The organism is Bacillota bacterium, from assembly GCA_030019365.1.
In the GTDB taxonomy this organism is placed as follows: domain Bacteria; phylum Bacillota; class Sulfobacillia; order JACIYH01; family JACIYH01; genus JACIYH01.
Genome location: JASEFA010000003.1, coordinates 1 through 57,671 on the forward strand (window position 1 = coordinate 1; position 57,671 = coordinate 57,671).

Consider the following 57,671-nt stretch of genomic DNA (forward strand, 5'->3'; position numbering starts at 1 on the left):
ACAAAGTTGACCTCCAGGATCTGGAGTGCGCGGCGTAGCGGCGTTTTCGGGGGAGTAGAGGCAGGCAGGCGCGAGGACGTTCGTGGGTAGCGACGAGACGTCCGCGGTGAGGAAGCATGAAGGGCAAAGTGGCGCTGGGGGCGACGCTGGCCGTCGTGGCGGTGGCGGCAGTCCTGGTCGGGTACCGCGGCTGGGCGGCGCGACTTCCCCACCCCATATGCGTGATGATGGGGGAGCACCCGGTGAACCGGAGAACCGCCTGCGGGGCCTGGGTGAGGCGGACATCGTATTCGAGTGGCTGGACGAGGAGGGTGCCCCGCGGTTCCTGGCCGTGTTCACCCGCGATCCCGGGTTTCCGGTGGGGCCGGTTTCCCCCCTTTCCCGGGGCGGGATGGACCTGGCGCGGCCGTATGGCCGCGTGGTATGCGCGGGGCTGGGGCCTGACGCGCAGGAATACGCGCGGAGGTACGGTGGGCCACCGGTGCTGGTCCAGTCGACCGCCGCGCGGTACGTCAGCGTGAAAGAAGCGGTACGCCAGCCTGCGGGATCGGGGCAGGGGGGGTCGCCGGCTCAGGGGTGGCAGTTACTGAGGGGAAGGCACGGTGGCGGGGCGCCCGCACCGGAGGTGGTGGCGGGGAGGGCAGACGGCACGGAGGTGTTCCGGTGGCACTGGGATGGGCGCCATTACCGCCGGGAGGTCGGGGGTGCGACCGCCCGCGTGCAGGCGTTGGCGGTCTTGTTCGCAGAGGAGGGGAGCGGACCCCTCGATTCGGGGGCCTTCCCGCACGGGGTCTTCGCCGGGGAAGGGGGACGGGCACTACTCCATGTGGGCGGCAGGGAGATCCCGGTGGCCTGGGCGCGCAGGTTCGGGGAGCCCCTGGTGCTGGAAGAGGGTCCTGGTCGCCCCTCTCCCGTGCCGCTCCCCCCGGGACGCATCTGGGTGCACATAGTGGGGCCGCAGGCCGACTACACCGTCGCCCTGCACGCCGGACTCCCGCCTGGCTTTCGGGGGACGGCGGACTGCCCGGCCTGGCAGGTGACCCGGGCCTGGGATCTGGGCGGTGGGCGATGGCTGCTGGAGCAGAAGTGGGTGCGCGACGTGCTCTACTGGCTGTGGGACCAGTCCACGTCGGGCATGGAGGCGGTGGTGGGCGTGGCCGAGACGGCACGCTTCAACCGGTTCGAGGACGGACGGGTGGTGTTCCTGGCGCGCGGGGGAGCGGACTGCGGAGCCTATCGCTTCCCCTACCTCATAGTGTACGATGCCCGGGAGGGCGGGTGCTGGGAGGAACCCCTCTACGTACCAGCGCATTCGATGCCGATACCGGAGAACTGGTGCTCACCTTCCGGAACGCGGCCCCGGGTCCGGGGGTGAGGGCAGGGAGAGCGCTACGCCCGGCGGGAGAGTCGCCCGTGGACCGTGTGCTGTTGCGGCTTGCGGGCGACGACCTCGAGGTCAGGGTGCAGTTGAGCGCGGCTACGGTCTGGAAGTGGATGGCAGACATTGAGTTTCCTGGTGGCGAGGGACAGGCCAGCACGGTACGGTGCCATCTCTCCTTCCGGGCCGCCCGTTGATCCGGAGGGCTACCCGCAGCCCCAGCGCTTCAAGGGGGTAGGAGCGTGAGGCGCGTGGTCGGGTTCACGAGCACCCTTTGCTTCCTCGCGGTGTGCCTTGCCCCCGGCGTGGCGAGGGCAAACGCGCTACCGGTGCGCAAGGAGGCCGTGGCGACGGGTATGGTGGTGGCGGCAGATAACGTGCCGGTCGCCATTCTCAGAGAGGAGCTGACGATACACCTGGGGCTACCTCCGCGGGGTGGCGGGGCGTGGGACGCGGAGGCCCGCGTGCGGGCCGTGTACCGCCTGGAGAACCGCTCTCGCGAGAGGCAGGAGTTGGAGGTGGCCTTCCTGGGCTGGGGCCAGGGGTCGCGCACCGCGGACTGGCAGGTTCGCCTGGCCGGGAAGACGCTTCCGGTCCGCGACGACCCCTCGCCTGCCGTGCCGGGCTTCACGCCCCCATGGCCGGGCCTGGACCCCTTCACGGGGGAGCTATACCGGCCCCGCCATTCCACTGTCGGTACGCCACGGGCAGTGTTCTTCCCCCTGGTGCTGGAGGCGGGGGAGCGGGCCGATCTCGAAGTTTCGTACGTGGGCCGGTGCGGTTACGACGCGCGGCGGTACGTCAACCCGGTCTTCCACTTCAGCTACCTCCTGAGCCCGGCGCGGCACTGGGCGGATTTCGGGTATCTGGAAGTGCGGGTACGGGTCCCGCAAGGCGTGCGAGTGGCGAGCAACCTCCCCCTCAGTTATGGGCAGGGTGACTTCGTGGGGACGTTTGGCGATTTGCCCGGCGAGGAACTTACCGTCGCCTACGTTTCCACAGATGGTATGTGGTTCGGCAGGTACACCAACCGCGTGACCGTATGGCTTGCCATGCTGGTAGCGTTGCTGGCCGCGGCTGGCCTCCTGCGCTTCCTGGCGGGGAAAACCCCCGGGTGGGGGAGGATCGCCGCTCAGGTTTGCATCCTGGGGGCGACGGCCTGGTTCCTCCATGTCAACCTCGCAAAGCAGCTGCTGGACTACCCGCTCAACCTGTTGCAGCCTGTGCTCAGGGTCGTCGTGTGGCTGGCCGCCTTCGTGTATGGCGTCCGTCTGTGGCGCGGGCATCCTGCTGCACGCGCCCCGGCCGGCCCGGACGGCGGGATCTCCGGATAAGGTGGGGCACGCCCGCCCGTGCCGCTAGCCCCGCGTGGCCGGGGCGGTGGGTCAGGGGAGCGCCTGCCAACCGGTGGACGGCCGGGGGCACCGGGCGTCCACCTGTGCATCGGCTTCGACCACCGGTTCTAACTCCGGTTGTGGCGGAGCGTGCGCAGCACGAAGATCACGGCGAGGACGGTTACCGATCCCGCACCCAGGGGGAGCCATGCGGTCACACGTGGGTGCGGGCCCGTGTCGCTGCACAGGCCCGTGGTCGCGTCGTACCACACCGTGCGCGAGGCGGTGTAACCTTCCGCATCCTCTGCCGTGGCGCGGACGGCGTAAGTGCCGCCAGCCCCCGCCGGGAAGGTGGTGGTGAACTGCCCCGAGAAGCGAGGTTCCCATAAGTACCAGACTGGGACCGTCGGGGTTCCGGCCTGTCGCTCGCGACGGCTCGCCGTCGCCACCGCCTATGGAAAAGCTCGTTTTCCGGGGAGTGAACCTTTTGGTGCCGTGCTGCGTCCTGGCTTCCGGGAGGGGAAACCCAACGCCGTCCGGGCGTGGGCGAAGGGTGGTTGCATGACGTGGCGGGTACGGGCATGGCTCGTTCGACGGGAGGCGCGGCGGGGAGCGCCGCCTGCGGTGGGGTGGCTGCCGGCCATAGAGTGGCGGCGCGCGACGGGGGGAGCGGCGACGGGCTCCGGGTGGTGACGCAGGGTCTCATCCGACGATACCCCCGCGGGGTGGTGGCCCTCGACAGCGTGGACCTGGAGATCGGGGAGGGGCTGTTCGGGCTGCTGGGCCCCAACGGGGCAGGGAAGACCACCCTGATGCGCATCCTGGCCACGCTGCTCCCGCCCACGGCGGGAAGGGCCAGGGTGGGCCCCTACGACGTGCGCAGGGACCAGCACGAGATCAGGCGGATCCTCGGGTACCTGCCCCAGGAGTTCGGCCTTTACCGCCGCCTGACGGTGGCGGAAGTGCTGGAGTACGTGGCCGGCCTCAAGGGCATTGCCCCGGCGTGCAGGCGGGCGGAGGTAGGCCGGGTGGTCGAGGTCACCCGCCTGGGCGACGTGCGCAGGCGTGCGGTGGGGGCCCTCTCGGGCGGGATGAAGCGACGGCTCGGTATCGCCCAGGCCCTGCTCGGCAACCCGCGCCTGCTCATTGTGGACGAGCCCACCGCGGGCCTCGATCCCGAGGAGCGCATCCGCTTCCGCAACCTCTTGAGCGAACTGGGCCGGGGACGGGTGGTCATCCTGTCCACCCACGTGGTGGCCGACGTCGAGTCCATCGCCCTGCGGGTGGGGGTCCTGAACCGGGGGCGTCTGGTGTTCCTTGGCGACCCGGACGGCCTGCGCCGGGTGGCCGGGGGCCTGGTCTGGGAGCTGTGGGTGCCCGACGAGCGCATCGACCGGATCAGCCGGCCGCCCCGGGGCCTGCACCCCATCAGCACGCGGATGATGCCGGGCGGGGCGGAGGTGCGCCTGTTGAGCCGCGAAAGTCCCTGGGGAGAGGGAAGGCCGGTGGAACCTACCCTGGAGGACGGGTACGTGGCCCTGGTATCGGGCTTCGCCGGCGACGCGGCATCGGGCCAGCGTGGCGTGGGCGGCACGCCAGACCGGCCGGCCCCGGCCGGTGCGGGCGGTAACAGGGGGTGGCGGTGATGGCGCGGACCTGGCTGGTCTTCCGCAACGAGTTGCGGCTCCACTTCCGCACTCCGGCCACCTGGCTCATCTACCTGGCCTGGCACGGGGCCCTCGGCTACTATCTGTGGAGTGCGACCACCTCGCCCAGCCGGCTGCCCTGGGCTTTCGCCTATGGCATGTGGCCCATCTTCAGCAGCCTGCTGGTGGTGCTCTTCGTGGCCGCCGCCGGTCGGGACAGGGCGGAGCGGAGCCAGGAGCTGATCGATGCCCTCCCTCACCGCACGCACCACCTGGTGGTGGGGAGGTGGCTGGCGGGCTGGGCTGCCTTCGCCCCCCTGGCCCTGGAGATGCTTGTGCTACAGGCCATCCTCCTGGGCCGGGCCGGCCTTCCCGGAACGTTGTGGTTCCGCGATGCGCCTTACCTGGCCCTGGAGTATCTCGGTCCCCTCCTGCTGGCGGCGGGATGGGGGACCGGGACCTGGGTCCTCCTGCGGGGGAGCCGGCTGGCCTATCCGCTGGCAGCCGCCGTGTGGATAGCCCTGGTGGAGCCACCTCCCGTCGCGGCCGTAAGGCAGGCGGCGCCCAGGCTGCTGGGCTGGATCCCGGACACGCTGGACTGGCTGTGCACTCCCCTCACCGTAGCGCGGCCGGTGTTCTCCTTTTCGGACCTCTGGGGGACCGCCCCCGAGGGTACGCTGGTGATGCTCCACCACCTGGCCTTCGCCGCCCTGGGGCTGGCCCTGGTGGTGGGCGCGGTGCTGCTGTGCGGCCGTGCCCGGGAAAACCGTGCCTACGCGAAGGCGGCTGCACTGGTGCTGGTGGTGACGCTGCTCTGCACCTCGGGGATGGCGGGGCTGGTGCTGGCCGGAGCCGGGCGGAACCTGGCCGCCTATCGCGACCACGCAACGGCACAGGTCGGCGGCACCGCCACTGACGGCGAGGCGGCAGCGGCGGGTGCACGGGGTGTAAGCATCGAGAGATACCGCCTGACCGGGGCCCTGCACGGGGATGGCCTGCTCGAGGTCCAGGCCACCTGCTGGGTGCGCAACGGCGGTACGGAGGCGGTGAGCGCCGTTCCCCTGGCCCTGGACCAGCACTTTGCCGTCGATGCTCCCCATGCGGGGGCGGGCTGGATGCTGCGCCGGCAGGGGGATGTCCTCGACATCCTGCTCGACCGGCCCCTGGCCCCCGGCGAAGAGCGGGCGTTGAGCATCGGCTACCGGGGACGCATCGAAGAGTGGTGGCCCTACCTGAACTTGGGATTCTACCGGCTGGCGGTGGTGACGCCCCGGGAAGTGTGGCTGCCCGGCGTGTTTGCCTGGTATCCCCGCCTGCGCGGGGCAGATCAGGCTTTCGAGCGTATCGTCATGGGTAACCCCGACTACGGGCAGGCCTACCTGATGTACTGCGGGTACGGCCAGCCGGGAGCCTGGTTCGACGTGGAGATGGCGGTACCGCCCGGCGTGCGGGTGGGTATGAGCCTGCCCGAGGTGAATCAGGGGCAGCACGGGAGCGGGGAACGTGCGGAAGGGCACGGCTGGGCCCCAGCTGGGCTGAGCGTGCTGGGCAGCCCCTGGCTGGACCGGGTTACGGCACCGGGCCTGCAGATCTTCTGCGCGCTGCCCGGCCGGCCGCTGGCCGAGGGGTTCCTGCCGGTCCTGGGGGCGGCGGTGGAGTCCTTCCGGAAGTGGGTGCCGGCGGGTCTTCCTGACCCTCTCACCGTCATGGTCATCCCGCGCTATCGCGGGCCCCACCCGGGTGGTGTGATCCTGATTGACGAGACCTCCCTGGCCGGTGCCGCGCACACGCTGGCACATGGGGGAACCGGCGCCTACGCCTCCGATGCCCCCGCCCTCACCGCCCTCCGGCACGTGGTGCCCGCCTGGTGGCCGCCGCTCACCGGTTTCTGGGCCCCCGAGTCCCGCCCGGCCGGGCAGGTGAGGACCGCCGCCACCGCCTTCGTGGCCCGCCACTTCCTGGAGGAGGCTGCCGCCCGCAGTTGGGTGCCCGGGGGCGAAGGGGGACCGGCGGGCAGAGAGGGCGCGGGCGTCGCCCGTGGATCTCCCGTTCTGGATCAACCGGACTACTTCCTGATGTTGATGAGGAACTTCCTGCAGGTGGGCGTCGCGACGGAGCCGGGGGACCTGGAGGCCTCGGCCACCGGTGAATGGAACCAGCAGGTATGGCGCATGGTGGAACGGCTGGGCGAGATCGAATCGGCCCGTGGCGAAGAGGCCGTGAAAGCTATCCTGGGGGAGATGCGGGAACTGGTGGTGGCCGAGCGGACGGGACGGGGGCCCGTGGATGCGGCCATGGTGGAAGCCCTGCTGCGATAGCGGTGGCACCGGGGCAGCCGGCCAGACCCTGTGGCGCCGCTCTCGGGGACGGCTCGGGAAGATGGGGGAAGGCCAGGATGAGGAAGGCTGACACTTGGCTGGACCTGCGCATCATGTACACCTGGGAGCTCATGCTGCCGGTGGTGGTGGTCTGGGTGGGGCTGGCGGCCCTGTGGGGGGCCAACACCGCCGGGGCTCCCCCCCACATCCGCCTGAACGTGGCCGGAGCCTTCCTGGAACTGGGGTGCCCCCTGTGGATGGCCGCCTGCCTGGCCCCAGTGGCCACCGCGGAACCGGAGGAGCACACGGCCGAACTGGTGAACTCATACCCGGGAGCCGGCTGGCGGCTTCTGGCCAGGAGGTGCCTGCTGGCGGCGGGGGTTGGGCTGGCGGGCATTGCCGCCGCCGCCCTGGCCCTGCGCTCCACCCTGGGGCTGCCCCTGGCGAGTGAACTGGTCACCGGCGCCCTTCCTCCCGCCTTACTGCTGGGTGCGGTGGCCCTGCTGGGCGGGGTCCTGGGGAGGAGCTACCCGGTGGCGGCATCGGCAGCGGTGGCGTACTGGGTGGCGGAGTGGTTCCTGCGCGGGCGCCTGACTGGACGCCTGTTCATGTTCATGCGCACGTTGCCCTGCTCCGCCACCATCTGCAACTATGACCTGACGCAGAACCGGCTGCTCCTGCTGGCGCTGGCCGCCCTCCTCCTGGCGGTCACCCTGATCCTGAGCGAGAGAAGGGAGCGCTACGTTTGACGGGGAACGCTCCCGCGACCGGCCACGCTCCCGACCCCGGTGTGGACGTGGTGGTGCGCGCATGCCGGGGGGACCGGGAGGCAGCGGGCGATCTGGTCTCGGCCTTCTATCGGCGTATCTTCTCATTCATCTACCGCTCCACGGGGTCGGTCGCCCTGGCCCAGGACCTCACCCAGGAAACCTTCCTGCGCATGTGGCAGGGCCTGCCGGGCCTGGCCGAACCCGGACGCTTCCGGCCCTGGCTCTACCGGATCGCCTGCAACGTGGTGAAGGACCACCACCGGGCCTGGGAGACCCGCCACGTTTTCCCCTCGGATATGACGGGGGCCGGTGAACCGGCCGGGGCGGATTGTGTCCTGGACGTAGCGGAGGCCGTGTCGCGCCTGCCGCCGGAGCAGCGAGTGGTGCTGGTCCTCAGGTTCTACGAGGGACTGTCCCTCGGGGAGGTGGCCCGAGCCCTGGGCATCCCGGTGGGTACGGTCAAGTCCCGCCTGCATCACGCCATCAGGTCTCTACGCGGCCTGCTGAGGGAGGGTGAGGGGGCATGAAGCGCGAGTGCGCGTCCCCCGATGCCATGCGGAGGGAGATCGCCCCTCTGGCCGGACGGGGTGGGGAGATGGGGAGGGAAGAGTGGCTGCGGCTGGCCGACCGGCTGGCCTCCTGGGAGGCGCCCGCACCTGACGAAGCAGCCGTGCACGATTTCGTGGCCGCACTTAAGGAGCACCCCGTGGGAAGCACGGCCGGGGCGGGATTCCGGGAGTGCCTGCAGGCAGCCCGGGCCGCCCGCCCGGGGGGACTGGTGGGCCTCCTGTACTGGTTGCTCCCACAGGTGAGGCTGGTGGGCTGGCCTTTCTGGGCGGTGAGTGCGGTGGTGGTGGCGCTGGGGGCGCTGGTGACCTACGCCTGGGCCGAGGCCGGGGTGCTCCCGGTGGTGTTCCTGGCACCGCTGCTGGCGGCCCTGAGCGTGTGCTACAGCTTCCGCTTCGAGAGCCCCGAGTGCCGCGAGGTGGAACTCTCCTGCACCATGACGCCGGGCCTGCTGGTGTGGGGGCGGCTGGCCATAGTGGTGGGATACGACGTCCTCCTCTCGGTGGGGGCCAGCCTGGCCCTGCTGGGGTGGTCCGATCCCCGGCTGGTGTGGCAGGTGGTGCTGAGCTGGATGGCTCCCCTGCTGTTCCTCTCCTGCCTGGCGCTGGGGATTTCCCTGCGCTGGGGATACTGGTACGGCACCACCGCGGTGGTGCTCCTGTGGGGATTGCAGGTATTCCTGCGCCGGCAGCCGGGATGGATTTCGCTGCTGGTGTTGCCGGGCGAACCGCGCTGGACGGCCGTGCAGGTGGCGCTGTGGGCCATGGCCCTCCTGGCCGCCCTGTGGTCGGCCGGTATGGTGCGTTGGGTGGGGAGGCCGCAAAGTGGCTGACGGGGGCGTCGATCGACGCGTCACAGAGCGTGCGCTGCCGTCCGGGACCGCCCTCGTGACCCGGCCCGTGGTTGCGCGGGGAACATCGCCTGTGCGCCCGTGCGGGAGTGTGCCGGAGGGCGGCGGACAGATGGCGGTGCTCAGCCTGCGGGGCGTTGGCTACGCGGCGGGCGGACGGTGGCTGCTGCGCAATGTGAACCTGGACCTGACCGCCGGTTCCTGGGCGGTGGTGGGGCCCAACGGGGCGGGGAAGACCACCCTGCTCAGGGTGCTGGCCGGGGTGTACCCGCCCGGCGCGGGCCAAATGTACTTCCGGGGGGAGCGCCTGTCCACGCCCCTGGACTGGCGCTGCTATCGCGACGGACTGGGCTATGCCCCCCAGTTCCCCGCCGTGTACCCCGAGCTTCCCCCGCGCGCCTTCCTGGCCTACGTGGCCTCCCTGAAGGAGATCCCGCCGGCGCTGGTGGGGCCCCGGGTGGAGAAAGTGCTGCGCCTGGTGGGTTTGGATGCGGGCGATGGCCGCCCCTGCCGCGCCCTCTCTCACGGCCAGCGCAGGAGGGTGACCCTGGCCCAGGCCCTGCTCAATGATCCCTCCCTGCTCATACTGGACGAGCCCACCGCCGGCCTGGACTGGGAGAGCAGGTGGGCCCTCACGCAGATCGTCCTGCAGTTCGGGAAGACGCGGCTGGTGGTGTTCTCCACCCAGGACCTGGCCGACCTGGAGGCCCTGGCCACCCATGTGGTGGTGATCGACAGGGGCGAAATCGTGCTGGCCGGGGACCGCGAGGCGTTCCTGGCCGGTGCCGCCTCGCCAGAGGAAGCGTACCGGCGACTTGTCTCCGCCGGGGCGAATTGAGACAGCCTGCCTGTTGACACGGAGGTGCCGGTTCTGTCAGCGGGTCAGGTAGGGTAGGGGGTCGACCGGTTCTCCGTCAAGCCGCAATTCGAAGTGCAGGTGAGGACCGGTGACGCGCCCCGTCTCGCCCACCCTGCCCACGGGTTCCCCCTTTTCCACATCCTGCCCCGGACGCACCAGGGCCCGGGACAGGTGGGCATAGAAGGTGGTTGCTCCTCCCCCGTGGTCGATTTCCACCGTGTACCCGTAGCCACCGATCCACGCCACCCGTTTGACCACGCCCGCTGCCGCCGCCCCGATCGGCGTGCCCGCCAGGGCCCCGATGTCGATGCCGCAGTGCATCCTTCCCCAGCGGGAGCCGAAGCGCGAGGTGATGGGTCCGGCCAGGGGCCAGGCCAGCAGGGGTCGGCTGCGCGACGCTACGGCCACCGTATCACGGGTGGGCCGGACGTTGCCAGCCGGCGTCGACCGGATGCCCGCCGCCCGAGCGGGCCCGGGTGGCACCGGCGAGGTGAGTTCTCGGGTGACGGCAGCCGTCTGTTCCATTGTGGCAAGCGAGGGCCAGGGCAGAGGTGGGGGAGGAACCGGCGTACCGGCCAGGGGCGCCTGCAGCAGGCAGATAGCCAGCGCGGCTGCGGCCGCCAGTGACCTCCCGGCGAAAAAGGCCGGTGAACGCGGCCGATTCCCGGAGGCCGGGCCGGGCGCCCGCCGGGAAGCGCTGTGGCTGCGTAAGTGTGGCATCACCCCGTTAGCATTTGCTGGTCGCTTCCTGTTGATGCGTCGTCCCTCGTAGTTACGATATGCACGTTTGCCCTGCAGCCCCCTCACCGCACCCGCCGGTCCCGTGTTCGCCCGGGCTCTCAACAACGAGCAGGTAACTGCAGGTATTGTTGAGTTTCATGGAACGGTGCGCCGTAGTATAATCCGCGGTGGGTCCGTGGGGAAACGAAAATGGCCGAGGGGTGAGCAGTGTGTCGTACAGAGTCGGAACCAAAGAGCAGGAGCACGTCAGGGTGGTATTCTCGGCGGGGTGGCAGAGAGACCTGCCCCGCGAGTGCCAGGAGTGCCAGACCTCGTGCCAGTCGGCGTGCAAGACTTCATGCACGGTGAGCAACCAGCCCTGCCCCCTGGCCGAAAAGGGGGTCCCGGGCGGCGGTGGCCTGGCCTCCGAGGGTCTGGTCCACCAGGGCCTGGCGGAACAGGGAGCGGCTGCATCACCTTGCCGCTGAGCGGGGGGCGGGACGACCGCGGGGGAAGACGGGCGGTGAGGATGGGCGCCGCGCACCTGCCACCGCGCGTGCACATGTTCGTGCGGGACGGCCTCCGGCTGGCATTTGATGCGGGCAGCGGCACCCTGCTGGTGCTGGACGAGGCGGGATGGGCGGCGCTGGGCGAGATGGTCGAGGGCTCCGACCCGCCGGAGCAGGGCTCCCGCCCGGAGGAAGGCTCCCCTGGCGTGCGGCGGGGCCCGCAGGCGCTTCCCGAGGAACGCGGAGGGCAGGTTCTCCCGCGTCACGTCCGCGCTGCCCGGCGGGAGCTGGAAGAACTCACCGGACGGGGCCTGCTGTTTTCGCCTGTGCCGGTGCCGGTCCCGCCCCGGCCGGTGCTCAAGGCGCTGTGCCTGCACGTGGCCCACGCCTGCCAGATGCGGTGCGCGTACTGTTTCGCCGCGGGGGGCGATTACGGCGGGGGGACGGAGTTGATGCCGCCCCAGGTGGCGCGGGCAGCGGTGGACATGCTGCTCGACCCCTCGTCTCCGGTCAGGCGGTGGGCCATCGACTTCTTCGGCGGGGAGCCGCTCCTCAACTGGCCCGTGGTGGTGGACACCATCGAGTACGCCCGGGACAGGGCTCGCGGGCTGGGAGGGGAGGTGCAGCTCACCCTCACCACCAACGGACTGGATCTTACGGCTACGCGCCTGGAGTTCCTGAGCCGGGAGCGAGTCAACCTGGTGGTGAGCCTGGACGGCCGGCCTGAGGTGCATGATGCCGTGCGGCGCCTGGCGGACGGACGTCCCACCTGGGAGCGTGCCCTCGGGGGCGCCCGCCGGGCTGCCTCTTCATACCTGCCGGGTGCCTTGGCAGCCTCGGGAGCGGCGGGCCCGTCCCTCTGGGTGCGGGGGACGTTCACCCGGCGCAACCCGGACTTTGCCCGCGACGCCATCTACCTGTTTGAGCTTGGCTTTGACCACGTGTCCCTGGAGCCGGTGTGCGGGGGGCCTGCCGGGCTGGTGCTGGGCCCCGGCGACCTGCCCGTGCTGGCAGGGCAGTACGGGGAACTGGCGCGGTGGTGCGACCATCAGGCGGGGAAGGGCAGGCCTGTACGCTTCTACCACTTCGAACTCGACCCCGGTGGCGGCCCCTGCCTGGCCCGGCGCCTGGCGGCCTGCGGGGCCGGCCGCGAATACCTCGCCGTGACCCCTGGGGGAGAGCTGTACGCCTGCCACCAGCTGGTGGGGGTGAGAGATTTCCTGGTCGGTGACGTACGGCGCGGCATTACCCGACCGGAGGTGGGGGACCGCATGGGAGAGCACGACGTGGCACACATGGATAGCTGCCGCCCATGCTGGGCCCGCTTCCTCTGCGGTGGCGGCTGCCGGGCGGCGGCATTCTTCGAGCACCGCCAACTGGGGCGTCCGCCCTCGCTGGAGTGCGTCCTGCAGCGGATCCGCTGGGAGTGGGCCCTGTGGCTGCGCGCCCGGCGACAGGGGGATCCCCCAGGAGGCGTGATCCGGCCGGGAGGCCTGGCACGGGCCAAGGGGGGCGGGGCTTCCGGTGAATGCATAAGGTGGCAAGGGAGGAAAACTAGCTCGGGCGTAGAAGATTATGGGGTCACGTCCCCGGGCACGAGGGGGTGATAACGCTGGGTGGCCCGCAGAGCCCGGCGGCCTTAAGCAGGCGGAGGGTCGGGGTGGCGGTTCTGATCGCCGGCCTTGTGGTTGCGGCGGTGGGGATGATACCGGGGTACATAGCGAGTGCCTACGCGGTGACGGTGGATGGTCATCCCGTCGGTCTCGTGCGCTCGCCCGAAGTGGTGGACCGGGCGGTGGCGGCAGTGGCCGACCAGGCGGCGGCTGCTTCAGGGGTGGGTGTCTCGCTGGTCTCGTCCGTCAAGACAGAAAAGGTGAGGAGACCCGAGGGGCCCCTGCTCGAAGAGGATGAACTGAAGGGTGCCCTGGAGGGAAAGCTCAGCTTCGTTGCCGTTGCCTGGTCCGTAAAGGTGAATGGCGTAAGTGTGGTGGCGCTGGCCACGGAAGCGGATGCCCGCCGGGTCATCGAGGAGATCAAGAGCGAGTACTCTCGGCCGGGCAAAGGCGCTGTGCTGGTCGACGTCCGCTTCCTGCAGGGGGTCGAGGTGGCCCGGGAGACCGTCGATCCCTCCCGCATAAGGTCACCCGAGGAGGCCAGGCGCATCCTGATGCGGGGGACCGACCAGCTGGTGACGTACACCGTCAAGCGCGGGGACTCCCTCTGGCGCATCGCCCAGCAGCACGGTCTCACCGTGGAGGATCTGCGTCGCGCCAATCCCGCCATGGCGCAGAGCGACATCCTGCAGGTGGGCCAGGAGCTCGCCGTGGTGAAGGCCGAGCCGTACGTCACCGTGGCCACAATGGAGAGGCAGGTACAGGAGGTGGCCATCCCCTGCCCGGTACAGGTGAAGTTCAGCCAGGACCGCTGGCCGTGGGAAGAGGTCGTGGAGACACCGGGCAGAAACGGTAAGAAGCGCATCACTTACGAGATCTACCGGCAGGCCGGGGCAGTGGTAGAACGCCGCATAGTAGAAGAGGTGGTCCTGGAGGAGCCCGTCACCCGTGTGATCGTGCGCGGCTCCCGCCAGGTGCCCGCCCTGGGGACAGGCAAGCTGTACTGGCCCGTGGAGGGCGGAGGCCACATCACCTCCGGGTTCGGGTGGCGGCGGCGCGACTGGCACCCGGCCATAGACATCGCCGCAACAACGGGCACCCCGGTGAGGGCGGCCGACAGCGGCGTGGTCAGCTTTGCCGGCTGGAATGCCGGTTACGGTCGCCTGATCATCGTCGACCACGGGGGAGGTATGACCACCCGGTACGGACACCTGTCACGTATCGATGTGCGCCCGGGGGACCGGGTGGAGAGGGGACAGGTGATCGGGGCCGTGGGTGAAACCGGCCGGGCCACCGGACCGCACCTGCACTTCGAGGTCAGGATCGAGGGCGAGGCCCGCAACCCCCTGCAGTACTATCCCAGTTCCGCGTCCAGGTAAGTTTCGGGCGCCGCCGGTCGCCCTGGTTCGGTGGCGCCGGTGCTCGGGATCGCTTCGGGCTCTCCCCGGGGAGAGCCCGTTTCCGTCTTCGCGCATATTATGGCAACGGTGAGGCGCCTCCCATAAAGAAAGGGAGGGATAGAGATGCCGACCTCGCGGTGGGCGGGGGCATGGGATGATGTTGTTACCAGGCCGCTCAAGGGTAGGGTGGGTAAGCCCCGGCGTGTGGGTTTGACCATGGTCCTGGACAAAGGCCTGGGGTTCGGGGAGACCCGCGACCTGCTGGACATGGCCGCCCCCTACCTGGACATCTACAAGCTCACCTTCGGTACCCCGGCTTTCTACCCGGGAGAGCGCCTGCGGGAGAAGATCGCCCTCATCCGGGCCTATGACGTGGATGTGTGCCCGGGTGGCACCCTGCTGGAGATTGCGGTCCTGCAGGGTGTGGCGGAGGGGTTCCTCGAGCGAACGGCTGATCTGGGGTTTTCGTGCGTGGAGATCTCCGACGGCACCATCAGCATGGCCCGGTCCCTGCGCTCCTGGTGCGTCCGGAAGGCTCTGTCCCTGGGGTTCAAAGTCATCACGGAGGTGGGCAAGAAGGACCCCGCCCAGCGCATGGCCCCCGAGAGCATGAAAGAGGTGGCCCTGCGCGATCTCGCCGAGGGTGCCTGGAAGGTGATCGTGGAGGCGCGGGAGTCGGGCAAGGGGGTGGGCATCTATGATTCCTCGGGGTCGGTCAGGCCCGGCGAGCTGGAGGCACTGGTGGAGGGCATGAACGAGGAGGACCTCATCTGGGAGGCCCCTCTGAAGGATCAGCAGGTGGCACTTATCCGGCGCTTCGGGCCCAATGTCAATCTGGGCAACGTTCCCCCGCAGGACGTGATCGCCCTGGAGGCGCTGCGGGCGGGCATGCGTGCCGATACTCTGCGCGACCTGGTGCTGGCGAACGGGGGGAAGCTCATAGCCGCCCCCGACACCCCATAGCCTTACAGGGGGTGGACCGGGTCGCGGAGGCTCTGATCGCGGGGGGTATCCTGATCCTGGGCTGGCTGGGCAAGAACCACCTGGTGGTGTGGGCCTGCCTGGCCCTTCTTGCTCTCATAGCGGCAGGGTGGACGCCCCACCTGGGGAGCCTGGAGGAGCCCGCCCTCAAAGCCGGCCTCACCCTGCTCACCCTCTCCATCCTGATCCCCTTCGTTAGGCGGGTAAAGGACCTGGGTGGGCTGTGGGAATCCCTCGCCAGTCCGCTGGGTCTCTTCGCTGCCCTGACGGGGGCAGTGGCCGCCTACCTGGCCGGCAAGGGCGTCCCTGCCCTGCGGGCCCACCCGGAGATGGCCATCGGGTTGATCGTGGGCTCGGTGTTGGGAGCAACCCTCTTACGGGGGGTGCCCACTGGCCCCCTCATCGCCGCCGGCGTCACCGGTATCCTGATGGAACTCTGGGGCCGCCTCCTGCGCGGTTGACCCCGCCGTGCCCGGCACCGGAAGCTGCGCGGTTGCGCTTGCCTGCGCCGGCCGCGCAGGTGGTGTTTCCGCGGCGCGGCCCTTCAGTTGGGCCGGTAGCACCCGGCCCGTGTCCAGCCACACTGCCACCACGGCCGCCACCCCCAGGGCCAGCCCCGCCACCACCCAGAACACGAGGGGAAGTCCCACCCTTTCGGCCAGCCCGAAGGCGGGCGGACCCATGGCCACCGCCCAGAAGCGCGCGGTGCCGTATACTGCCGTGACGAGTCCCCGTTCCTGCTCGGGTACCGAACTGGTGAACAAGAGGTTGAGCGAGGGCAGGACCAGTCCGGTACCCGCCCCGATGGCGCTCATGAGGACCATCCACGGGCGATGGGCGGACGTCAGGGGAGCACCGGCCAGCCCTGCTGCTACCAGAGCGAGCCCCGCCAGGAGCGCGGGTCTGGCGATGCGGGTCAGGATTTTCTGCAGCATTATGCCCGTGGCGTAAGAGATGGAGGCCATGGCGGTAACGGGGACGGCCAGGATGAGGCCTTTTGCGAATCCCCTGATGCCGAACTGCGCCTCCAGGAGATCCGAGTAGGTGGCCAGCGCCCCGAACAGGACGAAGAGCACCGTCATGCCCGCCCCCAGGGCCGCCAGCAGGCATACACCCTTGTCGCGGAAGGTCCGCGTGAGCACGCGAGCATAGTGGGAGAGGGGCGGGGCCGATTGGCGCCGCGGTGGCTCCCTCACCAGGAACCACACGGCTGCGGCTGCGGGCAGGGCCAGGAACCCATACGCGAAGAACACGGCAAACCAGCTGATCAGCCCCAGGGCTGCCCCTGCTACCGGCGAGACCACCTTCCCCAGGCCGTTGGCGGATTCGAGGATGCCCAGGGATCGTGCCCGCCGGCGGCTCTGCTCGGCATCCCCCACCAGGGCCATGGCCAGCTGGTAGGTTCCTCCTGCCCCCAGACCCTGGACGGCGCGCCCGGCCAGCAGCAGGCCGAAGGGCCGGGCCGCCAGGATCGAGGCCAGCCCGCAGATCAGGCCGCCCGCGCCGTAGGTGACCAGCGCGGGGGCGATGAGCTTCTTGCGACCGATCCGGTCGGAGAGGAATCCGGTGAAGGGGATGGTGACGCCCGCCACCAGGGAGAAGGCGGTGATCAGGAGACCCACGCCCGAGTCGCTACGCGCCACCGCCCGCTGGATGGCCGGCAGCACCGGGATGAGCATGGAGTTCCCCAGCACCATGATGAAGGGTACCAGCGAGAGCACCGCAAGCTCAAGGGATTTCAAGTGCCCGCCTCCCGGGAGCCGGAGCCGCCCCGCATCAGGTTCCCCCGTGCCTGCCGCGTCATATGCGCCCTCAACTGCGCGTCCCCAGGATGATGAGGATGATCCCTGCAATCACGAGCAGCATCCTGGGTCCGGGGAGATCGCGGGCAAGGCCTGCCAGTCCCAGGCCGCTCACTGTCAAGAATATGAGGGGCCCGACCAGCCCGAGGACGGCATTTACCCGCAGGGCCTGGGCTGGGGTTCGGAACCAGAACAGCATGAGCATGGCGGCACCGAACTCCAGGCTGGCAGAAAGCAGGCGGACGAAAGCCATCCCCGCTACCGCGCGATGCAGGATCATATGCCCACCCCCGGTCACCGCACTTTTAAATAGTTGTAACGCGGGTGCAACATTGCCAGCGTACTCTATGTTCAGCAGGCGAGCCTCCAGTGCGCCGCTGTGTTGACCCCCTCTTCATATATCCTGGGTGATACGCACGTATCACCCAGCTTTTTTCTGTGCCCGGCATGGGTGCTGCTTGAGGGAACGGCCGGCGGTACGCCGGGCAGACGTACCTGCCGGCGAGGGCTCGGCCGGGTGCCGCCGTCCGGGGGTGCGGCGTGCGCGGGCGGCTGGCAAGGAGAATTGATTAGAGGTAGAATATTTGCGTCATGCCGGCTACTACTTGGGGGGCGCCGGCTCGTCCCCGGTTCAACGGACCCGTTCTGAAGACTGTTGCGGCACTGATGCTGTGCCTGCTGGCCGCAGGCGTGGCACAGGACGCATCCGCCCGTGTGGGTCGGGCGGTGCTGGCATTCCAGGCCTGGTACGCCACGCGCAGTTTGCCCGGGGTACCGCTGCAGGCCGGGCATTTCCGCGTGTGGGTGATACCTTCTGGAGGTGCGGGGGCCACTGACCTGGGACGTGCGCAGTCCGGCGGGAAGGCCGCCGAAGGGTGGCCCATGCAGTCCGGCGAAGTGCTGGCGCAGCTGGAGCGGGCCTACGCGCGGGTGACGGCAGATCTGGGTGTGGAGCCAGAGGGGGCGGTACCGGTCGTGTTGCATCCGGACGAAGCATCCCTGGAGAGATATGCTGGTGGCCTGGCGGCCGCTTCTACGGGAGTGTATCGCGGGGGTGTCATTCACCTGGTGTACCGGGGTGAGCTGTCGGGGCCTGCGGCGCATGAGCTCACCCACTACCTGCTGGAGGCAGTGGCGCCCGGCCGGGTGCCGCGCTGGTTCCAGGAGGGGCTGGCCCAATTGGAGGAGCTACGGCTTGCGGGACCTGTCCCCTACCGTCCTGTCCCCGCCCCCTTTGCATCGTGGCGCAGGCTGGAGCGGGACTTCGCGCGCCTGCCGGACGAGGTGGCGTACCGGGCCTCGCTTTCCGCAGTATCTTTCCTGTACCATCAGGGGGGACACCAGGCCCTGCGGCGGCTGATGCTCCAACTGGCGGCCGGGAGGTCCTTTGCAGCGGCGGTCCGGGTGGCCTGGGGGTGGAGCCCGGGCGAGCTGGAGCGGCAGTGGAGCCGCTCCGGGGAAGGGTGAGGCGGAGGATGGCGCAGAAGGTGCTGATCGTCGAGGACGAAAGGCCCATCGCGGAACTGGTTCGCTTCAATCTGGAGAAAGAGGGCTTCCAGGTGGATGCCTGCTACGATGGGCAGGAGGCGCTGCGCCGGGTGCAGAGCGATCCTCCTCACCTGGTGATCCTCGACCTCATGCTGCCCGGTGTGGATGGGCTCACGGTATGCCGCGAGATCCGCAAGGGCTCCCAGGTTCCCATCCTCATCCTGACGGCGCGGGCCGACGAGGTTGACCGGGTGGTGGGGCTCGAGCTGGGCGCCGACGACTACGTCACCAAGCCTTTCAGCCCCAGGGAGCTGGTGGCCCGGGTGAGGGCCATCCTGAGGCGGGCTGCCGGTCCCCGCCCGGAGGACACCCCCATCCGGGCGGCGGACCTGGTCATCGACCCGGGCACGTACGAGGTCAGCAAGGGCGGGCGGCGGATACCCCTGAGCGTCAAGGAGTTCGAGCTGCTGCGCACCCTGGCCTCGCGACCGGGCCAGATCATGACCAGGCAGGTGCTCCTGGACGAGGTGTGGGGGTACCAGTACTTCGGTGACACCCGTACGGTGGACGTGACCGTGCGGCGCCTGCGGGAGAAGATCGAGGATGATCCGGCCAATCCCCAGTACATTCTCACCAAACGGGGGGCAGGGTACTATTTCCGCAAGGAGTGACCGTATCCGGCAGGCGGGGGCGCGGGGGCTGGGCTGGGAACGGTTCCACAGCCTGCAGGTGCGGCTTGTCCTGATCTATCTCCTGCTCCTCCTGCTGGCGGTCGAGGTGACCGGCGGCTATCTGCTCCAGGCCCTCGAACACTACTACCTGCGCGGTTTCATCTCGGCGGTGGACGCTCAGGCCCAGCTGGTGGCCGGTTTCCTGGAACGCTACCTGGTACCCCAGCCGGACCGGGACTACGTGCAAAGGCTGGTGAACCAGTTCGCCATGCAGTCGGGCAACGAGATCGCGGTGCTGGGCGCGGGGGGAGAACTGGTGGCCTACGGTTCCGGAAGTGCCGTGGGCGGGCAGCCTCACATCCTGCAGGCCCAGGTGGCACGGGCTCTTACCGGGGCACGGGCGGATGCCGTCCGCCTCAATCCGGTCACCGAGCAGAGGCAGCTTCACCTGGCCCGTCCCATTCGCTCGGGCGACCGCGTCCTGGGCGCCGTGTACATCGCCTCCTCCCTGGAGAGCACGTACCGGGTGCTGGGCGACATCCGGCGCCTGCTGCTGGTGGGGACCTCTCTTGCCCTGGCGGTGACGGCAGGGCTGGGGTTCCTGCTTTCTCTCAGCATCACCCGGCCCATCAGGGAGGTGACTACGCGAGCGGAGAGGATGGCGTCCGGGGACTTTTCGCAACGGATATCCGTCTTATCAAATGATGAGATCGGACAGCTGGGCTCCATGTTCAACTTTCTGACTGCCCGGCTGGCCCAGACCCTTGAGGAAATCACGGCGGAAAAGGCCAAACTGGAGGCGGTGCTCACCTACATGGCGGAAGGGCTTCTCGCCCTCGACCCCGACCGAAGGATTGTGTTGATGAATCCGGCCTGCGCCAGGCTCCTGGGCCTGGGTGCTCCCGTGGTGGACCGGCCCGTGGCCGATCTGCTGCCCGACCTGCTCCCCGCCGCTGGCTCGGCCGACCCTGCCACCGTGGTCCCGTCCGAGCGGACCATCAGGCGGGGTGAGCGGGTCCTGCACGCCTACTTCGCCCCCCTGCGCCTGGAGCGAGAGCACCAGGGCCTGGTGGTGGTGCTGCGCGACGTCACCGAGGAGACCAGGCTGGAGGGGATGCGGCGGGACTTCGTGGCCAACGTCTCCCACGAGCTGCGCACGCCCCTGGCCACGGTCAAGGGGTACGTGGAGACTCTGCTGGACGGGGCCATGGACGACCGGCAGGTATGCGAGCGCTTCCTGCACACGGTGGCTGCCGAGACCGAACGCATGACGGGCCTGGTGCAGGACCTGCTCCTGCTCTCCCAGCTGGAGCACCGGCAGGCATCTTGGCACATGGAACCCGTCGACCTGCGCGATCCCGCCGAGCAGGCACTGGAGAGACTGCGCCCGGCGGCAGAGCGCAAGAGGCTGCAATTGATCCTGGACGCCCCCGAAGACCTGCCCCTGGTGGACGGCGACGAGGCTCGATTGACGCAGGTCTTCTCCAACCTGCTTTCCAACGCGGTGGAGTTCACCCCGCCCGGAGGGCGGGTGACCGTATCCCTGCGGACGGAGCCCGGAAGGCTGGCCTGTGCGGTGGAGGACACGGGGGTGGGTATCCCTCCGCAGGACCTGGCCCGGGTGTTCGAGCGTTTCTACCGGGTGGACAAGGGTCGTTCCCGGGAGCTGGGGGGAACCGGGCTCGGCCTGTCCATTGCCCAGGAAATAGTCCAGGCCCACGGCGGTGACATCTCCATAGACAGCACGGCGGGCCAGGGCACGCGGGTGACCTTCTGGCTCCCCCGGGGAGATGATCCCCGTGGGCAATGACCGGCGGCGGGAGAGGGTAACGGGTGTCATCCTGGCGCTGCTGGTCGTGCTCAGCCTGGTCCTGTCCTTCGGCCTGTGGTGGAGTGCTGCCGGACCCCTCACGGGAGAGGAGCTGTGGAGGCAGGAGCCGCCGTCGCCGCCCCCGACGCCCGAGTGGTACCTGGTGGTGAAGCCCACCCGCCTTCTTGTCCACCTGGAGGGAGACCGGCGCGCCATGTTCCTCCCCGCATCGGCCGGTTACCGGGACCTGTGGGAAGCCGGCTGTACCAGCGGCGTCGGGCTGGCCGGGCTGGGCCCTCCGGCGCGAGATCCCTTGCGCGAGAGCGAGGCGCGGGCTCTGGAAGAGGGAGCTTTCCTGGATGCGCGCTTTCCCGCGCCCCTGCCCGGGCAGGTGGTGGCGCGAGCCTACGGGCTGCGGGGCGATCTGCCCGAGCTGGTGGAAGGGCTGGTGGTAGCCCCGGCACAATGGCCTTACGTGGCTGTGAGGTACGGCGGTCGCCTCTATCCGCTGGAAGGAGCGGCTGGCCGGGACTATCGCATGCTCGACCAGCTGTTATCAGGGCTGGGGACGCCCGAGGCCGTGGCCGGTGCGGGCGGTGTCCCGGCGGTGAGCCCCACCCTGCCGGAGGGCTGGGAAGCTGCCCCCGACCTGTGGGTGCCGAAGATGGCCGCCGTCCCCCGCCTGACGACCGGCTTCGTCCCCCCGCCCGGATACGGGCAAACCCTGGTGGGCCAGTTCTTCGCCGATCCCGGTGTGGTCCGCCGCATCGAGGAGCGGGATGGAGCCACCATCTTCACCGACGGGCGGTCCGGGCTCAGGGTATACCCCTCTGGAGCCCTGGAGTACAACACGCCGCCTCCCACGGGCACGCGGGGGAGCATCGAGCCCGATGCTGCTCTCTCGGTCGCCCTCTCCTTCCTCGCCGGTCATGGCGGAATCCCCCCGGGGATGGTCCTGTGGGGATACCGGTCCGCCCGCCTGGAGGAGGAGCGGTCATGGGCCCTGGGGATGGGCCTGCTGGCCAACGGCCTGGTGGCGGTGGCACCGGGCGGTGCCGTGAGCCTGGCCGTGGGTGAGCAGGGACTGTACGAGTACCGGGCGGCTGCCTGGACGCCCTGGCGGGAGTCCAGCGGTTCTCAGCGCATCATGAGTGCCCAGGAGGCGATGGCCCGCCTGGCGGCGCGCCATCGGGGCGGGGCGCGGGTACTCGACGTGTACCCCGCCTACACGGCACATCCGGCCGTGGCCGGAGAACTGCGACCGGCGTGGATCGTGCGTACGGAGAATGACCAGTGGGCCGTGGATGCCGTCACCGGCCAGGTGCAGTCCTTCGGGGGGAGGTGGTAGAAATTGGACTGGGCGCGGGCCAAGAACATCTTGATTGTTGCCTTCCTGGGAGTTAACCTGTTGCTCGGCTACCGCCTCTGGACGGGACCGGCGACGGCGTCTTCGTCCCTGTACACGGTTGGCGCCCGGGAAGTCCGGGAAGTCGCCGCCCAGTTGCGGGAGCGAGGGGTGGTCCTGGCGGCTGAGATCCCCCGGCGGGCCCGCCCCCTGGCCCTCCTCACCGTGAGCAATCCCCCGGTGGAACCCGCCGCGGTCGCGGCCCGCTTTCTGGGACCGGGGGCGGAGGTGGTACAGGAGGGCGACGTGTGGCTGGGTCTCAAGGGGCAGGAAGCGGTGGTGGTCTACCCCGGGGGAGAGGTGTTCTACCGGCGCCTGCCCCGGCCGGGTGCGCAGCCGGGTGGTACCCCGCCCTCCGCGGGCAAGGAAAAGCCCCCGGATCCTGACCGGGCGGTGCAGGCTGCCCGCGACTTCTGGGGTGAGCGCGGGGGCCTGCCCACCGGGGCCGACCTGGACTATCATGCGCCCGCCGGGGCGGGGCGCTACCTGGTGGTGTTCACCTGTCAGGCGGCGGGCCACCGCTTTTTCGGCGGCCGGGCCGCGGCCCTGGTGGGCCCCGGGGGCGTGGAGGAGGCGTACGGGGCCTTCCCCCTGGCGGAAAAGCCGTCCGGGAACCCCCGTCCCATCCTGCCCGCCACCGAAGCGCTCCTGCGGGCGGCCCCTCTCCTGGTGGAAAAGGGCGCGGTGGTGGTGCAGGTGGAGGAGGGGTACTACAGCCCCGTTTACGACGCCCGCGAATGGGAGGCGGTCCCCGTGTGGCGGGTGCGGCTGGGGTCGGGTGCTTCCCTCTACGTGAATGCCTATACGGGGGAACCGGAAGGGAAGGATGAGCCGTTCCCCCGCAATGGGCAGGAGATATTTGCATATCTGCAGAAGCAGGGTACCCGGACAAAATGACCCCGGGCCCGATGCGAGCCGGGGTGAGGGTATCCGGGCGAGATGAGGATGGTGCCGGTTGGCTAAGCTGAGAGTGGTGGGGGGACGTCCCCTCCACGGGACGATCAGGGCATCGGGGTCCAAGAATGCGACGGTGGGGGCTATTCCCGCTGCACTCCTGGCCCGGGGCCCCAGCCGCCTGGAAAACGTACCCGCCATCGGCGACGTGCATGTGTTCATCGATATCCTGCGCGAACTGGGAGCCGAGATCCACTGGCGCGGGCCGGGGGTGCTGGAGATCAACCCCAACGGGTTCCGGTCATGGAAGGCTCCCTACGACCTGGTGAAGAGGCTGCGGGCCTCGTACTACCTGCTGGGGGTGTTGCTGGCCAGGTTCGGGCAGGCCGAGGTGGCCCTCCCCGGGGGATGTGACATCGGGGTGCGGCCCGTCGACTTGCACCTGAAAGGTTTTCGGGCCCTGGGTGCCGAAGTGAGCCTGGAGTATGGTGTGGTCAAGGCACGGGCCGACAAGCTCCGGGGCGCCACCATTTACCTCGACGACGCCAGCGTGGGCGCCACCATCAACATCATGCTGGTGGCGTGCGTGGCCGAAGGCACCACCGTCATCGAGAACGCGGCGCGGGAGCCCCACGTGGCGGATGCGGCCAACTACCTCAACGCCATGGGGGCGCGCATCCACGGCGCCGGTACCGAGTTCATCCGCATCCAGGGAGTGCCGCACCTGGTAGGCGCCGAACACGCCATCATCCCCGATGAGGTGGAAGTGGGGACGTACATGATGGCGGCGGTCGCTACCGGGGGCGACATCTCCATAGAGAACGCCATCGCCAAGCACCTGGAAGCGGTGGCGGCGAAACTGAGGGAGACGGGCGCGGAGGTGGAGACCAACGGCGACTGGATTCGGGTAAAGGGGCCGGGCCGGCCCCGGGCGGCCAACGTCCGTACCCTGCGTTATCCCGGTTTCCCCACCGATCTGCAGCAGCCGTACGTCTCCGTGGCGGCGCTCGCCGAGGGCGTGAGCGTCGTCCACGAGACCATCTACGAGAACCGCTTTGCTTTCGTGAGCGAGCTTCTGCGCATGGGTGCCAGGATCAAGGTGGAGGGTCGCACTGCCATCGTGCAGGGGGTGGATAAGCTGCTGGGGGCGCCCGTGCGGGCCCGCAACGACCTGCGCGGAGGTGCCGCCCTGGTGGTGGCGGCCCTGGCCGCCGAGGGAGAATCGGAGATCGACGACCTGCAATACATCGAGCGCGGGTACGAGCATCTGGATGAAAAGCTGCGGGCGCTGGGCGCCGAGGTGACGCGCCTGCCCTGACGCCCGAGCCTGCGCCCGCCCTGACGGCCGACCCTGCGTCCGCCAGCAGCCTGGCTTGTTGGAGGTGGGAAGGTGAGCTACTTCTACGGTCCGATGGAGCCCAGAAGGCGTAACTTCCCGGCCGTATTCGTGGCGCTTGTCGTCCTGGCCGCCTTGGTGCTGGGGGCGGTGGGCTTCGGCCTGCTCGCCCCGGACGCCTGGGTGGCTTCGGTGCGAGGCGTGCGCAATCCCCAACCCGTGACCGTGACCCCGGTCCGTGCCTCCCCTGTGCTGCCGGGGACAGAATGGCCGGTGGTGGCGGTGGCCGAGAGGGTGGGGCCTTCGGTGGTGGGTATCGAGGCCAGCGTGTACTACTGGGGATGGTCCCATGAGACCAAGGGGGGCTCGGGGGTAGTCCTCTCCCAGGACGGCTACATCGTCACCAACCACCACGTGATCGAAGGGGCCAGGGAGGTTATGGCCATCCTGCCCGATAGGCGGCGGGTGCCCGCGCGCGTGGTGGGTTCGGACGACCTGAACGATCTGGCCGTCCTCAAGGTGGGTGTGGTGGGCCTCACGCCCGCCGCTTTCGGGGACTCCGACGCGCTCAAAGTGGGAGAGCTGGCGGTAGCCATAGGTAACCCGGTGGATCCCGCCTTCGAGCGGACGGTGACGGCGGGCATCATCAGCGGCGTCAACCGGGCCGTGCAGATGGAAGACCGCAACGGGATGGAGTACATTCTGGAGCTGCTCCAGACCGACGCCGCCATCAACCCCGGTAACAGCGGCGGCCCCCTGTGCAATGCCCGGGGCGAGGTCGTGGGCATCAACACCATCAAGGTGATCGTGCCTAACGTGGAGGGCATGGGGCTGGCCATCCCGTCCAAGACCGTATTGCGGGTGGTCAACGAGCTCATGAAGTACGGCCGGGTGATCCGGCCACGCCTGGGCGTGGTGCTGTACGACCCCCGGGCGGTGGAGGTCCCCCGCGGCATCCCCGTGGAGGACGTGGACCCCGGGGGGCCGGCGGCAGCTGCCGGCATCAGGCGCCAGGATATCATCCTGGCCCTGGGAGGGCGGGAGGTGAACTCCCTGGCCGAGTTCCGCCTGGCCCTCTACGAGCATCGACCGGGTGACCGGGTCCAGGTGGTGATCCAGCGGGGCAACCAGCGCCTGCAGTTCACCGTCACCCTGGCCCAGGCCGAGTAAGCGACCGCGGCGCGGCCCGCAGCGGTCCGGCACCAGGGGCGCATCTCGGGCGCGCCTCCCGGGATGATCAGCGCCCCTGGTTTTCTCCTCCCGCGCCGGTGGTTCCTCCCTGCCCGTCCGGCCCGGCGGGGGGCTGCCCCGGACCGGCTGGCGGCGGGGGCTGTGGTTGTTCCGGCGGTCGGTGTCCGGGCTGGCCGCCCCCCTCCTCATGGCCAGGGGGCGGTTCGGGTGGCACGGGACCGCCGGGTGTGGCGGGACCGGGGCTGCCAGCGGGAACGGGGGCACCGGGGGTGCCGGTGGGGGGCGGAGAGGGCCGGTTGGCCAGGTATCCGGGGGAGTCCTCCCATCCCCACTCCGGTGGACGGCCTGACCACCATGCCGGCGATACCGCCGTGGGTTCGGTGCCGGCAATGAACACCTCGGTCACCACGGGCGAGGAGGGGTTGGGCAGCAGGCCGTCCACGGCCGAGACCTGAGTCCAGCTGATGCCCCGGGGTGCCGGGAACTCGCGCGGGGGGACGTTGTGCAGGGCCGAACTCATGAAGGCCGCCCAGACGGGAGCGGCGATGCCTCCTCCCGTGGACCAGAGGGACGTGGAGCCGTCGTCGTAGCCGACCCACACTGTCGCCAGCAGGTCGGGGGTATACCCCACGAACCAGGCGTCGCGTAGCTCGTCGGTGGTGCCGGTCTTGCCGGCGGCGGGCCGGTTGATTACCGGACCCACGCGGCCGGCGGTCCCGCCGGGCGAGAGCACGCTGCGCAGGAGGTCCGTCACGATGTAAGCCACCCGCTCGTCCAGCACCCTTTCCTTCGCCAGGGGCGTGCGTCCCGGGTCCTCCAGGACGCGGCCGCGGGAGTCCTCGATGCGCAGGACGCAGGTGGGAGTCACCCGGTAGCCCCCGTTGGCCAGCGTGCAGTATGCGGTGGCCAGTTCCAGGGGGGAGACCGGTGAAGCTCCCAGGGCCAGAGGCCCCACCGCGTCGAGCGGGCTCTGGATACCCATCAGCCTGGCGTAACGGGCCAGCCGCGATGGTCCCAGGGCCATGCACCAGCGGGAAGTCACCACATTGTCCGAGATCTTCAGTGCTTCCCTCATCATGAGGGGCCGGTAGTGGTAGGGCTCGTGGTTTTCGGAGGTGTAGTCGGTGGGAATCCAGGGACGGTCAGGCGTGGGCCCGGGGAAAGCAACCGGCTCGCACACCTGCTGTTCCACCACGGTGTGGCCGCTATCGATGAGGGCGGCGTACAGGAAGGGCTTGAACGCCGAACCGGGCTGACGACGCACCGGCGGGGCGGCGCGGTTGAGCTGGGTGACGGAGAAGTCCTTGCCGCCCACCATGGCCCTGATGTGGCCCGTGGAGGGCTCAACGGCCACCAGGGCGGCCTGAGGCTGGGGCACCCCGCCGGCGTCGCGGGCGCGGTCGGGGATGAGCTGCCCGATGGCCTTCTCCGCGGCCCGTTGCATGTCCAGGTCCAGGGTGGTGTAGATACGATACCCCGCCCGGTATATATCCCCCGACAGATGGGGGAAGCGCTTCCCCAACTCGTTGAGGACGTAACTGGCGAAGTATCCCGCCTCACCCGGCGGGCGCAGGCCCGCCACCTGGATGGCCGTGGATTTGGCTTGCTGCGCCTGCACGGGTGTGATCATGCCCGCCTGAACCATGCGGTCCAGGACCAGGTTGCGCCGGCGCAGGGCTGCCTCGGGGTCCCGATAGGGGGAGTAAGCCTCGGGGGCACGGATGAGCCCGGCCAGGAGGGCAGCTTCGGGGAGGTTCACCTGCGAGACATCGTGCCCGAAGTAAGTCTGGGCCGCCACCTCCACCCCATAGGCACCGTGGCCGAAGTAGATGGTGTTGAGGTACATCTCGAGGATACGGGACTTGCGAAACGTGATTTCGAGCTTGATGGTGACCAGGGCCTCGTAAGCCTTGCGCCAGAGGGTACGCTCGGTGCGCCCGCTCAGGTTCTTGGCCAGCTGCTGGGTGATGGTGCTGCCGCCCTCCACGATGCGGCCCGCCTGCAGGTTGCGGATGGCGGCCCGCACGATGGCCACCGGGTTGACGCCCGGGTGACTGTAAAAATACTCATCTTCGATGGCCAGCACCGCCTGCTGCAGGTGGCGCGGCACCCTGGTCAGGGGGACTTCGACCCGTTTCTGCACGTAAAGGTGCACAGCAGGGCGGCCCCGGTGGTCATATATTACACTGGCCTCCGGGACCTGCGTTTGGGGAAGGGGGACGGCCAGCGCGGCTCCCAGGACGAGCACCGCCAGGCCGGCCACCAGGCCCAGGAACAGCCTGGCCCGCTTCCCGGTGGGCGTGGGCGCCGGGTCCTGCCCCTGCGCGCCGGGGAAGTCGGATGACGTCTCGAAGCCCGTAAGACTGGTTCTTGCGAAGCGTCTGGAGACCCGATAGCTGAGCGTGCGTTGCCTCTTTCTTTCCCGCCTGCTCTGCACGGATTCCCTCCGATTGAGTATCCCCCTCAGGCGGCCTGTGCTATAATGCACCGTGTAAATGGGCAGGGGGTGAGAAGGGCATTGCGTTTCCGCTTTGAGGAGGAGCATGCTCCGGGTCTGTGGCTGGCATACGGCCTGGGGGCCGTTCTGCGACAGGAGAAAACGCCCTACCAGGAGTTGAGCGTGGTGGACACGGAGGCCTTCGGGCGCGCCCTCATCCTGGACGGAGTGATGCAGACTACCGAGCGGGACGAGTTCTTCTATCACGAGATGATGACCCACGTTCCCATGCTCGCCCATCCGTGCCCCCGGCGGGTGCTGGTGGTGGGAGGCGGAGACGGGGGCGTGGTGCGCGAGGTGCTGAAACATCCCACCGCGCAGAAGGTGGATCTGGTGGAGATCGATGCCCGGGTGCCGGCGAGCGCCCGGGAGTTCCTGCCCTTTCTGGCCCGGGCGTTGGATGATCCGCGGGTGAACCAGGTGGTGGAAGACGGTGCCGCGTTCGTGGCCCGGTGTGACGCGTCGTATGACGTGGCCATTGTGGACTGCACCGACCCCGTCGGGCTCCCCGACTTCGGCGATCCGCCCGCGCTGGCGGCGCCCGATTCGGGCGATCCGCCCGCGACTGGTGAAGCCCCTTCTCGGGAAGCGCCGGACGGAGGGGATGCCGGATGTGCCCGGGTCCACGGTGCGGCGGGCGGTCCCTTGCGGGAAGGCCCGGCCGCCAGCCTGTTCCGGCCGGAGTTCTACGCCTCCCTGGCCCGGGTGTTGCAGCCGCACGGGGTGTTCAGTTGCCAGGTGGAGTCGCCCTTCTACTACCCCGAAGTGCTGGTGAAGGCCCATCGGGTGGTGGGACGGTACTTCCCCCTGGTCCGCATATACCTGGGCCCGGTGCCCACCTATCCCGGGGGCTGGTGGGGATATGTGGTGGGTTCCCACGGTCCCGACCCCTCCCGCCCGCCGGAAGAGAGCCGGCTGGGCGGGATTATGACCCGATACTATACGCGAGAGACGCACAGGGCTGCCTTTGCCCTTCCCCGCTACCTGCAGGAGATGCTCGCCGCCGAGGAGGTGGCACCCTCCGGGGGCGGTTAGAGGGGCCCAGCCCGGGGCGCCTCCCGGGGGAGGCCCTGACCAGATGAGAGACTACCGGGAGATCCCCTTATTCAGGGACGTTACTCCCGAGCAGTGGGACGACTGGCGGTGGCAGCTCGCCCACCGCATCACCGGCGTCGAGCAACTAAAACAGGTCATCCGCCTGGTTCCTGAGGAAGAACAGGGTATCCGGGCGAGCCTCCTCAGCCTGCGCATGGCCATCACTCCGTACTACGCCACCCTCATCGACCCGGATGACCCTTCCTGTCCCATCAGGCGCCAGGCGGTCCCGAGCATCCGGGAGCTTGAGCGCTCACCGGGGGAGACCGACGATCCCCTGCACGAGGATGTGGACTCGCCCGTGCCCGGCCTGACCCATCGCTACCCGGACCGGGTGCTCTTTCTCCTCACCGACCAGTGCTTCAACTACTGCCGGCACTGCACCCGCAAGCGGCTGGTGGGGGTGCGCGACAAGCCCGCCCCCCGGGATAGGGTGGAGATGGCACTGGAGTACATCCGGACCACTCCCCAGATCCACGATGTGCTGCTGTCGGGCGGAGACCCGCTCACCATGGCCGACGGCCGGCTGGAGTGGGTGCTGGACGAGTTGCGGCGCATCCGCCACGTGGAAGTGATCCGCATCGGGACGCGGACTCCGGTGGTGGTGCCCATGCGCATCACGCCCCACCTCTGCCGCATGCTGGCCCACTACCACCCGGTTTGGGTGAACACCCACTTCAACCATCCCCGGGAGCTGACACCCCAGGCGCAGCAAGCGGTGGGGATGCTGGTCGACCACGGCATCCCGGTGGGGAACCAGACCGTGCTTCTCAAGGGCATCAACGACTGCCCCTTCCTGATGCGCGATCTCATGCGCGGGCTGGTGCGGGCGCGGGTGCGGCCGTACTACATCTACCAGTGCGACCTCACCTGGGGGCTGGGCCACTTCCGCACCAGCATCCGCAAGGGCCTGGAGATCATGGAGATGCTGCGCGGTCACATTTCCGGTTTCGCTGTCCCCACCTATGTGGTGGATGCCCCCGGCGGAGGCGGAAAGATTCCCCTCTCGCCCCAGTATCTCCTGAGCATGACGGATGATCGGGTCATCCTGCGCAACTTCGAAGGGGTCATCTGCGCCTACCGGGAGCAAGCGGGGGACGGTCGGCAGGCGTGCCGCCTCTGCGGCGGTCGTTGCGGGCAACTGGACGAAGGGCTGGGCAAGCTGATGTACGGCGACCAGGTGGCCATGGAGCCGGCAGGCCTGACGCGGACGCACCGGCGCGAGTCCTGGCGGGGCGTTGCCCGGGCCGGGGCCTGGGCCGGTGCCGGTAGCTGCGCGGGTGCCGGCGACGAGTGCATCCCGAGAGAGGTCGGCCGTTGATCGCGGGAAGCTTTTTGCTAAAATAGCGGAGGATGAGCGGGAGGGGAGAGATGGCTACGGAGATGGGAACTGCCGAGGGGTTACGGAAGGCTCCCCCTTCGACGGTGGACATCGCCTGCGAGGTGCTGCGGAAACACAGCCGTCCCATGCACTTCCGGGATCTCTGTGACGAGATCCTGCGCCACCGGCAGGAGGCGGGGTACGACGCCCTTCACGTGGCTCGCATATACACCGACCTGAATCTGGACCACCGTCTCACCTATCTGGGGGAGGGGAACTGGGGCCTGCGGGAATGGCAGCGCCAACGCATCAGCCGGGCGGTGGCCAGCCAGGCATTACGACCCATACGGAAGGAACCCCCCTGGCGCGAGGAGATCGAGCAGACGGAAGAGCCCGAGGGCGTGGGCGCCGGGGACGAGGACGAGGAGGAAGAAGAGGAGGACGACGAAGAGGGCGATGGTTCCTGGGACGCTCAGGAAGAAGGGGTGTAGACCCGCCGGGCGCCCCTTCTCTTTTGTAGCGCCGGTCCGGGATACGGGGGGCTGAAAATGGCGAAGTTTGTGTTCGTGACGGGCGGGGTAGTCTCCGGGCTGGGGAAGGGGATTACCGCCGCCTCTCTGGGGCGTTTGCTGGCCGCCCGCGGCCTGCGGGTGACTGCGCTCAAGTTCGACCCTTACATCAACGCGGACGCGGGGACCATGAGCCCGCTGCAGCATGGAGAGGTCTTCGTGACCGACGACGGTGCCGAGACCGACCTGGACCTGGGGCACTACGAGCGTTTCATGGACGTGTCCCTCGGTCGGCTGAACAACGTCACCACCGGCCAGGTGTACAGCGCCGTCATCGGGCAGGAACGGCGGGGCGACTTCCTGGGCGGCACCGTGCAGGTCATCCCCCATATCACCAACGAGATCAAGGAGCGCCTGCATCGGGTGGCCGAGGTGAGCGGGGCCGACGTCGTCATCTCCGAGATCGGCGGCACGGTGGGCGACATCGAGAGCCTGCCCTACCTGGAAGCCATCCGCCAGTTCAAGAGCGACGTGGGCCGCCACGACGTGATGTACGTCCACGTCACCCTGGTGCCCTTCGTGGGGGCCGCGGGAGAGCTCAAGACCAAGCCCACCCAGCACAGCGTCAAGGAACTGCGATCCATCGGCATTTCCCCGGACGTTATCGTCTGCCGAACCGACCGGCCCCTGTCCCACGACCTGAAGGAGAAGATCGCCCTGTTCTGCGACGTGCCTGTCGAGGCGGTGGTCCAGAACGTGGACGTGGACTCCATCTATGCGGTACCCCTCATCCTGGAAGAAGAAGGCCTGGGCCGGATAGCCACGTCCGTCCTCGGGCTGAGTTGCGGCGAGCCAGACCTTTCCGAGTGGCATAACCTGGTAGATAAGTTGCGGCATCCTTCCCGCCGGGTGACGGTGGCGCTGGTGGGAAAGTACGTGGCGCTGCACGATGCTTATCTGAGCGTGGTGGAGGCCCTCTGCCACGCCGGGATAGCCCACGATGCCAGCGTGGACGTAGAGTGGGTGGACTCCGAGCAGCTCGAGCAGGAGTCACCTGCCGCCGTGCTGGGCGCCGTGCACGGCATCCTGGTGCCCGGAGGATTTGGCTCCCGCGGCATCGAAGGGAAGGTCAGGGCTGCCGAGTATGCCCGCGAGGCGCGCATCCCCTACTTCGGGCTCTGCCTGGGGTTGCAGTGCGCGGTGATCGAGTTCGCCCGCCACGCCCTGGGCCTGGAGGGCGCTAACTCCACCGAGTTCGATGCCCATACCCCGCACGCCGTGATCGACTACATGCCCGAGCAGAAGAAGGTGGTGGCCAAGGGTGGGACGATGCGCCTGGGGGTATATCCCTGTCGCCTGACCCCGGGGACTTTGGCTCAGGCGGCATACGGCGCGGAGATGGTCCAGGAGCGGCACCGGCACCGTTTCGAGGTGAACAACGAATACCGCGACCTCCTGGCCGCCGCCGGTTTGCGCCCCGCGGGGGTCTGGCCGGACGGAGATCTGGTGGAGGTCATGGAGCTGGAAGGTCACCCGTGGTTCGTGGGCACCCAGTTCCACCCGGAGTTCAAGTCGCGGCCCACCCGCCCCCATCCCCTTTTCCGTGACTTCCTGGGGGCGGTCATCGGCTACCAGGAGAGCGGCCCTTTGCTCTGGCTGAGCCGTCCTGCCCGTCGTTGACCCCACCGCGCGTCTGTCCGGGAAGGGTTGCGAGGAGGTGTTGCTTTTGAGCCGGAGGAAGAGGGTAGTTGCGGTGGTGCTGACCCTGGTGGTGGTCGGTTCCGTGGTGGCGGTCGCTCTTGCCACGGTGCCGGCGGGGGAGAGGCTGGTGCGGAGCGGCAACGCCGTCGGTCTGGTTTTCCTGGAAGGTATCATCACCACGGGGTCTTCGGGCAGCCGGCTGCTGGGGGCCGTGCTCGGCTCTGACTCCGTGCTGGTGGAACTCCGCAAGGCGCGGGAAGACCCGGCTACCCGGGCGGTGGTGCTGCGCATCAACAGTCCCGGCGGCAGCGCTGCCGGGTCCCAGGAGATCGCCCGGGAGGTCCAGCGGCTGCGGGAGGCCGACAAGGTGGTGGTGACTTCCATGGGCGACGTGGCGGCCTCCGGGGCCTACTGGGTGGCGTCGGCCACCGAGCACATCATGGCCGACCCGGGCAGCCTCACCGGCAGCATCGGCGTCATCATGGAGGTGCAGAATCTGGAAGGGCTCTACGGCAAACTGGGCATCCGGTACGAGACCATAAAGAGCGGGCCCCACAAGGACATGGGATCACCCGCCCGGCCCCTCGACCCGGAGGAGCGCGCCATCCTGCAGGGGATGGTGGACGACATCTTCCAGCAGTTCGTGGACGCGGTGGTACAGGGCCGCGCGGGCAAGATGACCCGCCCCCAGGTGCTGGCCCTGGCCGATGGCCGCGTATTCACCGGTCGCCAGGCCCTGCAGAACGGTCTGGTGGACGAACTGGGCAACCTGCGCGATTCCATCCAGAAGGCTGCCGACCTGGCGGGTATCGGCGAATCCTACGAGGTCAAGACGTACCGGGAGGTGCATCCTCTGCTAGACCTGCTGCAGGAGATGGGCCTGCGCTTTGGCGGCGCCTTCTGGGGAGGGGCGGCACCCCTGGCGCCGGCTACAGGGGCAGCCGGTACTGCGGTCCCCGGACCCCTGCAACGGCTGGAGTGGGCCTGGTGGGCCGCCCGCCAGATCCTGACCATGCCGGCCGGTCGCTGAGTCCCGGGCCAGGAGCGCCCTCAGCGGCCGGGCCTGGCGTACGTCCCACGCGCACGCCAGCGAGTCGCATCATCAGGAGGTGGAGACAGCAGTGGAACATATGGGGGAGCAACTGCCCGGGCCTCCCGGCGGGCAGGCATCCACGCCGGGGAAGCCGGCCGCCGCCGTGCCGCCCGAGGAGCGGGCCGCCGCCGTGCCGCCCGAGGAGCGGGCCGCCGCCGTGCCGCCAGAGAAGCCGCCGCTGGGTGTGCTGGAGCTGATGTACGGCGCCCTGTTCAGCCCGGTGGCCACCTTCCGCGAGGTGGCGGCGCGTCCGCACCTGGGCCGCGCCGTGGTAGTGCTGGTGGTGGTGGCGGCGGTGAGCGCGACCGTGGGTGCCATCAGCGGGGGGCGGGAGTTCACCGCCGGGATGGCAGAGGCGGGTGTCCCGGTGTCGGGGGCGAGCTTCGGCCCCGTGGCCTTCCTCTTCGGGCTGGTGGGGCCCTTCCTGTTCTGGTATCTGCAGACTGCCATCTTCTACCTCACGGGCGTCCTCCTGGGAGGAAAGGGTCCGGTCCTTCCCCTGATGGCGGCTCTGGCCGTGGCCAGCATGCCCCAGGTGTTCTCCGCGCCGGTGATGCTGGTGAGCACGGCGGTCCACCAGGGTTTGGGGGTGTGGCTTTCCCTGGCCATCGGGATCTGGGTGATCGTCCTGAACGTTCTGGCAGTCCGGGAGGCCCTGCACTTTTCCACGGGACGGGCCATCGCCACCCTGGTGCTGCCGCTGGCCGTCATCGTGGTGCTGATGGTGGGGGCGGTTATTGCCTTCGCCGTGGCCTTCCTGCCCCTGTTCCAGCAGTTCATGCCCGGCACCATGCCCCCGATCCCCTGACCGCTGCCCGTTCCCGACTGAGTACTGGCGGGTTTACGACTGACGGATGGAGGTCTTGCGCGACATGACGGCACCGCGACCCGTGCGCATCACCGACACGACCCTGCGCGATGGCCACCAGTCCCTCCTGGCCACCCGCATGCGCCTCGAGGACATGCTCCCCATCATCGACAAGATGGACCGCGTGGGCTTTCACTCCTTCGAAGTGTGGGGCGGGGCCACCTTTGACTCGTGCCTGCGCTTCCTGGCCGAGGACCCGTGGGAGCGCCTGCGCACCCTCCGGCGGGCGTTCAAGAACTCCCGCCTGCAGATGCTCCTGCGCGGTCAGAACCTGGTGGGGTATCGCCACTACCCGGACGACGTGGCGGAGGCCTTCGTGCGCAAGGCGGTATCCAACGGGCTGGACATCATCCGCATCTTCGATGCCCTGAACGACACCCGCAACATGGGGAAGGCCATCGAGGTGACAAAGGAAGCGGGCGCCCACGTCCAGGCCACGGTGGTGTACACCACCAGCCCTATCCATACCGTGGACCACTTCGTGGAGGTGGCGCGGGAGCTGGCCGGGATGGGCGCCGATTCCATCTGCCTGAAAGACATGGCGGGCATCCTCGACCCCTACACGGCCCACACCGTGGTGGGTCGCCTCAAGGCCGAAGTGGGCCTGCCCGTGCAGGTCCATACCCATTACACCAGCGGCATGGCCTCCATGGCCCTCCTCAAGGCTGTCGAAGCCGGCGCCGACGTCATCGATACCGCCATCTCATCACTGGCCCTGGGGACTTCCCAGCCCGCCTGCGAGACCATGGTGGCTGCCCTGAGGGGTACTCCCTACGAAACCGGGCTGGACCTGGGGCTCCTGGGCGAGATCGCCGAGTACTTCCGCGACGTGCGCAAGAAATACGGTGAGTTCGACGTGGCTCCCCCGGGCGTGGACACCAACGTCCTCCGCTACCAGATCCCGGGGGGCATGATTTCCAACTTCATCTCCCAGCTCTCGCAGCAGAACGCCCTCGACCGGCTGGGGGAAGTGCTGGATGAGGTCCCCCGCGTGCGGGAAGACCTGGGATACCCGCCCCTGGTGACGCCCTCCAGCCAGATCGTGGGCGCTCAGGCGGTGCTGAATGTGCTGGCCGGCGAGCGCTACAAGATGGTTACCAATGAAGTGAGAGCCTACCTGCGGGGGCTCTATGGAAGGCCGCCCGGCCCGGTGAATGAAGAGGTGAGGCGGAAGATAATAGGGGAGGAGCAGGTGGTGGAGGGGCGCCCCGCCGACGAGCTGGAGCCCGGTCTCCCGGAAGCGCGCAGGCTGGCTGCCCCGTACATGGAGCAGGAGGAGGACGTCATCTCGGTAGCCCTGTTCCCCCAGGTGGCCCTGAAGTTCCTCCAGGAGCGCATGGCCCGTCGCACCGGGGTGGATTACACCCTGGCCGAGGAAGCACGCAGGAACGGCCCCGTGCACTACCCCGTGTGATGGCGGTGCCCCGTGCATTACCCCGTGTGTTGGCCGTGCCCCGTGCAGCGCCCTGTGGGATAGCCATGATGCGACCCGATCTGCTAAGCCGCATACCCGAGCAGGTGATCAGCGTGGCCCGCCGCCTGAGGGAGGCGGGCCACGCCGTGTACGTGGTAGGAGGTGCCCTGCGCGACCTGCTCCTGGGCCGGGAGCCGGGCGACTGGGACCTGGCCACCTCGGCGCGGCCCGAGGAGATGCGCCCGCTGTTCGCAGGATGGCGCGTAATCGATGTAGGAGCCCGGCACGGCACCCTGGGTATCATTCCCCCCGGCTCCGCCGGTCCTCCGGGCACGCCAGCCCCCGTTCCGCCCGGTCCTCCGGGCACGCCTCCCTCCGGTGTTTCCGATGATGCGGGGATGCCCGGCCCCCAACCGGGCACTGGCGGTGTCATTGAGGTGACCACGTTCCGCGCCGAGGGACCCTACAGCGACTTCCGCCATCCCGACTACGTGCGTTTCGTGGCTGACCTGAACGAGGACCTGTCCCGCCGTGACTTCACGGTCAACGCCCTGGCCCTGGACCCGTTCACGGGAGATCTGCACGATCCCTGCGGGGGGCAGGAAGACATGCGGCGGGGTCTGGTGCGGGCCGTAGGGCACGCCGAGAGCCGGTTCCGCGAGGATGCCATCCGCCCCCTGCGCACCTTCCGCCTCGTGTCCGAGTACGGGTGGGAAATCGAGGAGACCACCTCGCAGGCCGTCGTCAGGTGCGCTGCCCTGGTGGAGCGGGTTGCTCCTGAGAGGGTGCGCGCGGAGCTCGAGCGCATCCTGCGGGGCCCTCGTGCGGGGAAGGCCCTGAGACTCATGGCCGCCCACGACCTGCTGGGGCGCATCTTCCCCGGCATCACCCCCTCTTCAGTGCCGTGGGACGCCATCGACAGGCTCCCGCCCCGGGTGGAGCTTCGCCTGGCCCTTCTCCTCGAGGGGACCGGCCTGCCCCGCGGGGGAGCGGCCCGGGCTGCGGTGGCAGCGACCCTGGCCAGGTGGCGCTTCCCCACCCAGGTGGCGGAGGAGGTTGGTGCCCTGGTCGCCCACCGCGCGGACGAAAGCCTGCTGGAGGCCGACCCCGCCCGGTTGCGCCGGTGGATTGCGGGCACCGGCCGGGCCCGTGCCCTTGACCTGGTGGAAATCGCAGGGGCGCGCTGGTCCGGGGAGGCTGACGAACTCGCCCGGGCACGCGGGCGCGAGGCCGCCCACGAACTCGGTCGGCGGGTCAGGTCCCAGCTGGACCGCGGATTCCCCACCGCAGTGGAGGAGCTACCCGTTGGCGGGCACGACGTGATGGAACTGCTCCACCTGTCCCCCGGGCCCCGGGTGGGCGAAGTGCTCCACCACCTTCTGGAATTGGTCTGGGACGACCCGTCCCTGAACGACCGCCGCGCCCTCCTCGAGCTACTGAAGCGCCTGCGTTCGCTCTGACGCCCCCTTGCCCGGCCCCACAGGCTGGCAGTCAACTACCGGTGCCGGGTCATCCCGGTTGTCTGCACTGCCCCGTCCCCACGGGCCGGCCTGCGGCGCCGCCCTGCTTCTACCGGGACTGGCTGCCTGGCCCTGGGGGCGGCGACGGTTCTACGTGGATCACCACATCGGTACGGAAAAAACGCCCCTCGATCTCTTTCTCGATGGCGTCACAGAGGGTATGGGCTTCCGCCACGGTGTGGTCGCCGTGCACCACCAGGTGGAGATCTATGTGCCGCTGGGGGCCGGCGCGGCGGGAGCGCATGCGGTGGAAGCCGACGAAATCGGCGCTGTGCCTGCTGATGATCTCCCGGATGACCTCTTGCTCTTCGGGAGGCAGGGAGATGTCCATGAGGGGCAGGAAGGCTTCCCGGGTCAGCTCCCACGCAGCGTGAATGATGAGCACGGCCACGATCAGTGCTGCCACCGGGTCGACGATATGGTATCCGGTAACCGCCATGATCCCCAGCCCCACGAACACGCCCGCCGAGGTCCACACATCGGTAGACAGGTGCATGGCGTCCGCCCGCAGGGCGACCGAGTCAGCCTGCCTGGCCACCCGGAACAGGTAGCGCGACACTGCGAAGTTGACCGCCGCGGCCAGCCCCATCACCACCAGCCCCACTCCGAGGGACTCCACCCGGACGCCCTGCACCAGCTTGCGGACCGCCTCCACGATGATCCAGACGGCTGCGGTGAAGATGAGGACCGCCTCCACCGTTCCCGCCACGTTCTCCACCTTGCCGTGCCCGAAGGGATGTTCCTCGTCGGCCGGGCGCCGCGACTGCCGAACGGAATAGAAAGCGATCCCGGCCGCCACCAGGTCCATGGCGGAGTGAATCGCCTCCGAGAGTACGCTCACCGATCCCATCAGGAGGCCCGCGGCCAGCTTGATGGCCACCAGGGCAGAGTTGGAAAGCACAGATAACCGTGCTGCTCGCACGGCCATTTCTGCCGCTCTCGCCGGCGGTGGCGCCTGGGGGCGCTGGCTGGGCGTGCTGTCCTGCTCCGCGGGGTGATTGGCCATACCGCCCTCCACACAAAGAAAGGGACTTCATCTTGTGAAGTCCCACGGGGTGTCCCGCTGCCCGGGCGGGCCCGGCAGCCACCTCCTCTCAACCGGTTCCGCTGCCCCCGTCCCTGGGGAGGCGTGGTCATACCATGCTGGAGGTCGGGCGCTGCCTGACGTCCGCTCTTCCATTGCCCGTATTCTACCATATGCGCCCCCGCACCTCAACGGTATGCTCCACTCTCCGCACGCTGCACGCCTCAGCGGTGTGCTCGGCCTGCCGGGACGCACGGGGAACTCTACCTCAGCGTTGGCCTTACAGGAGTATCTTTCCCTCCAGCACCAGGCGGGCTGCTCCGCCCACCCAAACGCGCGGCGGTCCCTCGGGGAATGCCTCCAGGCGTACGTGGATGAGGCTGGGTCTGCCCATGATGTGACCCTGCTCGCAGCGCAGCCGGGCCACCCCATCGTAGAAGGGGATGAGCCCGCGCAGGGCCAGGTACCCACCCAGGGCCCCGCTGGCCGTTCCGGTAGCCGCCTCCTCACCTATCCCCACGGCCGGGGCGAAGTCGCGGCAGTGGGCGGCGATTTCACCGCCATCGCCGGTGTCGAGGGCATCGAAGGTGAAGCAGTGGACGCTGACCACCTGCAGCCTCCGACACAACCTGGCCAGGCGCCCGAAGTCAGGTTCCAGAGACCAGAGTGTCTTGCGGTCCGGAAGGGGGACAATCAGGTCCCAGAGGCCGGTGGAAACGATCTCGGGGGTGGCGCGCGGGTCCTCCCCCAGGAGGGCCACCTCTGCCCCCAGCGCTGCGGCGAGCTCCGCCACCGCCTCGCTACCGGGTTCGCCCCGGGATGCGGGCGGTACCTGCGCCATCATCACCCGCGCGGGGTGGCCGTCATCGTCGAGCAGTACCTGGACAGGCAGGGCTCCCGCCCGGGTGTGCTGGTAGCACACCAGTTGCCCCGGGTCCTCCGTGGAGGTGTTGCGGCGGGAGGGGAGGCGGTTGCGCAGAGCGAGCGCGAAGAAGGTGGCGATGGTGGCATGCCCGCAAAGGTCCACCTCGGTGGTGGGGGTGAAAAAGCGCACCGGCAGCGCGGGGCGCGGGCCGCCCGGCTCTGGAGAGTCGTCTGAGGCCCCGGCCAGCACGAAGGCCGTCTCCGAGACGTTCATCTCCCGGGCGATTTTCTGCATGAGATCCTCGTCCAGCCCGCGGGCATCCGGGACCACCCCTGCGGGATTGCCCCCAAACGGCACGGAAGTGAATGCATCCACCTGCCAGATCTCGAGCTCCACATCGTCACCCCCACCCGGCAAGAGCGTCGCCGTCCTGCCCCCGCCGGCGGCGGCTTGCATCAGACTCATGGGAACCGCCTGAGCACCGTCGGCCTGGCTATTGTACCACAGGAGGTCGGCCCTCAGGCCTGGGGGCGGTAACGGTGGCGGAGGACCTTCCCGCGGTACTCCGCGCTCGCTTCGGTCAGGTAAGCGACGACCGGGTCTTCCGGGTCCACGTCGCGGCGGGGCAGCAGGTTTCCCACCTTTTGCTGCATGCGCTCCAAAGACAGGTCCTCAGCGGTGACGATGACCAGATGGACCCCATGTTGGAGGCTGATGCCTGTCTTCATGGCATCGCGAGCCTGCTGGTCTTTCGCCACCTGTGGGTCGGGATATCTGGGGGTGGGGCCATAGTGCTGGGGACCGTTGAACTCGAAGGCCACCTTCCCCATATAGATGCGGTCGTATTCCATGAGTTCACCGGTCAAGGGATTCGTGAGGTAGCCGGGGCGCACGTTGTTCGCGAAATCCCGCGAGTCGACGATGACGCTCAGCCACTCCTTCATGAGTGCTTCTCCCTTGTGGGGATAAGTCTCAAGGCGGCGCCTTACTCTTGCCAGCTCCTGCTTGCGTTCCTCAAGGTACGGGTGATGGAGGACATAGACCAGCTTGCGTCGACGGGCGGTGCGCTTCTCCAGCCACCCCGATGAAACCAGTTCGCGCACATAGCTTTCCAGGGTGCTGTGGCTGGCGATCCCGGCGAGGCTCAGAAGTTCCTTCCCGGTGGGCGAGCAGTCTCCGGAGTCCCCCGCCAGGTGCAGCAGCACAGCATACAAGAGTCTGGCCCCCGGCCGCAGGGATCCGTCCAGCAGGAGACGCACCGGCACCCTCACAGTGCGCACTTCCACCAATCACCTCCCCTCCCAGTATTCGTCAGAATTCCCCCCCGCCTCCTTCTGTACGCCCCACATATGCCGGAAATCGTCGTATGCAGCCGGCTCACATATGCCGAGAATTGGCCTAGCTGGGGGGGGGGAGGGAGGTGGCACAGGACTAAATATGTGATAACAACAGATGGAACAGGGGGTTCCAGGGGGCTGGTGGAGATCTGGAGATGGGGGATGGCGGCCGACGAGGAGGGTGCGCCGGAATCCGTCATATGCTTGAGGGTTTCGTGCGCCAAGAATCGGCACATTGGGGCATCTGGCAGGAGGTGGCGACGGAGCCACGGGCTACCGGGGCGGGGCGCAGGGTACCGGAGGGGGCGCGTGGGTAGGCCGCAACCTGCTCAAGCAATGGGGGAGCCGTTCGATATAACTAGTAGGCGGGCGGCCCCGGCATGGGGCTTTTGACTTTGGGAGGTCGGGGCATGAGACAGACGCTGTGGGACCGCTTGCGCAAGAAGGTGTCGCTGGCGTACCTGCATCTGTTGCTGGTAGCATTGATCCTCGTGCTGGGGACGAGCGCGGTATGGGGCCACGTGGCTCTGAACTCGGCAGACCGGGTGCGCCAGGAGGCCACAGCCCGGCTGGAGCTGGCATCGCGCCTGCAGGGTGAGATGCGGGCCCTGGTGTTCCCGGTCACCACCTGGTTGGTGATGGCGGACCCGGGTGCCACCATCTCCTTTGACGGCGCCATGAAGAGGGCCCGGGAAACCCTGGCTCAGATGGAGGCCGGGTGCCGGACGCTGGATGAGAAGAACGAAGTGCGCAACCTGGGGAACCTCCTTGACTCACTGGGGCTGACGGCCGGGGAGCTTTTCGCTATCCAGAAGCCGGTGGGGAATCCCGAGACCAGGGCCGGTATGCTGCAGGTGCAGTACAGCCTGATCACCACCGAGGATATGCTGGCGCGATTCGTGAACCAGTACACCGCAGAGGTGGAGAAGGCCCGCCGGGGAAGCGAGGCGTTCATGAGGGTGGTCCTCTGGGTCACCATCCTCATAACCGTGGGCGGTGTGATTGCAGCCACCCTGGGCTTTTACACGCTCATCCTCCGGCCCATCAGAACCCTGTCGCGGCACGCCCGGCTGCTGGCTGCAGGCGACCTGCGCCAGGATGTGCCGCCCGTCGGAGGAGGCGAAGTGCTCAGCCTGGCCGGTTCCCTGAGCACCATGGCCCGCGAGCTGCGGCAGGTCCTCCTGGAGGCTGCGGAAAAGGCCGAAGATACCGCCCACACCGCCTCGGAACTGAAGGCCGGGGCGGAGAACGCTGCCAGCGGCACATTCCAGATCGCGCGCGGCATCCAGGAGGTGGCCCGGGGCGCATCCGAGCAGACCCGCCACGCCTCGGAAACGGCGTCCGCCGTGACCGAGCTCAAGGCGGCCATCGGGCAGGTGGCAGCGGGTGCCCAGGAGCAGGCCCGCAACGTGGAGACGGTCAGTTCCCTCGTGAGCGATATGGTGCGCCTGATGAACGAAGTGGGAGAGGCGGCACGGGCGGTTCAGAGCTCCTCCACGACGGCATCGCAGGCCGTGGAGAGAGGATATGGTTCCGTCCACTGCATGGTGCAGGCCATGGAGCGCATCAGGGGAACCGGGACGGCTCTTGCCGCCAAGATGGAAGAGTTGGGTGGCCACTCCGAACGGATTGGCGAGATTGTGGAAGTGATCGACGAGATCGCCGACCAGACCAACCTGCTGGCGCTGAACGCGGCCATCGAAGCCGCCCGGGCGGGCGAGCACGGGCGGGGCTTCGCCGTGGTGGCCGACGAGGTGCGCAAGCTGGCCGAGCGGTCATCCCGGGCCACCAAGGAGATAGCCGGTCTGATCGCTTCGGTGCAGAAAGAGACTCGCAGCACGGCTGCCAGCATGGATTCGGCCATGAAGGAAGTGGGCCAGGGAATGGAGGTGGCCCAGGGCGCCCGCGACGCTCTGGAGGAGATTCGCCGCATGGTGGCGGATTCCGACGCGCAGGCCGAGGCCGTGGCCGGGGCAGCCAATCGCATGCTGGCGCAATCCCAGCAGGTGGCCAGGGCCATAGATGCCCTGGCGGCGGCCACGGAGGAGAACGCGGCTGCCACCGAGCACATGGCCCAGGGCAGCGACCGGGTGGGCCAGGCGGCGGAGGGGATTGCCGCCATCACGGAGCAGAATGCGGCGGCAGCCGAGGAGGTGTCGGCAGCCGTGGAAGAGGTCAATGCCGTGGTGGAGCAGGTGGCCGGCTGGGCTCGCAGCCTGGCCGATATTGCGGAAGATCACCGGCGCTCGGCCACGCGCTTTCAACTCACTGGCGACGGCTCCCGACCTGCCGCTGCCGGCGCGGCCGACTCCGGCGACGGCGAGGGCGGCGGGCGCACCTGGCTGGGCGGGATGCTGGGACGAATCCGCCGGGTGGCGGCGAGGGCTGGCGGTGGTGGACGAGCGTGAGCGCTGAGCTGAGCGGGCGCGGGGTGGTGAGCAGGGGTGAGCGCTGAGCGGGCCCTGGTGGTGTTCCAGCTCGGGAACGAGGAGTACGCCATCACCGTGGAGCGGGTGCGCGAGGTGGTGAAGGCGGAGCGCATCACCCGCGTACCGGGGGCTCCCTCCTACGTGCGGGGGATCATCAACCTGCGCGGGCGCGTGGTACCCGTGATCGAGCTGCGGCAGCGGCTCGGCCTGGATGCGGCCCCGGTCGAGCGCCCGCGCATCATGGTGGCAGAGGACGGCTCCGCCCTGGTGGGGATGCTGGTGGACCGGGCCTTCGAGGTGATGCGTATCCAGCCCGGGCAGCTGCAGCCTCCCGACGAGGTGCTGCAGGGGGACGAGAACAGCCGGTTCGTCGAGGCGGTGGCGAATCTGGACGGCCGCCTGGTGGTGGTCCTGCGTCCGGGAGAGCTCCTCGCCCGCGAGGATAAACAGGCCGTGGCGGAAATAGTGGCAAGCTGACGCCGGGCCAGGGGAGGACCCTATGGGCGACGCCTTTGCCTTCACCGCGGATGACATCGCCGTATTCCTGGTCGAAGGGGAGGAATTGCTGGCGGCGCTGGAATCCAGCCTCCTGGTCATGGAGGCCTCCGCCCGCCAGGGCGGAAGCGTTGATCCGGAAGTGGTCGCCGGCGCCTTCCGGGCTGCCCACACCCTAAAGGGATCGTCGGCTGCTGTGGGTCTGCGCGCCATGTCAGTCCTCACCCACGCCATGGAGAACGTCCTGGACGGGGTGCGCCGGGGAGGAAAGCCGGAACCCGCCCAGATGGAAGCGCTGCTGGGTGCGCTGGACCACATCCGCAGCCAGCTGGCGCACGTGGGGGAGGCGGTCCATCGGGAGGGGCCCGAGGTGCTCGCCCGCCTGGGTGAACAGGATGACCCCCGCGCCCGGGAACTGGCCGTCCTCCTGGTGGGAAAGACGAAATCCGGGGCGCTGGGGATTCGCGTCAGATTCCACGAGCAGTGCCTGATGCCGGCGGTGCGTGCCTATCAGGCGGTCATGGCGCTGGAGGATGCCGGTGAAATCGTCGCGTGCCAGCCATCCCTCGAGGACATCGAGGCCGAACGGGTGGGCAACGTTCTCGAGGTGAACCTGGAGACGGCACTCCCTCGCGAGCAGGTCAGGGCGCGGCTGGAAAGCATCTCCGACGTCGTGGAGGTCACGATTTCCGCGGGCGAGGGCGTCCTCCCGCACGCCCCCCCGGCGGAGACGGCGGCGGCGGCACCCGGTGGTGCGGTGCAGCCCGCCCGGGGAACGGCGGCAGCGGGCATCACCCGCAGCGTGCGGGTGGATGTGCGGGTGCTGGACGAACTGATGAACCTGGCGGGTGAGCTGGTCATCCAGCGCACCCGGCTGGGGCGCCTGCTGGCTGACGCCCGGCTGGTCGATGAGAATCTGGGCAAGGCGGTGGAAGACGTCGGGCGGGTGGCGACCCAGCTGCAGGAGCAGGTCATGAAGGCGCGCATGCTCCCCGTGGCGAACCTCTTCCGCCGCTTCCCCCGCATGGTGAGAGACCTGGCTACAGCCGCGGCCAAGGAGGTGGAGCTGGTCATCCGGGGCGAGGACACCGAGCTGGACCGCGCGGTCCTGGAAGAGATCGGCGACCCCCTGGTGCACATCCTGCGCAACGCCGTCGACCACGGCCTGGAGTTCCCGGCCGGGAGGGAGGCGATGGGGAAACCCCGCACCGGAAAGATCGTGCTGTCAGCCCAGCACGAGGAAAACTACGTCCTCATCTCGGTGCGGGACGACGGGCGGGGGATCGACGTGGAGCGGGTGCGCCAGAAGGCGATCGCGGCGGGGCTGGTGGGTGCTGATGAGGCGCGCGACCTGCCCGCCCCCGAAGTGATCAACTTCATATTCTCGCCCGGATTCAGCACCGCCGACAGAGTCACCGAGGTGTCGGGCCGGGGCGTGGGGCTGGACGTGGTGCGGCGGAACGTGCAGCGGGTGGGGGGAACGCTCCAGGTGGAGAATTTCCCGGGCCAGGGTGTGGAGTTCCAGATGCGCCTGCCCCTCACGCTGGCCATCATCCGCTGCCTGCTCTGCCAGTGGGGTGAAGAGATATACGCGGTGCCCCTCGGGCATGTGGACGAGGTGGTGGAGATCGATCTCGAGCGGCTTCCCACGGTGTATCAGAAGAGAGTCCTGCTGGTGCGCGAGAGCGCTTTGCCCTTCCGGCCGCTGGGTGCGGCCCTGGGGCTTGACCCCGCGCCGGTAGAGTTTGCCCTGGTGGTCAGGGCGGGCGGCCTGCTGGCCGCGCTGGGAGTGACCGGGCTGCTGGGGGATCAGGAAGTGGTGGTGAAGGACCTGGGAGCGTGGCTGGGCAACGTGCGGGGGATGGCCGGCGCCACCATTTTGGGGGACGGGCGGGTGGCCCTCATCCTGGACGTAGCGACCCTGCTGCGCACGGCTGGGCGGACCCCGGCCGCCTGAACGAAACGGGCGTGGCACCCGGGCTGCCTGGCGGGGCCCGTGGGTAGCCGCGGCGGAGCATGAACGATACATAGGGTGGGGACGGGGTGTGGGGATGGCCAAGGTTCTGGTGGTGGACGACGCCGCATTCATGCGCGTGAGACTCTCCAGCCTGCTCAGGCAGGCGGGCCACCAGGTGGTGGAAGCCTCAAACGGCGTCGAGGCAGTGGAGGCGTATGAGGCAGAGAAGCCCGACCTGGTGTTCATGGACATCACCATGCCCGAGATGGACGGGCTGGAAGCGCTCAGGCGGCTGCGGGCCAGCGACCCCGAAGCCCGGGTGGTGATGTGTACGGCGTTGGGGCAGCAGTCCATGGTGATCGAGGCGATCAAGTCGGGAGCCCGGGACTTCATCGTCAAGCCGTTCCAGCCGGACCGGGTCCTGCAGGCGGTGCAGAAATGGGTACCTTAATGTTCCCGCAGGCCCTGGGAGCGGACCCGGGGCGACCCGGTCCGGCGCCCGATGCGGATCGGTCCGACCTGGTGGCAGATCCGGGGCAGCGCGACCTGACGGGAACTGCGCAACCGCCCGTGCGGGTGCTGGTGGTGGACGACTCCCTGTTCATGCGCATGCTCATCCGCAGCCTGCTGGAGGAGGACCCCGCCATCCAGGTGGTGGGGCAGGCCCGTGACGGCCTGGAGGGGCTGGCACGGGCGGAGGAACTGGACCCGGACGTGATCACCCTGGACGTGGAGATGCCCCGCCTGGGCGGGTTGGGGATGCTCGAGCGGCTCATGGGCAGAGATCCCCGCCCGGTGGTGATGGTTTCGGGACTCACCCGCGAAAACGCAGAAGCCACCATTGCCAGCTTGCGTCTGGGGGCGGTGGACTTCCTGACCAAACCTTCCGGAAGCGTATCTACCGACCTTCCCCGCCTTCGCAGGGAGCTGCAGGCAAAGGTGAAGGCCGCAGCGACTTTGGGCAAAGGGGGGGTCCGTCGGGTCATGGGTTCTAGCCCGCCCCCGCTCCCGGCAGCAACCCCCCCTGGGCCCCCTTTAGTGCCGGCCGCCGCCGGGGAGCACCCCATCGTAGAGCATCCCGCCGGCAAGCAGCAGCCGCGGCGGACGCGGGCAGCCCAGCGGTTGGTGGTGGTGGGTGCTTCCACGGGAGGGCCCTCGGCCCTCCACCTGCTGGTGGCCGCACTGGCCGGGCGTGTCAGCCGTCTGGCTCCTGTTGCCATGGTCATTGTACAGCACATCCCGCCGGGATTCAGCACGGCCATGGCCCGCAGCCTTGCGCAGACCGCGCGGGGAGTCCTGCGGGTGGAGGAGGCCACGAGCGAGAGGCCACTGCAGGCGGGCGACGTGCTGCTCGCGCCCGGAGGGTACCACGTGCGGGTGACGCCGGGGCCCGCAGTGGAGCTTAGCCTGGAGCCCCCCGTGGCGGGGGTGCGCCCGGCCGTCGATATCACCCTTTTGAGTGCGGTGGAGGTGTTCCGGCGGCGGATCCTGGCCCTCATCCTCACGGGTATGGGATCGGACGGCCTGCGGGGCGCGAGGGCGGTGCGGGAGGCGGGAGGAAGGGTGATCGCCCAGGACCGGGAGACCTCGGTGGTGTACGGGATGCCCCGCGCGGTGGCCGAGGCGGGGCAGGCAGACGCGGTTCTTCCCCTGCGGGGTATACCTGAGGTGGTGGCGGCGTGGTGGAACAGCCGGGTGGCGTGAATGGAGTTCGGTGAGTTCTGTGAGGAGATCCGCGGGCTGACCGGGTTGGACCTCTGCCAGTACCGGCCTCAGCAAATCGAGAGGCGGCTGGGGGGGCTCCTCGCCCGTCAAGGCGTGGCCGATTGGACGGCATGCCTGGAGCTCTTGCGCCAGGAGCCGGCCCGGCGCGAAGAGTTTGTGGAGTGGGTAACCATCGGGGTTTCCGAGTTCTTCCGCAACCCCGACCGGTTCGAGGAACTGCGCGGGCAGCATCTGCCTGCCCTCATCGAGGCGGCGGGTCCCGATGGCCTGCGGGCGTGGAGCGCCGGATGCGCTGACGGTCCGGAGCCTTACTCGGTAGCCATGCTCATCGAGCAGCTCGACCCCGCCGGGTTTCACCGGGTGCTGGCCACCGACATCGACCGGCAGGGCCTGCGGGCCGGCGAGGCGGGCCTCTACGGCGAGGAGGCAGTCCGCGGGGTCGATACCGTCACCCGCGACCGCTTCTTCCGGCGGCGGAGCAACAGGTGGGAGGTGGTACCGGCGGTGCGCAGCCGGGTCACCTTCCGCTACCACGACCTGTTCTCGCCCGTCTACCCCCACGGGTTCCATCTCGTGCTCTGCCGGAACGTCCTCATCTACTTCGAGGACGGGACCAAGCAGGCCGTCCTGGGCCGGCTGGCCCAGGCCGTGCTGGCCGGAGGGCTGCTTTTCCTGGGTGCCACCGAGATGGTGCGCGATCCCCGTTCTCTCGGCTTGCGCTATCTTTCACCCTGCTTCTACAGGAGGGAGGGATGAGATGCGGCGCGTGAGGGTTTCGGCCCTGCGACCCGGCGTACGCCTGGCGATGGCGGTATACGGCGCGCGGGGGCTGTTGCTGCGCGAAGGTGTGGACCTGAGCCCCGCCCACATCGACCGGCTGCAACGGGCCCGGGTGGAGGCGGTGTACGTCGACGATCCGCTGTTCACCGACATTCAGATGCCCCCCGATGTCTCCTGGGAGGTTAAGAGTTCGCTTCTTTCGGCCTGCTCCGCCCTCTGGGATCATTTCCGCGCTCTCGACCCGGCGGGCGGCGGAACACCAGATAGCGGTTCTGGGGGAGTTGCGCAGGGGGCCGGTGCGCGTGACGGCGCCGCTGCGGCAGCCCGGAGAGGTGGCGTGCGGCGCGATGATGCTGCGGGCGCAGCCCAGGGGGGCGGTGCGCGCGGCGGCGGCCCGGCGCTGGCCGAGGCGGCGCGGTGGCCGGTCCCTTACGAGCGCCTCATGGAGATCGCCTCCGTCCTGGAGGACGAGCTCCGCAGCGTACCCGCCTGGGCCGTGCAGATGGTGGCGGGCGGTGAGGATGAGGACGGCCCCGTGGTGCACGCCGTCAACACTTCCCTGGTGGCGGCGTCCCTGGCTCGCCAGGCGGGTCTGGGCGGGTACGTGCGCGAGCTGGCGCTGGGCGGCCTGCTCCACGACATGGGGCTGGCCCTGCTGCCTGCCCATCTCCACCTGGAACCCGATGAGGTGGTTGCGGAGGACCTGCCCCTGCTGCACACGCATCCCCTGTTGGGCGTGAAGCTGATGCGTGGGCAGCCAGCCAGTGCCTACGTGCAGGCGGCGGTGGCCCAGCACCACGAGCGCGTCGACGCCTCCGGGTATCCCCGGAGACTGAGGGGTTCGCGTCTGGCCGCTCACTCCCAGCTGGTGGCTGTGGCGGACACCTTCGTCCGGCTGGCCGGGCTGGGCCGGGGGTCCAGTGAGGCGTGGGAGTACGTGGTGAGCGGAGCGGGCAGCGAGTTCGACCACCGGCTGGTGCAGGCGTTTTCCCAGGCCATTCCCCCTTATCCCCTCGGTTCAGCCGTGCGCCTCAGCACGGGCGAAGAAGGGGTGGTGGTAGGTCTGGAAACGGGCCTCCTCACCCGTCCGCGCCTGAGGCTGCTCCGGGATGAGGCGGGTCGGCCCCTGGACCAGCCGGTGACGTACGACCTGGCGGAAAACATGCACCGCAACCGCGTCATCGTGGGCGAAGCCCCCGACGCCTGACCGGTCCCGGCCATCAGGGGGGCTTAACCCGCCCCGGCCATCGCGGGCGAAGCCGCAGAAGCCAAGCGCTGTGTCTGCGTCAGCTGCGGGATCTCTTGCGAAATACAGAGGATGCTCGAGTTGGCGGGAGGGAGCGGATGTGAACGTGCAATTCCTCAACCCTTTCTTGGTGGCGATCAGGGACGTGCTCGAGAGCGAGCTGGGCGAAACTCCCCAGTTGGGTACCCTCGCAGCCGAGGAAACATCCTTCACCTCGGACGACGTCACGGTGCTCGTGGGCGTGACGGGCATGGTCGAGGGCATCGTGTTCTACGGCATGTCGGAGAGCGCTGCCTGCCGGCTGGCCGGCGCTATGATGGGGGCGACCGTGCCCGTCCTCGACGGGATGGCGGAGAGCGCCATCGCCGAGTTAGGTAACATGATCGCGGGCCGCGCCAGTGCGGGCCTGGAGGAGGCCGGCTTCAGCAGCCGCCTGGCACCTCCCTCCGTTGTGCACGGTCGGGGAGCCATCATCAGCACGGTCCAGATCCGCCGCCTGGTGGTCCCCGTCACCACCTCCAGGGGGGAAATCCGCGTCCACCTCGCCCTCCGCCTGCGTCCTAACGCCGAGAACAGTTCGGCGTAGGCAGCGGCGGCTGCCGTGCGTGGGCCATGCATCACACGGGGGATCGCACGCGTGCGTTTCTTAAGGTGCCTAATATCGCACGCGTGCGATTCGTGTAGCGATCCCGCGTTCACTTTTGGGTACGTGTCGGGCGGTAGGTGGCGGTGCGACCCTTGCCCACCATGCGCAACTCTCCCCTCTGGGTGAGGCGCTTCAGCAGGCGGTACGCCTGGGGAGGCGGCAGCTGGCACAGCTCGCTGACTTCCTTCCGCGAGATACTTCCGTGCTTGCGCACGTACTGCAGCACCATTTGCTCGTGCTGGATGGGCTCGAACCCGCGGGCCCTGACGTACTGCGCTGGTTCTCCCAGGGCCCGGTAGAGAGCGGCGCTCAGATGGTAGGACACCTTTCGCTCGCCGCGCGCTTCCAGGAATCCGCGCTCCACCATTTGGTTCAGGTGGGCGCGCGCGGCCGTTTCGGAACGCTGAATCAGTTCGGCTGCTCGCTTCACGTCCAGGCTGCGGCTGCGCTCGATCTCATTGAGTATGAGGAGATCTTCGACGGATAGGGGGCGTCCCCGCAGGCTCTGTTCAGCCACGAAGCGCGCCAGTTGCAAGTTGGCGGGTCCGCCCGGCAGGATTACCGTGACGTCGGTTGCGGTTGACAGGCCGTAGTCCGGGGCGGGTCTGCCGTAGCGGAGCTGCGACTCAAAGATGAGGTCGATACCGCGCCCCGTCCGTTCCACCACACCGGCGCGCTTGAAGGCATCCACAAGGAGCGGGTTGCGGGGGCGCGGCGGAGCCACCAGCAGGTTATCCAGGCGGATTCCCTCCGGGAAGCCACCGGGATTGCTGATCCGGATCCGGTCCTTTTCCCACTGGACGTGGACTGCGCCCAGCCGGGTGTAGTCACGGTGCAGGATGGCGTTGGCTAGGGCTTCCCGGAATCCTTCCTCAGAGTAGTCGGGGATGCCCAGACGGACCAGGCCCAGTATGATCTCCTCCTGAGAATTGCGGGCGCGAAACCTGGTCATGATCTCATCCGTGACGCGGAGCAGCGGCCAGCGGAAGAAGTCATTGACCTCTACCCGGGTGTCAGATAACACCTGGAATGCTACCTCGTGCGTGGGGACGTACCGCCTGAGGGCCTCCTGCTTTCCGAACAAAAGTAAAGCCCCGACCCGCAAGGCCCGGACTTCGTGATTGGCCTCGACCAGGCCGAGCGCTTTGGCGATCTCGAGGTCGGGGAGAGCGACCAGGGACCTGTCGCCGAGACCCACGCTTTCCCGCACGAAACGGCGGAATCTCTCGAACTCCAATGGGTCCAGGTCATCCCACGTGGCCCCGGGCACCCTCAGCGCGGAGTAATCCTGAGCGCCCCCGTTAGCCAGCCGCGCCTGCATCTCGTGGAAGTGATAGGGTACGCAGGCCGCTTCCCCCCGGCCTCCGATGGCCCGCCGGAGGTATTTGCCCTCCGTGGTTCCCACCGGCAGAGCGCTGCGGGGAACGTCAATCACCAGGACCGTCTTGCCGCCGACGGTGACCTCGTAGACCCGCGCTGCGAGCGAGGGACGCGTTTGATTGGCGATCAGGGCCTGTACCCGCCTGGGGTCGGTGACGCCGCCCTCGTGGCGCGGCCGCGGTCCCGTCACGGTGCCGTCGTCTTCAACTCCGATCAGCAAGAGGCCGCCTTCGCCGTTGGCAAGACAAACCACGGTCTCCACCAGGTCCCGGTCGCTGAGCGGCTGACGGGCTTCTCCCTTGAACTCTACCGTGAAGGATTCGCCGCGGGCGATGATCTCAAGGAGTTCTGCCTCTGTCAAGCCCTGCACCTCGCTGGTATTTCATTCCACGCCAACGTCCTTGTCCCTTCCTTGGGAGCCCGGGGGGATTAGTCCCTGCGAGCCGGCTGTTCCGACCGATGCCGCACCTCGAGCGCTCGGGATGAGTCCCGGGCGTCGGTAGGGCGGATGCACTCCTGCATCCCCGCGCTCACCAGATCACCTCGACTGGGTAGTGCGCAATCTGCTGATCGGAGGTCAAGATGGGAAGTTGTTCTAATTGCGCTTGTGCCACCAGAAGCCGGTCGAACGGGTCGCGGTGATGGTCGGGGAGCGTATGGACATGGAGGGCATGGCTGATGAGAATTGGCAACGGCTGAATCGCGTTACGAGCCAGCTCTCCGGAAATGAAGGATCCAAGGTCTTCAGCCGCCACCTCAATCCTTCCGAGTCTTGCCTTGATTGCGATCTCCCATGCGCTCGCGGCGCTCAAGAGGATCGTGTTCTTACCGTCAGCGATAACCCGGGAAGCATGCGCCGACAGCCGCGGGTCTTCTGTGATCCACCACAGAAAGGCATGGGTGTCCAACAGGACCCTCATGTTTCGAAAGCCTCCAGGAAAACATCCGGGAGTGGCGCATCGAAGTCGGGGCTAATTCTTAGCTTACCCCTGGCACTGCCCGGAAGGCGCTTAAGTGGCCGGTTGCTGAACGGCACCAGACGCGCCACCGGTCGGCCGGCTCTGGCGATGATAATCTCCTCGCCCGCCTGGACGCGGGTCAGTAGTCGCGACAGATGGGTCTTGGCTTCGTGGACGTTGACCTGGGTGGGCACACTGATCACCTGTCACCATTGTGGACTAACCGGTGGACCAAGTCAAGTTGATCACTTTTCCAGGACGCAGACCACCAGGTGGGTGAAATACTCGGGAGCCAGGGCGGCCAGGAGGCCAAGGTAAGGCCTCAGCGGAAGCTGGCGGTAGTGCACCACCCGCAACGTGCCTCTCAGCATTCCCCGGAACCTGCGAATGCTCATATGGTTGATGTATGTGATCCTCACCGGGCCTGCCCGGGGGTGATGGCCGGGGACGGTGCCGAAGCGCAGCCGGAGCCGTTCTTCCCCGTCTGGGAGATCCTTGACCAGCTGCGCATATGTCAGGCCGAGGGTGTCCTCGCTGCAAAACAGGTGCACCCACGGGACGCCGATGGCGTCGGACAGGTGTGCACCAAAGGGGTGCCCGTAGGGAGGAAAGCTGACATACAACCGACCGCCCGGCACCAGCACCCGCGCTGCCTCATGCAGGAAGGCCTCCGGCTGCGCCAGGTGTTCCATGAGGTCGCTGGCCACCGCCACGTCGAAGCTGCGGTCCGGAAAGGGAAGGCGTGTCACGTCGGCAGCCGCGAACTCGGTTCGGTCCGCGACCCCCTTGCGACGGGCGAAATCCCGGGCATCCGCGAGATACCGCTCCACCAGGTCGACGCCAACGGCACGCCCGGCTCCCGCGCAGGCGAAATACACCGTCTTGCCCCCGGCCCCGCATCCGGCGTCCAGCAGCCGCTTCCCCGCCACTATACCCTCTGGGGAAGCGAAGTCCCCGAACACCTCCAGCGTGTGGCGGGCCTTCTCGAATTGCCACTCCGCGTACGATCCCGGGAGGTTGAAAGGGTGCTCCCTGCGTGGAAAGAGCCTGTTGAGGCCAAGCAGCAACCGTACGCTCAGTTTCACCGGCCAACCCCTCATCGCCAGCCCGCTCCAGTCGCAGCCGCCCTGTGCCTGAACCAGGCTTCGGCGATTACCCTGAAGTCACCTCCTCTGCTGCAGCATCCACTGACGCAGGCAGCTCAAGTGACCAGCAAAGCGCGCGAGACAGTCTCGTAATCACCGAACACAACCGCCCGGTGGCTAGCGTGGTGCCCGCGCGGCCTCCTATCCCTGGTGGTGGGACCGGCTGCTCTCATTCGAAGCGGAGCGCCTGTATGGGATCCAGGTTGGCGGCCCGGTTGGCCGGGTACATGCCGAAGAAGATGCCCACCCCGGCGGAAAAGAGGAAGGCCAGCAGGACCGTGGTCACGGGAATGGCTGCGCTGACGCCGATGGCCCCCCCTGCTCCGTGAGCGAGGACGAGGCCGACCACGATGCCGGCGATCCCGCCCAGGCCGCTCAGCACGGCCGACTCGATGAGGAACTGCACCAGGATGTCGCGCTTGCGCGCCCCCAGGGCCTTGCGGATGCCGATCTCGCGCGTGCGCTCGGTGACCGAGACCAGCATGATGTTCATGATGCCGATGCCTCCCACCAGCAGCGAGATGGCAGCTATTGCCGCCAGCATCATGGTCATGGTCCCGGTCACCTGGGTGACCGTCTCCAGCATCTGAGTCTGGCTGAATATCCTGAACGCATCCGCGTCACGGAACCGCGTGGTGAGCCTCTCCCCGATGGCGGCCATGAGGGTGTCGACGGCGGCCGGATCCCGGCCCTTCACGTAGACGGTGCGGACACCGCGGCTCTCCACCAGCCGCTGGGCGGTGGTGGCGGGTACGATGACCTGGTCATCTCCGGACCCCATCATGGTGCTTCCCTGCGGGGAGAGCACGCCCACCACCAGGAAGCTGTGGCCGTTGATCTTGATCTCTTCTCCCACGGGGTCGGTAAAGCCGAATAGCTCGCTGACGACGGTCTGGCCCAGCACCACCACGCTCTGCCAGTATTCCACGTCGAGGGGTGCCAGGAAGCGGCCCTGGGCCACCCCCATGCTGCGGACCTCGGCCAGATTGTGATCCGTGCCTACCAGGCTGGTATCGTGCTCGCGGGTGCCGTACTTTACCGTAACCGAACCCGAGACGACAGGGGCGGTAGCGACGGCCTCGGGCAGGTCGGCGGTGAGGTCACGCGCTTCCCGGTAGCTGAGGGCGGTCTGGGCCCCGCGCCCACGGATGTTCACCGTAAGCAGGTAAGATCCCAGGGACTCGATCTGGGCCCTGATCTGGTTTTGAGTGCCCTGACCTATGGCGACCAGCCCGATGACCGCCGCCACCCCGATGGTGACTCCCAGCATGGTGAGAAACGACCGTAGCTTGTTGGCCAGGATGCCCCCCAGGGCAACCCTGACGGAGGCGAGCAGGTCCATCCTACGCCACCCTTTCGTCTCCGACCAGTGAGCCATCCTGCAGCCTGAGCAGTCGCCCCGCCCGCCGGGCCACAGCCATGTCGTGGGTGACGACCAGCAGGGTCCGACCTGCCGCGTGCAGTTCCGCAAAGAGGTCCAAGATCTCCCCTCCCGACCGGCTGTCCAGGTTGCCCGTGGGCTCGTCGGCCAGGATGACGGCGGGGTCACCGGCGAGAGCGCGGGCTGCGGCGACGCGTTGTTGCTCCCCCCCGGACAGCTGGCTGGGCAGGTGGTGGAGGCGGTCGCCCAGCCCCACCCTTTCCAGGCACTCGCAGGCCCGGGCGTACCTGGCCGCGGGCTTGACGCCGCGGTAAAGGAGCGGCAGCTCGACGTTCTCCACCGCCGTCAGCCGGGGGAGCAGGTTGTAGCTCTGGAACACGAACCCTATCTTGCGGTTGCGGATGCCGGCCAGCTCGTCCGGGCGCAGCCCGGATACCTCGGAGCCGTCCAGGTAGTAGGTGCCGCCGGTGGGCACGTCCAGGCACCCCAGCAGGTGAAGCAAGGTGGACTTGCCCGATCCGGAGCGCCCGATTACGGCCACGAACTCGCCGGTGGCGATGTGGAAGCTGATGCCCCTCAAGGCTTCCACGCTCACCGTCCCCAGGCGGTAGGTCTTGCTGAGGTTATCGACCCGGATCATGCCTGCCACCCTTTCCTCAGCGCGGCCCCGTGCCGCTGCCCTGGCGCCCGGGGGCCATGGGGAAAGCACCGGGTATGCCGGTCGGCCTCCAGGGAGACCCGTTGCCGCCCTGCCCGCCAGCCGAGGCTGCGTAGAGCACGAGCACCTGGTCCCCCTCCCGCAGGCCGGCCGTGATCTCCGCCACGGTCGGGCTCACCAGGCCCACCTGGACCGGGACGGTACGGGCGCCGGCGGGAAGCCCCGCCCTGGTGCCCCCGGGCATGGCGGTGCGGTCTCCCGGAAGGGATGTGGCCCCCCGCTCGCGGGCTCCCGCAGAGGATGTGCCCGGCTCGCCGCCGCCCCCACCGCCTGGCACCCACACGATGTACTCGCGGCCCCGCTGCTGCACCGCCTCCACGGGGACCAGGAGTGCGTCCTGCTTGGCCGCAACCTCCACCTTCACTTCCACCGTCATGCCGGCACGCAGCTGACCGGGGTCGGACACCTCAACGGTGACGTCGAACACCCCCACACCGCCCTGCGTGCGCCCCTCCTCGGCCACCGCGGCCACCCTGCCCCGGAAGGTCTGCCCCCGGAGGGCCTCGGTGGTAAGGACCGCCTGCTGGCCCACGGAGACGCTGGAGATGTCCAGTTCGTCGATGGGTACCACGACCTCGAGCTGCCCGTAGCTGGCGACCACGGCCACCACCGTGTTACCGGAGACTTCATCGCCTTCTGCCACGGGCAGGTCGACCACGGTGCCGTCAATCGGTGCCACCACCCTGGTAGAAGCCACCTGGTCCTCCAGAGAAGCCACGTCCAGTTGCGCCTGCTCGACCCGCAACCTCTGGGATTCGATCTGGTCGTCCAGGTCCTCACTGGCCAGCACGGCCAGGACCTGACCGCCTTCCACCCGGTCGTTTTCCCTGGCCTTGACCTGAGCCACCGTACCCGGGGCCGCCGCCCGCACCTCCACGGGACGGGGGTCAGAAAGGGTCGAGGTCTGCACGGCGGAAAGCTTGCCCGCCGGGGTTTCCACGTAAGCCTGGGCCGTCGTACCGGGGGTCAGGCCTCCGGGGTTCTCGATGTCGATAGTCACCGGATAGAGCACCGCACCGGACCCGGCCGCCTCCCCCAGCCGGTTGACGGCGGTCACCTTGCCCGGCACGGTGCAGGTATAGTCGGGCAGGAACACTTCCGCCGGCTGCCCTGCCTCGATCTTGTCGATCTGGGCCCGGGTGAAGCGAGCCACAAGCTGGATGCGCGTGTCATCGGCAATGGTGGCGATGAGGCTGCCTTCCGCGACCCGTTGGCCCTCCGTGATGGGGAGGGTGGCCAGGCGGCCGCGGAACGGTGCCCTGACCGCCAGGGAATCGCGTTTGCGAAGGAGATCTTCCAGGTCGCGCCGGGCCTGCTGCAGACTCAGGCGGGCCTTCTCGAGTTGCAACTGCGGGTTCTCGCTGGACAGTTCGAGCAGCAGCTGTCCCGCGCTCACCCTTTCCCCTTCTTTGACCGCCACCTGCACCACGCGGCCATTCACTCTCGGCCGCAGCTCTTTCCGGCTGGCAGCGCGTACCGTCCCCGTGCCCTGGACGCTGACCTCTATGGGTCCTCGCCGCACGGCTACGGTGCGGTAGGGCACCTGCTGGGAGGACGCGGCCGTTCTCCCCTGCCACCAGCGCCACGCTCCCAGGATGGCGCCCAGCACCAGGAGGGCCGCCACCCACGTTTGCCACCGTCTCAGCCACGCCATATTCGCTCGCACCCCCAGTACTCGGGCCCGGTGCACTTCCGTCGCTAACTTGCTACCACAGGAACGTGAAGACAGTGTGAAGGTGCGGTGAAGATCCCGTGAAGATCCCGTCAAGCACCCTCCCTATAATCCCCTGGACAGGCTGCCGGGAACAAAATACCCAGGGTCTGCGTCACAAAGGGAAGGAACGGCGATCACTCCAGGTAGAGGTCAAGCTACCATATAGCAACTCCCCAGCAGGAAAATTGCGGGCGGACAGCGAATAGCTTCCTCCAGCACATTTTCCGGGGGAGGGATGGCCTCGCCCGGAGTAAGCGTTGAAGAAGGAGGGGGTGGGACTCACACAGTGCGAGACATCCATTCAAAGGGC

Annotated in this window: 50 protein-coding genes and 1 pseudogene; 37 read left to right on the forward strand and 14 right to left on the reverse strand. The window is 68.6% G+C overall.

What is annotated here, in order from left to right; genetic code table 11:
• Positions 1-217: 217 nt before the first annotated feature.
• The 9 genes from QME70_06190 to QME70_06230 all read left to right on the forward strand — a co-directional run bounded on the left by QME70_06190 (position 218) and on the right by QME70_06230 (position 9,701).
• Positions 218-1,375 (forward strand): hypothetical protein, encoded by a 1,158-nt coding sequence (locus QME70_06190; GenBank protein MDI6894182.1) that lies wholly within the window; start codon positions 218-220, stop codon positions 1,373-1,375.
• 38 nt (positions 1,376-1,413) lie between these two features.
• Entirely contained in the window at positions 1,414-1,575 is a 162-nt protein-coding gene (locus QME70_06195) for a hypothetical protein (GenBank protein MDI6894183.1), read from the forward strand.
• Positions 1,576-1,620: 45 nt separating this feature from the next.
• Positions 1,621-2,712 carry a hypothetical protein gene (locus tag QME70_06200; protein MDI6894184.1) on the forward strand — a complete coding sequence of 364 codons (1,092 nt, stop codon included), beginning with the start codon at positions 1,621-1,623 and terminating at the stop codon, positions 2,710-2,712.
• A 566-nt stretch (positions 2,713-3,278) separates the two neighbouring features.
• Positions 3,279-4,358 (forward strand): ABC transporter ATP-binding protein, encoded by a 1,080-nt coding sequence (locus tag QME70_06205; protein MDI6894185.1) that lies wholly within the window; start codon positions 3,279-3,281, stop codon positions 4,356-4,358.
• Positions 4,358-6,676: a hypothetical protein gene (locus QME70_06210; protein ID MDI6894186.1), complete on the forward strand. Its 2,319-nt coding sequence runs from the start codon at positions 4,358-4,360 to the stop codon at positions 6,674-6,676. The genes QME70_06205 and QME70_06210 overlap by 1 nt, the downstream gene beginning before the upstream one ends.
• A 77-nt stretch (positions 6,677-6,753) precedes the next feature.
• Positions 6,754-7,425 carry a hypothetical protein gene (locus tag QME70_06215; protein ID MDI6894187.1) on the forward strand — a complete coding sequence of 224 codons (672 nt, stop codon included), beginning with the start codon at positions 6,754-6,756 and terminating at the stop codon, positions 7,423-7,425.
• Positions 7,422-7,973 (forward strand): RNA polymerase sigma factor, encoded by a 552-nt coding sequence (locus QME70_06220; protein MDI6894188.1) that lies wholly within the window; start codon positions 7,422-7,424, stop codon positions 7,971-7,973. The genes QME70_06215 and QME70_06220 overlap by 4 nt, the downstream gene beginning before the upstream one ends.
• A complete protein-coding gene (locus QME70_06225) occupies positions 7,970-8,845 on the forward strand; it encodes a hypothetical protein (GenBank protein ID MDI6894189.1) in 876 nt (291 codons plus the stop codon). The genes QME70_06220 and QME70_06225 overlap by 4 nt, the downstream gene beginning before the upstream one ends.
• A 130-nt stretch (positions 8,846-8,975) precedes the next feature.
• Positions 8,976-9,701, forward strand: coding sequence for an ATP-binding cassette domain-containing protein (locus QME70_06230; GenBank protein ID MDI6894190.1), 726 nt, complete (start codon positions 8,976-8,978; stop codon positions 9,699-9,701).
• Positions 9,702-9,737: 36 nt separating this feature from the next.
• Here QME70_06230 and QME70_06235 read toward each other — a convergent pair whose 3' ends face one another.
• Positions 9,738-10,247 carry a M23 family metallopeptidase gene (locus QME70_06235; protein ID MDI6894191.1) on the reverse strand — a complete coding sequence of 170 codons (510 nt, stop codon included), beginning with the start codon at positions 10,245-10,247 and terminating at the stop codon, positions 9,738-9,740.
• Between the two features lie 467 nt (positions 10,248-10,714).
• On the opposite strand from QME70_06235, the pseudogene scfA reads away from it, so the two are divergent.
• From scfA to QME70_06260, 5 genes and pseudogenes are all read left to right on the forward strand, one after another.
• Positions 10,715-10,825 (forward strand): annotated as a pseudogene (gene scfA / locus QME70_06240) (six-cysteine ranthipeptide SCIFF).
• 146 nt (positions 10,826-10,971) lie between these two features.
• The gene (locus QME70_06245) at positions 10,972-12,558 is read left to right on the forward strand and encodes an SPASM domain-containing protein (protein MDI6894192.1); all 1,587 of its coding nucleotides are present in this window, start codon (positions 10,972-10,974) and stop codon (positions 12,556-12,558) included.
• Positions 12,559-12,611: 53 nt separating this feature from the next.
• On the forward strand, positions 12,612-13,943 hold the full coding sequence (locus QME70_06250) for a M23 family metallopeptidase (protein MDI6894193.1): 1,332 nt from the start codon (positions 12,612-12,614) through the stop codon (positions 13,941-13,943).
• A 144-nt stretch (positions 13,944-14,087) separates the two neighbouring features.
• Positions 14,088-14,927 carry a phosphosulfolactate synthase gene (locus QME70_06255; GenBank protein ID MDI6894194.1) on the forward strand — a complete coding sequence of 280 codons (840 nt, stop codon included), beginning with the start codon at positions 14,088-14,090 and terminating at the stop codon, positions 14,925-14,927.
• 11 nt (positions 14,928-14,938) lie between these two features.
• Positions 14,939-15,406: a DUF441 family protein gene (locus tag QME70_06260; protein MDI6894195.1), complete on the forward strand. Its 468-nt coding sequence runs from the start codon at positions 14,939-14,941 to the stop codon at positions 15,404-15,406.
• On the opposite strand, the gene QME70_06265 is transcribed toward QME70_06260, so the two are convergent.
• Together QME70_06265 and QME70_06270 are read right to left on the reverse strand one after the other, a co-directional pair.
• Positions 15,320-16,687, reverse strand: a complete 1,368-nt coding sequence (locus QME70_06265; GenBank protein MDI6894196.1) for an MFS transporter — start codon at positions 16,685-16,687, stop codon at positions 15,320-15,322. The genes QME70_06260 and QME70_06265 overlap by 87 nt on opposite strands.
• Before the next feature lie 70 nt (positions 16,688-16,757).
• Entirely contained in the window at positions 16,758-17,027 is a 270-nt protein-coding gene (locus tag QME70_06270; protein ID MDI6894197.1) for a DUF2619 domain-containing protein, read from the reverse strand.
• 311 nt (positions 17,028-17,338) lie between these two features.
• On the opposite strand from QME70_06270, the gene QME70_06275 reads away from it, so the two are divergent.
• The 7 genes from QME70_06275 (at position 17,339) to QME70_06305 (ending at position 25,521) form a co-directional block, all read left to right on the forward strand.
• Positions 17,339-18,214 carry a hypothetical protein gene (locus QME70_06275; protein MDI6894198.1) on the forward strand — a complete coding sequence of 292 codons (876 nt, stop codon included), beginning with the start codon at positions 17,339-17,341 and terminating at the stop codon, positions 18,212-18,214.
• Positions 18,215-18,222: 8 nt separating this feature from the next.
• Positions 18,223-18,906 (forward strand): response regulator, encoded by a 684-nt coding sequence (locus QME70_06280; protein MDI6894199.1) that lies wholly within the window; start codon positions 18,223-18,225, stop codon positions 18,904-18,906.
• Positions 18,839-20,716, forward strand: a complete 1,878-nt coding sequence (locus QME70_06285; GenBank protein ID MDI6894200.1) for an ATP-binding protein — start codon at positions 18,839-18,841, stop codon at positions 20,714-20,716. Before QME70_06280 ends, QME70_06285 begins: the two co-directional genes overlap by 68 nt.
• A complete protein-coding gene (locus QME70_06290) occupies positions 20,706-22,064 on the forward strand; it encodes a hypothetical protein (protein ID MDI6894201.1) in 1,359 nt (452 codons plus the stop codon). Before QME70_06285 ends, QME70_06290 begins: the two co-directional genes overlap by 11 nt.
• Positions 22,065-22,067: 3 nt before the next feature.
• On the forward strand, positions 22,068-23,018 hold the full coding sequence (locus QME70_06295) for a hypothetical protein (GenBank protein ID MDI6894202.1): 951 nt from the start codon (positions 22,068-22,070) through the stop codon (positions 23,016-23,018).
• Between the two features lie 58 nt (positions 23,019-23,076).
• Positions 23,077-24,333, forward strand: coding sequence for a UDP-N-acetylglucosamine 1-carboxyvinyltransferase (locus tag QME70_06300; GenBank protein ID MDI6894203.1), 1,257 nt, complete (start codon positions 23,077-23,079; stop codon positions 24,331-24,333).
• A 72-nt stretch (positions 24,334-24,405) separates the two neighbouring features.
• Positions 24,406-25,521: a trypsin-like peptidase domain-containing protein gene (locus QME70_06305; GenBank protein MDI6894204.1), complete on the forward strand. Its 1,116-nt coding sequence runs from the start codon at positions 24,406-24,408 to the stop codon at positions 25,519-25,521.
• A 67-nt stretch (positions 25,522-25,588) separates the two neighbouring features.
• On the opposite strand, the gene QME70_06310 is transcribed toward QME70_06305, so the two are convergent.
• Complete coding sequence (locus QME70_06310; protein MDI6894205.1) at positions 25,589-27,979, reverse strand: PBP1A family penicillin-binding protein; 2,391 nt, start codon at positions 27,977-27,979, stop codon at positions 25,589-25,591.
• 81 nt (positions 27,980-28,060) lie between these two features.
• On the opposite strand from QME70_06310, the gene QME70_06315 reads away from it, so the two are divergent.
• The 8 genes from QME70_06315 to QME70_06350 all read left to right on the forward strand — a co-directional run bounded on the left by QME70_06315 (position 28,061) and on the right by QME70_06350 (position 37,500).
• A complete protein-coding gene (locus QME70_06315; protein MDI6894206.1) occupies positions 28,061-29,074 on the forward strand; it encodes a spermidine synthase in 1,014 nt (337 codons plus the stop codon).
• Between the two features lie 43 nt (positions 29,075-29,117).
• Positions 29,118-30,455 carry a lysine 2,3-aminomutase gene (ablA, locus tag QME70_06320; protein MDI6894207.1) on the forward strand — a complete coding sequence of 446 codons (1,338 nt, stop codon included), beginning with the start codon at positions 29,118-29,120 and terminating at the stop codon, positions 30,453-30,455.
• 50 nt (positions 30,456-30,505) lie between these two features.
• A complete protein-coding gene (gene rpoE, locus QME70_06325; GenBank protein MDI6894208.1) occupies positions 30,506-30,946 on the forward strand; it encodes a DNA-directed RNA polymerase subunit delta in 441 nt (146 codons plus the stop codon).
• 57 nt (positions 30,947-31,003) lie between these two features.
• The gene (locus QME70_06330) at positions 31,004-32,644 is read left to right on the forward strand and encodes a CTP synthase (protein MDI6894209.1); all 1,641 of its coding nucleotides are present in this window, start codon (positions 31,004-31,006) and stop codon (positions 32,642-32,644) included.
• A 46-nt stretch (positions 32,645-32,690) separates the two neighbouring features.
• Positions 32,691-33,695 carry a signal peptide peptidase SppA gene (sppA, locus tag QME70_06335; protein MDI6894210.1) on the forward strand — a complete coding sequence of 335 codons (1,005 nt, stop codon included), beginning with the start codon at positions 32,691-32,693 and terminating at the stop codon, positions 33,693-33,695.
• 100 nt (positions 33,696-33,795) lie between these two features.
• On the forward strand, positions 33,796-34,566 hold the full coding sequence (locus QME70_06340) for a Yip1 family protein (protein ID MDI6894211.1): 771 nt from the start codon (positions 33,796-33,798) through the stop codon (positions 34,564-34,566).
• Positions 34,567-34,630: 64 nt separating this feature from the next.
• On the forward strand, positions 34,631-36,040 hold the full coding sequence (locus QME70_06345) for an oxaloacetate decarboxylase subunit alpha (protein ID MDI6894212.1): 1,410 nt from the start codon (positions 34,631-34,633) through the stop codon (positions 36,038-36,040).
• Between the two features lie 65 nt (positions 36,041-36,105).
• Positions 36,106-37,500, forward strand: coding sequence for a hypothetical protein (locus tag QME70_06350; protein ID MDI6894213.1), 1,395 nt, complete (start codon positions 36,106-36,108; stop codon positions 37,498-37,500).
• A gap of 109 nt (positions 37,501-37,609) precedes the next feature.
• Here QME70_06350 and QME70_06355 read toward each other — a convergent pair whose 3' ends face one another.
• The 3 genes from QME70_06355 to QME70_06365 all read right to left on the reverse strand — a co-directional run bounded on the left by QME70_06355 (position 37,610) and on the right by QME70_06365 (position 40,735).
• Positions 37,610-38,566 carry a cation diffusion facilitator family transporter gene (locus tag QME70_06355; GenBank protein ID MDI6894214.1) on the reverse strand — a complete coding sequence of 319 codons (957 nt, stop codon included), beginning with the start codon at positions 38,564-38,566 and terminating at the stop codon, positions 37,610-37,612.
• 298 nt (positions 38,567-38,864) lie between these two features.
• A complete protein-coding gene (locus tag QME70_06360; protein MDI6894215.1) occupies positions 38,865-39,914 on the reverse strand; it encodes a PhzF family phenazine biosynthesis protein in 1,050 nt (349 codons plus the stop codon).
• A gap of 53 nt (positions 39,915-39,967) precedes the next feature.
• Positions 39,968-40,735 carry a hypothetical protein gene (locus QME70_06365; GenBank protein MDI6894216.1) on the reverse strand — a complete coding sequence of 256 codons (768 nt, stop codon included), beginning with the start codon at positions 40,733-40,735 and terminating at the stop codon, positions 39,968-39,970.
• Between the two features lie 461 nt (positions 40,736-41,196).
• Between QME70_06365 and QME70_06370 the strand changes: the two genes are divergently transcribed.
• The 8 genes from QME70_06370 to QME70_06405 all read left to right on the forward strand — a co-directional run bounded on the left by QME70_06370 (position 41,197) and on the right by QME70_06405 (position 50,004).
• Positions 41,197-43,194 carry a methyl-accepting chemotaxis protein gene (locus QME70_06370; protein ID MDI6894217.1) on the forward strand — a complete coding sequence of 666 codons (1,998 nt, stop codon included), beginning with the start codon at positions 41,197-41,199 and terminating at the stop codon, positions 43,192-43,194.
• A gap of 36 nt (positions 43,195-43,230) precedes the next feature.
• Positions 43,231-43,692: a chemotaxis protein CheW gene (locus QME70_06375; protein ID MDI6894218.1), complete on the forward strand. Its 462-nt coding sequence runs from the start codon at positions 43,231-43,233 to the stop codon at positions 43,690-43,692.
• A 22-nt stretch (positions 43,693-43,714) separates the two neighbouring features.
• Entirely contained in the window at positions 43,715-45,667 is a 1,953-nt protein-coding gene (locus tag QME70_06380; GenBank protein ID MDI6894219.1) for a chemotaxis protein CheA, read from the forward strand.
• A gap of 94 nt (positions 45,668-45,761) precedes the next feature.
• Positions 45,762-46,118, forward strand: coding sequence for a response regulator (locus QME70_06385; GenBank protein ID MDI6894220.1), 357 nt, complete (start codon positions 45,762-45,764; stop codon positions 46,116-46,118).
• Positions 46,106-47,371, forward strand: coding sequence for a chemotaxis-specific protein-glutamate methyltransferase CheB (cheB, locus tag QME70_06390; GenBank protein MDI6894221.1), 1,266 nt, complete (start codon positions 46,106-46,108; stop codon positions 47,369-47,371). The genes QME70_06385 and cheB overlap by 13 nt, the downstream gene beginning before the upstream one ends.
• Positions 47,372-48,148, forward strand: coding sequence for a protein-glutamate O-methyltransferase CheR (locus QME70_06395; protein MDI6894222.1), 777 nt, complete (start codon positions 47,372-47,374; stop codon positions 48,146-48,148).
• Between the two features lies 1 nt (position 48,149).
• Positions 48,150-49,379, forward strand: coding sequence for an HD domain-containing phosphohydrolase (locus QME70_06400; protein ID MDI6894223.1), 1,230 nt, complete (start codon positions 48,150-48,152; stop codon positions 49,377-49,379).
• 139 nt (positions 49,380-49,518) lie between these two features.
• Positions 49,519-50,004, forward strand: coding sequence for a chemotaxis protein CheX (locus QME70_06405; protein MDI6894224.1), 486 nt, complete (start codon positions 49,519-49,521; stop codon positions 50,002-50,004).
• Positions 50,005-50,113: 109 nt separating this feature from the next.
• Here QME70_06405 and QME70_06410 read toward each other — a convergent pair whose 3' ends face one another.
• The 7 genes from QME70_06410 to QME70_06440 form a co-directional block, all read right to left on the reverse strand.
• On the reverse strand, positions 50,114-51,805 hold the full coding sequence (locus QME70_06410; GenBank protein MDI6894225.1) for an ATP-binding protein: 1,692 nt from the start codon (positions 51,803-51,805) through the stop codon (positions 50,114-50,116).
• Between the two features lie 169 nt (positions 51,806-51,974).
• Positions 51,975-52,364 carry a type II toxin-antitoxin system VapC family toxin gene (locus QME70_06415; protein MDI6894226.1) on the reverse strand — a complete coding sequence of 130 codons (390 nt, stop codon included), beginning with the start codon at positions 52,362-52,364 and terminating at the stop codon, positions 51,975-51,977.
• Positions 52,361-52,597, reverse strand: a complete 237-nt coding sequence (locus tag QME70_06420) for a type II toxin-antitoxin system Phd/YefM family antitoxin (GenBank protein MDI6894227.1) — start codon at positions 52,595-52,597, stop codon at positions 52,361-52,363. Before QME70_06420 ends, QME70_06415 begins: the two co-directional genes overlap by 4 nt.
• A gap of 51 nt (positions 52,598-52,648) precedes the next feature.
• Entirely contained in the window at positions 52,649-53,488 is an 840-nt protein-coding gene (locus QME70_06425) for a methyltransferase domain-containing protein (GenBank protein MDI6894228.1), read from the reverse strand.
• Positions 53,489-53,717: 229 nt separating this feature from the next.
• Positions 53,718-54,890, reverse strand: coding sequence for an ABC transporter permease (locus QME70_06430; protein ID MDI6894229.1), 1,173 nt, complete (start codon positions 54,888-54,890; stop codon positions 53,718-53,720).
• A 1-nt stretch (position 54,891) separates the two neighbouring features.
• Complete coding sequence (locus QME70_06435) at positions 54,892-55,569, reverse strand: ABC transporter ATP-binding protein (protein MDI6894230.1); 678 nt, start codon at positions 55,567-55,569, stop codon at positions 54,892-54,894.
• Positions 55,570-55,585: 16 nt separating this feature from the next.
• Positions 55,586-57,301, reverse strand: coding sequence for an HlyD family efflux transporter periplasmic adaptor subunit (locus tag QME70_06440; protein MDI6894231.1), 1,716 nt, complete (start codon positions 57,299-57,301; stop codon positions 55,586-55,588).
• Between the last annotated feature and the right edge of the window lie 370 nt (positions 57,302-57,671).

Bases quoted from the DNA above. Each gene is read 5' to 3' on its own strand.
- QME70_06190 (MDI6894182.1), top strand. From the start codon at position 218: ATGCGTGATGATGGGGGAGCACCCGGTGAACCGGAGAACCGCCTGCGG.
- QME70_06210 (MDI6894186.1), top strand. From the start codon at position 4,358: ATGGCGCGGACCTGGCTGGTCTTCCGCAACGAGTTGCGGCTCCACTTC.
- QME70_06215 (MDI6894187.1), top strand. From the start codon at position 6,754: ATGAGGAAGGCTGACACTTGGCTGGACCTGCGCATCATGTACACCTGG.
- QME70_06225 (MDI6894189.1), top strand. From the start codon at position 7,970: ATGAAGCGCGAGTGCGCGTCCCCCGATGCCATGCGGAGGGAGATCGCC.
- QME70_06230 (MDI6894190.1), top strand. From the start codon at position 8,976: ATGGCGGTGCTCAGCCTGCGGGGCGTTGGCTACGCGGCGGGCGGACGG.
- QME70_06235 (MDI6894191.1), bottom strand. From the start codon at position 10,247: ATGGAACAGACGGCTGCCGTCACCCGAGAACTCACCTCGCCGGTGCCA.
- QME70_06245 (MDI6894192.1), top strand. From the start codon at position 10,972: ATGGGCGCCGCGCACCTGCCACCGCGCGTGCACATGTTCGTGCGGGAC.
- QME70_06255 (MDI6894194.1), top strand. From the start codon at position 14,088: ATGCCGACCTCGCGGTGGGCGGGGGCATGGGATGATGTTGTTACCAGG.
- QME70_06270 (MDI6894197.1), bottom strand. From the start codon at position 17,027: ATGATCCTGCATCGCGCGGTAGCGGGGATGGCTTTCGTCCGCCTGCTT.
- QME70_06275 (MDI6894198.1), top strand. From the start codon at position 17,339: ATGCCGGCTACTACTTGGGGGGCGCCGGCTCGTCCCCGGTTCAACGGA.
- QME70_06280 (MDI6894199.1), top strand. From the start codon at position 18,223: ATGGCGCAGAAGGTGCTGATCGTCGAGGACGAAAGGCCCATCGCGGAA.
- QME70_06285 (MDI6894200.1), top strand. From the start codon at position 18,839: ATGATCCGGCCAATCCCCAGTACATTCTCACCAAACGGGGGGCAGGGT.
- ablA (MDI6894207.1), top strand. From the start codon at position 29,118: ATGAGAGACTACCGGGAGATCCCCTTATTCAGGGACGTTACTCCCGAG.
- rpoE (MDI6894208.1), top strand. From the start codon at position 30,506: ATGGCTACGGAGATGGGAACTGCCGAGGGGTTACGGAAGGCTCCCCCT.
- QME70_06330 (MDI6894209.1), top strand. From the start codon at position 31,004: ATGGCGAAGTTTGTGTTCGTGACGGGCGGGGTAGTCTCCGGGCTGGGG.
- QME70_06340 (MDI6894211.1), top strand. From the start codon at position 33,796: ATGGGGGAGCAACTGCCCGGGCCTCCCGGCGGGCAGGCATCCACGCCG.
- QME70_06345 (MDI6894212.1), top strand. From the start codon at position 34,631: ATGACGGCACCGCGACCCGTGCGCATCACCGACACGACCCTGCGCGAT.
- QME70_06350 (MDI6894213.1), top strand. From the start codon at position 36,106: ATGATGCGACCCGATCTGCTAAGCCGCATACCCGAGCAGGTGATCAGC.
- QME70_06355 (MDI6894214.1), bottom strand. From the start codon at position 38,566: ATGGCCAATCACCCCGCGGAGCAGGACAGCACGCCCAGCCAGCGCCCC.
- QME70_06360 (MDI6894215.1), bottom strand. From the start codon at position 39,914: ATGAGTCTGATGCAAGCCGCCGCCGGCGGGGGCAGGACGGCGACGCTC.
- QME70_06370 (MDI6894217.1), top strand. From the start codon at position 41,197: ATGAGACAGACGCTGTGGGACCGCTTGCGCAAGAAGGTGTCGCTGGCG.
- QME70_06380 (MDI6894219.1), top strand. From the start codon at position 43,715: ATGGGCGACGCCTTTGCCTTCACCGCGGATGACATCGCCGTATTCCTG.
- QME70_06385 (MDI6894220.1), top strand. From the start codon at position 45,762: ATGGCCAAGGTTCTGGTGGTGGACGACGCCGCATTCATGCGCGTGAGA.
- cheB (MDI6894221.1), top strand. From the start codon at position 46,106: ATGGGTACCTTAATGTTCCCGCAGGCCCTGGGAGCGGACCCGGGGCGA.
- QME70_06395 (MDI6894222.1), top strand. From the start codon at position 47,372: ATGGAGTTCGGTGAGTTCTGTGAGGAGATCCGCGGGCTGACCGGGTTG.
- QME70_06400 (MDI6894223.1), top strand. From the start codon at position 48,150: ATGCGGCGCGTGAGGGTTTCGGCCCTGCGACCCGGCGTACGCCTGGCG.
- QME70_06415 (MDI6894226.1), bottom strand. From the start codon at position 52,364: ATGAGGGTCCTGTTGGACACCCATGCCTTTCTGTGGTGGATCACAGAA.
- QME70_06430 (MDI6894229.1), bottom strand. From the start codon at position 54,890: ATGGACCTGCTCGCCTCCGTCAGGGTTGCCCTGGGGGGCATCCTGGCC.
- QME70_06435 (MDI6894230.1), bottom strand. From the start codon at position 55,569: ATGATCCGGGTCGATAACCTCAGCAAGACCTACCGCCTGGGGACGGTG.
- QME70_06440 (MDI6894231.1), bottom strand. From the start codon at position 57,301: ATGGCGTGGCTGAGACGGTGGCAAACGTGGGTGGCGGCCCTCCTGGTG.